Origin of the sequence: Sphingomonas sp. DC4900, assembly GCF_049896485.1 — a bacterium.
Lineage (GTDB): Bacteria > Pseudomonadota > Alphaproteobacteria > Sphingomonadales > Sphingomonadaceae > Sphingomonas > Sphingomonas aquatilis.
Genome location: NZ_JAFCUK010000003.1, coordinates 57672 through 113969 on the forward strand (window position 1 = coordinate 57672; position 56298 = coordinate 113969).

57 protein-coding genes and 1 tRNA gene (1 of these 58 cut by a window edge) are annotated in these 56298 nt (G+C 67.8%); 37 read left to right on the forward strand and 21 right to left on the reverse strand.

The annotated features are described in order from the left end of the window. The 3 genes from ACP690_RS04790 to ACP690_RS04800 form a co-directional block, all read right to left on the reverse strand. Positions 1-720, reverse strand: partial view of a methyl-accepting chemotaxis protein gene (locus ACP690_RS04790; protein WP_331361158.1) — the beginning only. It extends 1374 nt beyond the left edge of the window; 720 of the gene's 2094 nt are visible here — the first part of the coding sequence; it begins with the start codon at positions 718-720; its stop codon lies beyond the left edge, outside the window. Between the two features lie 413 nt (positions 721-1133). After that, a tRNA-Leu gene (locus ACP690_RS04795) sits at positions 1134-1218 on the reverse strand. Positions 1219-1293: 75 nt separating this feature from the next. Beyond that, positions 1294-2802, reverse strand: coding sequence for a YifB family Mg chelatase-like AAA ATPase (locus tag ACP690_RS04800; RefSeq protein WP_426260486.1), 1509 nt, complete (start codon positions 2800-2802; stop codon positions 1294-1296). A gap of 259 nt (positions 2803-3061) precedes the next feature. Between ACP690_RS04800 and rpmH the strand changes: the two genes are divergently transcribed. The 7 genes from rpmH (at position 3062) to dapE (ending at position 8450) form a co-directional block, all read left to right on the forward strand. Beyond that, entirely contained in the window at positions 3062-3196 is a 135-nt protein-coding gene (gene rpmH, locus ACP690_RS04805) for a 50S ribosomal protein L34 (RefSeq protein WP_017978410.1), read from the forward strand. A gap of 8 nt (positions 3197-3204) precedes the next feature. Next, complete coding sequence (rnpA, locus tag ACP690_RS04810) at positions 3205-3603, forward strand: ribonuclease P protein component (protein ID WP_017978409.1); 399 nt, start codon at positions 3205-3207, stop codon at positions 3601-3603. Further along, positions 3600-3812 (forward strand): membrane protein insertion efficiency factor YidD, encoded by a 213-nt coding sequence (yidD, locus tag ACP690_RS04815; protein ID WP_017978408.1) that lies wholly within the window; start codon positions 3600-3602, stop codon positions 3810-3812. Before rnpA ends, yidD begins: the two co-directional genes overlap by 4 nt. A gap of 19 nt (positions 3813-3831) precedes the next feature. Further along, positions 3832-5535, forward strand: coding sequence for a membrane protein insertase YidC (gene yidC, locus ACP690_RS04820; protein WP_426254901.1), 1704 nt, complete (start codon positions 3832-3834; stop codon positions 5533-5535). A 44-nt stretch (positions 5536-5579) separates the two neighbouring features. After that, entirely contained in the window at positions 5580-6197 is a 618-nt protein-coding gene (gene yihA, locus ACP690_RS04825; protein WP_116461407.1) for a ribosome biogenesis GTP-binding protein YihA/YsxC, read from the forward strand. A gap of 472 nt (positions 6198-6669) precedes the next feature. Further along, positions 6670-7332, forward strand: coding sequence for a glutathione S-transferase family protein (locus tag ACP690_RS04830; protein WP_043059055.1), 663 nt, complete (start codon positions 6670-6672; stop codon positions 7330-7332). Beyond that, entirely contained in the window at positions 7329-8450 is a 1122-nt protein-coding gene (gene dapE, locus ACP690_RS04835) for a succinyl-diaminopimelate desuccinylase (protein WP_426260485.1), read from the forward strand. The genes ACP690_RS04830 and dapE overlap by 4 nt, the downstream gene beginning before the upstream one ends. Before the next feature lies 1 nt (position 8451). On the opposite strand, the gene ACP690_RS04840 is transcribed toward dapE, so the two are convergent. From ACP690_RS04840 to ACP690_RS04850, 3 genes are all read right to left on the reverse strand, one after another. Next, positions 8452-8964: a Smr/MutS family protein gene (locus ACP690_RS04840; protein WP_043059059.1), complete on the reverse strand. Its 513-nt coding sequence runs from the start codon at positions 8962-8964 to the stop codon at positions 8452-8454. A 25-nt stretch (positions 8965-8989) separates the two neighbouring features. Next, positions 8990-10339, reverse strand: coding sequence for a murein transglycosylase A (mltA, locus tag ACP690_RS04845; protein ID WP_426260484.1), 1350 nt, complete (start codon positions 10337-10339; stop codon positions 8990-8992). 139 nt (positions 10340-10478) lie between these two features. Then, entirely contained in the window at positions 10479-11132 is a 654-nt protein-coding gene (locus ACP690_RS04850; protein ID WP_151895485.1) for a Tim44/TimA family putative adaptor protein, read from the reverse strand. A gap of 209 nt (positions 11133-11341) precedes the next feature. Here ACP690_RS04850 and secB point away from each other — a divergent pair, with 209 nt between their 5' ends. The 4 genes from secB to ACP690_RS04870 all read left to right on the forward strand — a co-directional run bounded on the left by secB (position 11342) and on the right by ACP690_RS04870 (position 14800). Continuing rightward, positions 11342-11851, forward strand: coding sequence for a protein-export chaperone SecB (gene secB, locus ACP690_RS04855; RefSeq protein WP_043059051.1), 510 nt, complete (start codon positions 11342-11344; stop codon positions 11849-11851). A 25-nt stretch (positions 11852-11876) separates the two neighbouring features. After that, a complete protein-coding gene (gene murJ / locus ACP690_RS04860) occupies positions 11877-13454 on the forward strand; it encodes a murein biosynthesis integral membrane protein MurJ (protein WP_426260483.1) in 1578 nt (525 codons plus the stop codon). A 9-nt stretch (positions 13455-13463) separates the two neighbouring features. Next, positions 13464-14495, forward strand: a complete 1032-nt coding sequence (gene trpS, locus ACP690_RS04865) for a tryptophan--tRNA ligase (protein WP_426260482.1) — start codon at positions 13464-13466, stop codon at positions 14493-14495. A gap of 92 nt (positions 14496-14587) precedes the next feature. Continuing rightward, positions 14588-14800 (forward strand): DUF559 domain-containing protein, encoded by a 213-nt coding sequence (locus ACP690_RS04870; RefSeq protein WP_426260481.1) that lies wholly within the window; start codon positions 14588-14590, stop codon positions 14798-14800. Here the strand turns inward: ACP690_RS04870 and dnaA are convergent. Next, a complete protein-coding gene (dnaA, locus tag ACP690_RS04875) occupies positions 14797-16221 on the reverse strand; it encodes a chromosomal replication initiator protein DnaA (RefSeq protein ID WP_426260480.1) in 1425 nt (474 codons plus the stop codon). The genes ACP690_RS04870 and dnaA overlap by 4 nt on opposite strands. Positions 16222-16314: 93 nt before the next feature. Between dnaA and ACP690_RS04880 the strand changes: the two genes are divergently transcribed. Beyond that, entirely contained in the window at positions 16315-16476 is a 162-nt protein-coding gene (locus ACP690_RS04880; RefSeq protein WP_017978393.1) for a hypothetical protein, read from the forward strand. A gap of 176 nt (positions 16477-16652) precedes the next feature. Here the strand turns inward: ACP690_RS04880 and rpsT are convergent, their stop codons facing one another. Both rpsT and mutM read right to left on the reverse strand, forming a co-directional pair. Then, positions 16653-16916 (reverse strand): 30S ribosomal protein S20, encoded by a 264-nt coding sequence (rpsT, locus tag ACP690_RS04885; RefSeq protein WP_017978392.1) that lies wholly within the window; start codon positions 16914-16916, stop codon positions 16653-16655. 239 nt (positions 16917-17155) lie between these two features. Beyond that, entirely contained in the window at positions 17156-17971 is an 816-nt protein-coding gene (gene mutM, locus ACP690_RS04890; RefSeq protein ID WP_426260479.1) for a bifunctional DNA-formamidopyrimidine glycosylase/DNA-(apurinic or apyrimidinic site) lyase, read from the reverse strand. Positions 17972-18028: 57 nt separating this feature from the next. Between mutM and ACP690_RS04895 the strand changes: the two genes are divergently transcribed. From ACP690_RS04895 to ACP690_RS04930, 8 genes are read left to right on the forward strand one after another with little or no spacing between them, the layout of a single operon-like run. After that, positions 18029-18775 carry a class I SAM-dependent methyltransferase gene (locus tag ACP690_RS04895; RefSeq protein WP_426254912.1) on the forward strand — a complete coding sequence of 249 codons (747 nt, stop codon included), beginning with the start codon at positions 18029-18031 and terminating at the stop codon, positions 18773-18775. 43 nt (positions 18776-18818) lie between these two features. Next, positions 18819-20354 carry a 2-polyprenylphenol 6-hydroxylase gene (gene ubiB, locus ACP690_RS04900; RefSeq protein ID WP_017978389.1) on the forward strand — a complete coding sequence of 512 codons (1536 nt, stop codon included), beginning with the start codon at positions 18819-18821 and terminating at the stop codon, positions 20352-20354. Beyond that, positions 20336-21478 (forward strand): hypothetical protein, encoded by a 1143-nt coding sequence (locus ACP690_RS04905; protein ID WP_426260478.1) that lies wholly within the window; start codon positions 20336-20338, stop codon positions 21476-21478. The genes ubiB and ACP690_RS04905 overlap by 19 nt, the downstream gene beginning before the upstream one ends. Further along, positions 21475-22656 carry a bifunctional phosphopantothenoylcysteine decarboxylase/phosphopantothenate--cysteine ligase CoaBC gene (gene coaBC, locus ACP690_RS04910; protein WP_426254914.1) on the forward strand — a complete coding sequence of 394 codons (1182 nt, stop codon included), beginning with the start codon at positions 21475-21477 and terminating at the stop codon, positions 22654-22656. Before ACP690_RS04905 ends, coaBC begins: the two co-directional genes overlap by 4 nt. Positions 22657-22709: 53 nt before the next feature. After that, positions 22710-23093, forward strand: coding sequence for a VOC family protein (locus ACP690_RS04915; RefSeq protein ID WP_426260477.1), 384 nt, complete (start codon positions 22710-22712; stop codon positions 23091-23093). A 48-nt stretch (positions 23094-23141) separates the two neighbouring features. Beyond that, positions 23142-23585, forward strand: a complete 444-nt coding sequence (gene dut, locus ACP690_RS04920; protein WP_294214820.1) for a dUTP diphosphatase — start codon at positions 23142-23144, stop codon at positions 23583-23585. Further along, complete coding sequence (locus ACP690_RS04925; protein ID WP_426254916.1) at positions 23582-23977, forward strand: hypothetical protein; 396 nt, start codon at positions 23582-23584, stop codon at positions 23975-23977. Before dut ends, ACP690_RS04925 begins: the two co-directional genes overlap by 4 nt. A gap of 22 nt (positions 23978-23999) precedes the next feature. Further along, a complete protein-coding gene (locus ACP690_RS04930) occupies positions 24000-24752 on the forward strand; it encodes a HesA/MoeB/ThiF family protein (RefSeq protein ID WP_426254917.1) in 753 nt (250 codons plus the stop codon). A 4-nt stretch (positions 24753-24756) separates the two neighbouring features. On the opposite strand, the gene galU is transcribed toward ACP690_RS04930, so the two are convergent. Further along, a complete protein-coding gene (gene galU / locus ACP690_RS04935; protein WP_017978382.1) occupies positions 24757-25626 on the reverse strand; it encodes a UTP--glucose-1-phosphate uridylyltransferase GalU in 870 nt (289 codons plus the stop codon). Between the two features lie 87 nt (positions 25627-25713). Between galU and wecB the strand changes: the two genes are divergently transcribed. The 6 genes from wecB to ACP690_RS04965 all read left to right on the forward strand — a co-directional run bounded on the left by wecB (position 25714) and on the right by ACP690_RS04965 (position 32130). Beyond that, positions 25714-26850 (forward strand): non-hydrolyzing UDP-N-acetylglucosamine 2-epimerase, encoded by a 1137-nt coding sequence (gene wecB, locus ACP690_RS04940; protein ID WP_426260476.1) that lies wholly within the window; start codon positions 25714-25716, stop codon positions 26848-26850. Beyond that, positions 26834-28132 (forward strand): UDP-N-acetyl-D-mannosamine dehydrogenase, encoded by a 1299-nt coding sequence (wecC, locus tag ACP690_RS04945; protein WP_426254919.1) that lies wholly within the window; start codon positions 26834-26836, stop codon positions 28130-28132. The genes wecB and wecC overlap by 17 nt, the downstream gene beginning before the upstream one ends. 85 nt (positions 28133-28217) lie before the next feature. After that, positions 28218-28979 carry a metallophosphoesterase family protein gene (locus tag ACP690_RS04950; protein WP_426260475.1) on the forward strand — a complete coding sequence of 254 codons (762 nt, stop codon included), beginning with the start codon at positions 28218-28220 and terminating at the stop codon, positions 28977-28979. A gap of 233 nt (positions 28980-29212) precedes the next feature. Further along, positions 29213-29440: a hypothetical protein gene (locus tag ACP690_RS04955; RefSeq protein WP_017978378.1), complete on the forward strand. Its 228-nt coding sequence runs from the start codon at positions 29213-29215 to the stop codon at positions 29438-29440. 489 nt (positions 29441-29929) lie between these two features. Beyond that, positions 29930-30913, forward strand: a complete 984-nt coding sequence (locus ACP690_RS04960) for an aspartate carbamoyltransferase catalytic subunit (protein ID WP_241891983.1) — start codon at positions 29930-29932, stop codon at positions 30911-30913. Next, entirely contained in the window at positions 30910-32130 is a 1221-nt protein-coding gene (locus ACP690_RS04965) for a dihydroorotase (protein ID WP_426254923.1), read from the forward strand. Before ACP690_RS04960 ends, ACP690_RS04965 begins: the two co-directional genes overlap by 4 nt. A gap of 25 nt (positions 32131-32155) precedes the next feature. Here ACP690_RS04965 and ACP690_RS04970 read toward each other — a convergent pair whose 3' ends face one another. From ACP690_RS04970 to ACP690_RS04980, 3 genes are read right to left on the reverse strand one after another with little or no spacing between them, the layout of a single operon-like run. Further along, on the reverse strand, positions 32156-33463 hold the full coding sequence (locus ACP690_RS04970) for an SPOR domain-containing protein (protein WP_426254924.1): 1308 nt from the start codon (positions 33461-33463) through the stop codon (positions 32156-32158). A gap of 46 nt (positions 33464-33509) precedes the next feature. Further along, complete coding sequence (locus tag ACP690_RS04975) at positions 33510-33944, reverse strand: hypothetical protein (RefSeq protein WP_426254959.1); 435 nt, start codon at positions 33942-33944, stop codon at positions 33510-33512. 25 nt (positions 33945-33969) lie between these two features. Beyond that, complete coding sequence (locus ACP690_RS04980; RefSeq protein ID WP_043059038.1) at positions 33970-34692, reverse strand: ParA family protein; 723 nt, start codon at positions 34690-34692, stop codon at positions 33970-33972. Between the two features lie 151 nt (positions 34693-34843). On the opposite strand from ACP690_RS04980, the gene ACP690_RS04985 reads away from it, so the two are divergent. After that, the gene (locus ACP690_RS04985) at positions 34844-35857 is read left to right on the forward strand and encodes an SPOR domain-containing protein (protein WP_426260474.1); all 1014 of its coding nucleotides are present in this window, start codon (positions 34844-34846) and stop codon (positions 35855-35857) included. A gap of 79 nt (positions 35858-35936) precedes the next feature. Here ACP690_RS04985 and serB read toward each other — a convergent pair whose 3' ends face one another. Then, on the reverse strand, positions 35937-36812 hold the full coding sequence (serB, locus tag ACP690_RS04990; protein ID WP_426260473.1) for a phosphoserine phosphatase SerB: 876 nt from the start codon (positions 36810-36812) through the stop codon (positions 35937-35939). Between serB and miaA the strand changes: the two genes are divergently transcribed. The 6 genes from miaA to leuA all read left to right on the forward strand — a co-directional run bounded on the left by miaA (position 36811) and on the right by leuA (position 44135). Next, positions 36811-37734, forward strand: a complete 924-nt coding sequence (miaA, locus tag ACP690_RS04995) for a tRNA (adenosine(37)-N6)-dimethylallyltransferase MiaA (protein WP_426260529.1) — start codon at positions 36811-36813, stop codon at positions 37732-37734. The two genes, serB and miaA, sit on opposite strands and share 2 nt — an antisense overlap. A gap of 71 nt (positions 37735-37805) precedes the next feature. Further along, positions 37806-39563, forward strand: a complete 1758-nt coding sequence (ilvB, locus tag ACP690_RS05000) for a biosynthetic-type acetolactate synthase large subunit (RefSeq protein WP_294315961.1) — start codon at positions 37806-37808, stop codon at positions 39561-39563. Between the two features lie 145 nt (positions 39564-39708). Next, positions 39709-40224: an acetolactate synthase small subunit gene (ilvN, locus tag ACP690_RS05005; RefSeq protein WP_017978368.1), complete on the forward strand. Its 516-nt coding sequence runs from the start codon at positions 39709-39711 to the stop codon at positions 40222-40224. Positions 40225-40347: 123 nt separating this feature from the next. Continuing rightward, positions 40348-41367: a ketol-acid reductoisomerase gene (gene ilvC, locus ACP690_RS05010; protein WP_017978367.1), complete on the forward strand. Its 1020-nt coding sequence runs from the start codon at positions 40348-40350 to the stop codon at positions 41365-41367. 264 nt (positions 41368-41631) lie between these two features. Then, positions 41632-42240, forward strand: coding sequence for a YceI family protein (locus ACP690_RS05015; RefSeq protein WP_426260472.1), 609 nt, complete (start codon positions 41632-41634; stop codon positions 42238-42240). A 236-nt stretch (positions 42241-42476) separates the two neighbouring features. Continuing rightward, on the forward strand, positions 42477-44135 hold the full coding sequence (gene leuA / locus ACP690_RS05020; RefSeq protein WP_426260471.1) for a 2-isopropylmalate synthase: 1659 nt from the start codon (positions 42477-42479) through the stop codon (positions 44133-44135). 33 nt (positions 44136-44168) lie between these two features. Here the strand turns inward: leuA and ACP690_RS05025 are convergent, their stop codons facing one another. From ACP690_RS05025 to ACP690_RS05055, 7 genes are all read right to left on the reverse strand, one after another. Further along, on the reverse strand, positions 44169-44522 hold the full coding sequence (locus ACP690_RS05025) for a HesB/IscA family protein (RefSeq protein WP_426260470.1): 354 nt from the start codon (positions 44520-44522) through the stop codon (positions 44169-44171). Continuing rightward, positions 44522-44998 (reverse strand): SUF system Fe-S cluster assembly protein, encoded by a 477-nt coding sequence (locus ACP690_RS05030; protein WP_426260469.1) that lies wholly within the window; start codon positions 44996-44998, stop codon positions 44522-44524. The genes ACP690_RS05025 and ACP690_RS05030 overlap by 1 nt, the downstream gene beginning before the upstream one ends. Next, positions 44995-46203 carry an aminotransferase class V-fold PLP-dependent enzyme gene (locus ACP690_RS05035; RefSeq protein WP_426260468.1) on the reverse strand — a complete coding sequence of 403 codons (1209 nt, stop codon included), beginning with the start codon at positions 46201-46203 and terminating at the stop codon, positions 44995-44997. Before ACP690_RS05035 ends, ACP690_RS05030 begins: the two co-directional genes overlap by 4 nt. Before the next feature lie 202 nt (positions 46204-46405). Next, on the reverse strand, positions 46406-47470 hold the full coding sequence (locus ACP690_RS05040) for a SufB/SufD family protein (protein WP_426260467.1): 1065 nt from the start codon (positions 47468-47470) through the stop codon (positions 46406-46408). Positions 47471-47738: 268 nt separating this feature from the next. Then, positions 47739-48482: a Fe-S cluster assembly ATPase SufC gene (gene sufC, locus ACP690_RS05045; protein ID WP_063688540.1), complete on the reverse strand. Its 744-nt coding sequence runs from the start codon at positions 48480-48482 to the stop codon at positions 47739-47741. A gap of 249 nt (positions 48483-48731) precedes the next feature. Next, a complete protein-coding gene (sufB, locus tag ACP690_RS05050) occupies positions 48732-50207 on the reverse strand; it encodes a Fe-S cluster assembly protein SufB (RefSeq protein ID WP_426260466.1) in 1476 nt (491 codons plus the stop codon). A gap of 3 nt (positions 50208-50210) precedes the next feature. After that, on the reverse strand, positions 50211-50657 hold the full coding sequence (locus tag ACP690_RS05055; RefSeq protein ID WP_043059217.1) for an SUF system Fe-S cluster assembly regulator: 447 nt from the start codon (positions 50655-50657) through the stop codon (positions 50211-50213). Positions 50658-51119: 462 nt separating this feature from the next. Here ACP690_RS05055 and ACP690_RS05060 point away from each other — a divergent pair, with 462 nt between their 5' ends. From ACP690_RS05060 to ACP690_RS05075, 4 genes are all read left to right on the forward strand, one after another. Beyond that, positions 51120-52157, forward strand: a complete 1038-nt coding sequence (locus ACP690_RS05060; protein ID WP_426260528.1) for a quinone-dependent dihydroorotate dehydrogenase — start codon at positions 51120-51122, stop codon at positions 52155-52157. A 40-nt stretch (positions 52158-52197) separates the two neighbouring features. Further along, positions 52198-53961, forward strand: coding sequence for a gamma-glutamyltransferase (ggt, locus tag ACP690_RS05065; RefSeq protein WP_426260465.1), 1764 nt, complete (start codon positions 52198-52200; stop codon positions 53959-53961). A gap of 67 nt (positions 53962-54028) precedes the next feature. After that, entirely contained in the window at positions 54029-55816 is a 1788-nt protein-coding gene (locus ACP690_RS05070) for an AMP-dependent synthetase/ligase (protein WP_426260464.1), read from the forward strand. Positions 55817-55910: 94 nt separating this feature from the next. Beyond that, on the forward strand, positions 55911-56273 hold the full coding sequence (locus ACP690_RS05075) for an endonuclease domain-containing protein (protein WP_426260463.1): 363 nt from the start codon (positions 55911-55913) through the stop codon (positions 56271-56273). The last annotated feature ends 25 nt before the right edge of the window (positions 56274-56298 follow it).

Below are 56298 nucleotides of genomic sequence, written 5' to 3' on the forward strand. Positions count from 1 at the left end.
CTTGCCGAGCAGCGCCGCATTGCGATTGTAAACGAAGGTGCCCTTGTCGGTGACGACGGTCGCCGTCCCGCCGAACGGGACGACCACCTTGTCGAGCCGATCGCGCAAGGCGCTCAGCGCGATGTCGGCGGTCACGATCCCGATGGGCTTGCCCTGCTCCATGATCGGTTCCGCGATCGTCGTCATCAGCACGTCATGGCCTTCGACCGCATAGATATAGGGCTCGATCAGCACGGTGTGCCGCGCGCGCATCGGCATCAGATAATAGTCGCCCGGCCCTTCCTTGGCGTAATCCTTCAGCGGCTCCAGCGACACGCGGTCGCCCGCCCGGTACAGATAGGGGAGGAACCGGCCCGTCTTGTCCGATCCCTTGCTGTCGACGAAGGCCGCATCGCGATTGTCGAACGCGCCGGGTTCCCAGCCGGTCGACATGCCGAAGATCTGCGGGTTGCCCCGCACCTCCGACCGCAGCAATTCGATATGCGCGTTGCGATCCACCACGCCTTGCTGGCGCAGCGACTGCATCGCGACCAGCGCCGAATGGACCAGCCCGATGGGACGTTCGAATTCGCCCTCCGCGCTGGACGCTATCTGCTTCGCCACGATCAGGCCGGTTTCCGACGCGCGTTCCCGCGCCGCGCGGTCGATCAGCACACCCGTCGTCGCCGATCCCAGGCAGACGAAGACGGCAACCGCAATGGCGCCCCGAATGCTGATCATCGTCGCCAAAGATCGTAACGCTCGCATATTTCCCGCCATGTCTTGCTTCGTTGGCGAGGGCATAGGTCCCGATTGTATAATTTTTGGTTCATCATGTTCAAAATGGACATCGGACCGGGCGCGACGCCGCCGCGCTGGCGTTCGCCGTCACCGGCAAGGGACGCGCGAGCTGGTTTTCAACCGCAACGTCGCATCCAAAGCGCGCGGGCCATCCGTCACGCTGACGCAACCGCAAAAAGCGTCATCCGACACGACACGAACCGCGCGCACAGGGCACGCAGCCGCATGCGCGAACCGTGCCCAGCAGGCACCGCGATTGCCGTGCTTCTGAAAAGGAGAGTGTCTAACCGCGGCTGCGATTCAGACCCCAAAACCGCCTAAGCTGTTACAGTGCTTAGGAGATTGGGAAGCGGTGGTGCCCCTGGCCGGACTCGAACCAGCATGCCTTGCGGCGTTCGATTTTGAGTCGAATGCGTCTACCAATTTCGCCACAGGGGCAGCGAAGACAGGGCGCCTAGCGGGTCATGCCGCGCACCGCAAGGGCATCGCGGCTCACCACAGCAAGAAAGCGCATCAGGCCGTCGGCGCGCGTCGTCGATAGCTCAACGCCTCGGCAACATGGACGCGCCCGATGTCGTCCGCGCCGGCCAGGTCGGCGATGGTCCGCGCGACGCGCAGCACGCGGGTGTAGCCACGCGCCGACATGCGCGTCGCTTCGGCGGCCTGGGCGAGCAGGCGGCGGCCGGCATCGTCGGGGGTCGCGACCGCGTCCAGCAGCGTGCCGTCCGCCTCGGCGTTGGTCCGCGGCGTCTGCCCCGCATAGCGCGCGCTCTGGATCGCGCGGGCGGTCGCGACGCGCGCGGCGACCTCGGCCGATCCTTCCTCGGGCGGCGGCAGGACGAGGTCGGCGGCGCTGACCGCCGCGACCTCGACATGCAGGTCGATGCGGTCGAGCAGCGGGCCGGACACCTTGGCCTGATAATCCGCCGCGCATTTCGGTGCGCGGGCGCAGGCGAGGCTGGCGTCGCCCAGATGCCCGCACCGGCACGGGTTCATCGCCGCGACCAGCTGCACCCGCGCCGGAAAGGTGACGTGGGCATTGGCGCGCGCGACGCTGACCACCCCCGCCTCCAATGGCTGGCGCAGCGAATCGAGCACCGCGCGCTGGAACTCCGGCAGCTCGTCGAGGAACAGCACGCCGAGATGCGCGAGGCTCACCTCGCCCGGCTTCACCTTCAGCCCGCCGCCGGTCAGCGCCGCCATCGACGCGCTGTGATGCGGGCTGCGGAACGGCCGGTTGCGCGTCAGCCGCCCGCCCGCCAGCGTCCCCGCGACGGACTGGACCATCGACACCTCCAGCGCCTCGGCAGCGTCGAGCGGCGGCAGGATGCCGGGCAGGCACGACGCCATCAGCGATTTGCCCGCACCCGGTGGCCCGACCATCAGCAGATTGTGCCCGCCCGCCGCCGCGATCTCCAGCGCGCGCTTGGCGACCTCCTGCCCCTTCGCCTGGCGCAAGTCGGGCCCATGGCCCGATGGTTCGACCTCGCCCGGCATGGGCGCGCTCAGCAGGCCATGGCCTTTGAAATGGTTGATCAGCGCCAGCAGGTCGGGCGCCGCCAGCACCTCGACCGATCCCGCCCAGGCCGCCTCGCTCCCCTGCGCCGCGGGACAGATCAGCCCCAGCCCCTCGGCGCCCGCATGCAGCGCGGCAAGCAGCACGCCGGGCGACGGCGCGATCCGCCCGTCGAGCCCCAGTTCGCCGACGACGAGATACTCAGCCAGCGCCTCGACATCGACGACGCCCATCGCGCCGAGCAGCGCCAGCGCGATCGGCAGGTCGAAATGCGCGCCCTCCTTGGGCAGGTCGGCGGGCGACAGGTTGACGACGATCCGCTTCGGCGGCAGCGCCAGCCCCATCGCCGCGATCGCGCCGCGCACCCGCTCGCGGCTTTCCGCCACCGCCTTGTCGCCCAGGCCCACGACATTGAAGGCGGGCAGGCCCGCGATCAGCTGCACCTGCACCTCGACGCCGCGCGCCTCCAGCCCTAGATACGCCACCGTCCGCACGATCGCCGTCATGTCCGTCCCCCCGGGGACCGGTCATAGCCGCTTTCGTGTGGCGGGGAATGACCATTTCGGATCAATCTTGCGTCGTTGCCCAAGCGCTTCTTGTAGATGTAACACACAAACGCCACATCGCGCGCCATGAGGGTCTCCTCGCCCACCGCGGCCTCCGTCACCGCATTGACTTCGCCGCGCCTGCTGGTTAAGCGCGCACCATCACGGCCGCCTCTTCGGGGTGGCCCTTTTCTATTTCGACGTATCCGAGGGATGAATCATGAAGCGGACCTTTCAGCCGAGCAACCTGGTGCGTGCGCGTCGCCACGGCTTCCGCTCGCGGATGGCGACCGTCGGCGGTCGTGCGGTGATCCGTGCGCGTCGCGCGCGCGGCCGCAAGAAGCTGTCGGCGTAAGCACGCCCGTGGATGTCGGCACGCCTGCCGGCATCCGCACTCTTTCGCGTCGCAGCGAATTTCTCGCGGCGAATGCGGGGCGGCGTGCGCCGATGCCGGGATTCGTCCTGCTGGTGCATGATCGCAAGGATGGTGACCCCGCCATGGGCGTGGGCTTCACCGTCACCAAGAAGATCGGCAACGCCGTCGTCCGGAACCGCATGAAACGGCGGTTGCGGGCGTTGGCGCGCGAACTGTTGCCCGCGGGCGGCATCCGCGGCGCCGACCATGTTCTGATCGGCCGCGATGGCGGGATCGAGCGCGACCATGCGCTGCTGAAGGCCGAATTCGCAAAAGCGCTGGGCAAGATCGCGCGCGGCGAGGATTCGCCCTCGCGACCGCGCGGGCCCCGAAAGCCGAAACGGTGATCGCGCGCCTTCTCATCCTGATCGCGCGCGGTTGGCAACTCGGCCCATCGCTGATCCTGCCGCCCAGCTGCCGCTACCAACCCTCCTGTTCGGCCTATGCAATCACGGCACTTCGCCGCTATGGCGCGGTCAAAGGGGGCTGGCTGGCGGTGAAGCGGATCGCGCGCTGCCATCCATGGGGCGGGCACGGACCCGACCCGGTCCCTTGAGCCAAGACGGGGCAAGACCTTGAACAAAGAACGCCAGAATTTCGTCCTGTTCGCGGTGATCGCGGCCCTGATCCTGTTCGCGTGGCCGCTGATCCAGGGCAAGTTCTTCCCCGTGTCGAACCCGCCGGTGACGAAGATCGTCAACGGCAAGTCGGTGCCGGTGACCGCGAAGACCGCCGATCCCACCGCCGACGCGCCCGCCGCGATCCGCAGCCGTCAGGCGGTGCTGGGCGATTCCCCCCGCGTCCGCATCCAGACCCCGACGCTGCAAGGCTCGATCAACCTGAAGGGCGCGCGCATCGATGACCTCGTGCTGGTCAAGTACAAGGAAACGATCGCCAAGGATTCGCCGCCCATCCGCCTGCTCTCGCCGAGCGGCGCGCCGGAGGCCTATTTCGCCGGCTTCAGCTGGCGCGACGACGGGCTGAAGCCGCCCGCGGGCGATGCCGTTTGGACCGCCTCGTCGCCGATCCTCGCGCCGGGCAAGCCGGTCACGCTCACCGCGACCAACGCCAGCGGACAGCGCTTCGCGATCGAACTGTCGGTCGACGATCAATATATGTTCACCGTCAAGCAGACGGTGCAGAACGCCGGCACCGCGCCGGTGCCCGTCGCCCCCTATGGCTATGTCAACCGCGTCGGCGTGTCGAAGGACCCCGGCACGTGGCAGATCCACACCGGCCCGATGTCGGTCCACAACGGCGGCGCCGATTATGGCGTCAAGTTCAAGGACCTCGACAAGGCACCCGAAAAGTTCGCCACCACCGGCGGCTGGCTGGGCTTCACCGACAAATACTGGCTCACCGCGCTGATCCCCGATCAGCAGGCGCAGTTCGACGGCCAGTTCCGGGCCGGCGCCAACACCGCCTATCAGGCCGATTACGCCTTCGCGCCCAAGCTGTTGCCGCCGGGCCGCGCGATCACGCAGACGACGCGCTTCTTCGCGGGCGCCAAGGAAGTAAAGGCGCTCCAGCATTACGAAAACGACCAGGGCGTCACCAAGCTCGACAAGGCGATCGACTGGGGCTGGTTCGAAATCCTCGAAAAGCCGATCTTCACCTATCTCGACTGGCTGTTCCGCATGGTCGGTAACTTCGGTGTCGCGATCATCCTGCTGACGGTCACGATCCGCGGCCTGATGTTCCCGATCGCCCAGCGCCAGTTCGCCAGCATGGCCAAGATGCGCGCGCTCCAGCCCAAGATGAAGGCGCTCCAGGAACGCTACAAGGACGACAAGCCGCGCATGCAGCAGGAGGTCATGGGCCTCTACAAGACGGAAAAGGTCAATCCCGTCGCCGGCTGCGTCCCCACGCTGATCCAGATTCCGATCTTCTACGCGCTGTACAAGGTGCTGATGCTGACGATCGAAATGCGGCACCAGCCGTTCGTCGCCTGGATCAAGGATCTGTCCGCGCCCGATCCGCTGACCCCGGTCAATCTGTTCGGCTACCTGCACTTTACGCCCCCGCACCTGATCGCGATCGGCGTCGTGCCGATCATCCTCGGCATCTCGATGTACTTCCAGTTCAAGCTGAACCCGGCGCCGATGGACGACACGCAGAAGCAGGTGTTCGCGGTGATCCCCTGGGTGCTGATGTTCGTGATGGCCAGCTATCCGGTCGGCCTGCAGGTCTACTGGATCGCGTCCAACTTCCTCGCGATCCTGCAGCAGCGTATCCTCTACGCCCGCCACCCCGACCTCAAGATCGCGGCGGCCAAGTGAGCGACGACATCGTAGCGCCCGAGCATGAAGGCTTCACGCCCGACATGCTCGAGGCGGCGCGCAAGACCTTTGCGGGGCCGGTCGGCTTCCTGAAGTCGGCGCCCAGCCTCGAACATCTGCCCGCGCCCGTGGTGCCGGAGGTCGCGTTCGCCGGCCGATCGAACGTCGGCAAGTCGTCGCTGCTCAACGCGCTCACGGGGCGCAACGGCCTGGCGCGCACGTCGAACACGCCGGGGCGGACGCAGGAACTGAACTTCTTCGACATCGGCAGCCCGCTCGCCTTCCGGCTGGTCGACATGCCGGGCTACGGCTTCGCCAAGGCGCCCAAGGACGTCGTCAAGAAATGGCGCTTCCTGGTCAACGACTTCCTGCGCGGCCGCGACACGCTGAAGCGCGCCTTGGTGCTGATCGATTCGCGCCACGGCATCAAGGACGTCGACCGCGACATCCTCGAAATGCTCGACAAGGCCGCCGTCAGCTACCGCCTCGTCCTGACCAAGGCCGACAAGGTGAAGGCGACCGAACTCGCCGACGTCATGGACCGCACCGCCGCCGAAGCCCGCAAGCGCCCGGCGGCGCACCCCGACATCCTCGCGACCTCCAGCGAAGGCGGCATGGGCATCCCCGAACTCCGCGCCGCGGTGATCGAAGCGATCGGGTAAGAGGCGGACGCCCTCCCCACCCACAACGTCACCCCGGACTTGGTCCGGGGTCCACCGGGCCGCAGGGGGTCGGCAAGAGGCTCAAACCATCCCCCTCGCCGCGGAGTGGACCCCGGACCAAGTCCGGGGTGACGCGGTGAGTGAGGCCACCGAAGCCCCCAAAAAAGCCCCGTCATCCCGGCCCTGAGCCGGGATCCCGCTTCTTCTGGAACGTCTAAAGCGGGACCCCGGATCAAGTCCGGGGTGACGAAGGGAAGCAGGCGGCGAGATCGTCCCCAACCTCTGTTGGACCGAAACTCCCGCGCCCACCTAAAACGTCAAGCCGATGATCCCCCACCGCCCCCTCCCCACCCCATCGCCACACAAACCGAAACGATCGCCCCCGATCGTTTCCGCCAAGCTGCCCATGTTGTCCATCTTCCACCCCCTCGCCCCGCTGGACCTCACCCCACCCCGCGGCTAACCCAGCCCCATGAAGCTCATCATCGGCAACAAGGCCTATTCCAGCTGGTCGCTCCGTGGCTGGCTCGCCGCCAAGCAATCCGGTCTCCCCTTCGAAGAGGTCGTCGTGCCGCTGTACGACGCCGAATGGGACCGCCGCCGCGAAGGCGCCGAATTCGCGCCCTCGTCGGGCAAGGTGCCGATCCTGTGGGACGGCGACGCGGTGGTGTGGGACAGTCTCGCCATCGTCGACTATCTCGCCGACAAGGTCGGGCGCGATCGCTTCTGGCCCGCCGATGAGGCTGCACGCGCCATGGCCCGCTCGATGGCGGCGGAAATGCACGCGAGCTTCGTCGCATTGCGCCGGAAGCACCCGATGAACATCCGCCAGGTCTTTCCGGCCAAGCGCCCCGACGAGGACGTCATCGTCGATCTCAAGCGCATCATGGAATTGTGGGCGCAGGCCCGCGCCCGCTTCGGCAGCGACGGCGCCTTCCTGTTCGGCGATTTCGGTGCGGCGGACATCATGTTCGCACCCGTCTGCACGCGCATCATCTCCTACCAGCTGCCCATCGCGCGCTTTGCCGCCGCATACATCGACGCGGTCGTCCAGCACCCCTGGATGCAGGACTGGATCGCCGCCGCGCAGGAGGAAGACTGGGTCATCGAACAGTTCGAGCAGCCCACCGCGTGAGCGCGCCCCTCGACGTCGTCGCGCTGACCCAGGCGCTGCTCCGCGCCGACAGCGTCACCCCCGCGCGCGGCACCGTGTTCGACGTGCTAGAGGCGGCGCTCACCCCGATCGGCTTTACGATCGATCGCGTCGTCACCGGCGACGCACCCGACGGCCCCGTCGAAAACCTGATCGCGCTGCGTGACGGCACGGGCGCGCATCTCGCCTTTGCCGGCCACGTCGACGTCGTGCCGCCCGGCGAGGGGTGGCAGGGCTCCCCATGGTCCGGCGACATCCGCGGGGCCCTGCTCTACGGCCGCGGCGCGGTCGATATGAAAGGCGCGGTCGCCGCCTTCGTCGCCGCGGCGGCGCGTGCGAGCGGCCCGATGCTCAGCCTGCTTATCACCGGCGACGAGGAAGGCCCGGCGACCTACGGCACGCCCGTGCTGATCGAACGGCTGACCGCGCTCGGCATCACACCCGACCTCTGCCTCGTGGGTGAGCCCACCTCGGTCCGCCAGCTCGGCGACATGGTGAAGATCGGCCGCCGCGGGTCGGTCAACATCTGGATCGAGGTGCCGGGCCGGCAGGGCCACGTCGCCTACCCGCACCTGGCCGACAATCCCGCCGGCAAGCTCGCCCGCGCGCTTGCCGCGCTGGAGGATATGGCGCTCGACCAGGGCAATGCCTGGTTCCAGCCGTCCAACCTCGAGATCACCGATATCGCGATCGGCAACCCCGCGCACAACGTCATCCCGGCGAAGGCCACCGCGCGCCTCAACATCCGCTTCAACGACGAACAACGCGGGGCCGACCTCATCGACCGCGTCCGCGCCGTCGTTCACACCCACGCCCCCGCCGCGATCGTTACCGGCAAGGTGTCCGGCGAGGCGTTCCTCACCCCGCCCGGGCCGTGGACTGCGATGGTCAGCGCCGCGATCGAGGCGCAGACGGGCCTCGTCCCCGAACTCTCGACCTCCGGCGGCACCTCTGACGCGCGCTTCCTGTCGAAACTCTGCCCGACGGTCGAATTCGGCCTGCTCAACGCGACGATGCACCAGGTCGACGAAGCCGTCGCCATCGCCGACCTCGAAACGCTCACCACCATCTACGCCGATGTGATCGCGCGAGCCGCCTAACCTACCGCCCGCGCCGCAGCACGATGTAGAGCGCGCCTTGCCCGCCATGCCGCGGATGCGCGCCCCGCACCGCCGCGATCGCATCGGCGTGGCGCGAGGCGGCGAGCCAGTCGGCGATGGCCGCGCGGATCGCACCGCGGGCGTGCGGGCGCTCGCTCTCGGGGCGCGGCGGCTTGCCGGTCACGAGCAGCAGCACGCGGTCGCCGCGCGCGATGGCGCGGGCAAGGCCATCGTCGAGCAACGCATGCGCCGACGACAGGCTATGCCCGTGCAGGTCGATCGAGCTGTCGGGGATGACGATCCCGCGCGACAGCCTTTTGTCCCAGCCACCGTCCAGCGTGTTCTGCCGCGGCGGCGCGGGCGGGGCGACCATGCGCGCCGCTGGTGCCGGCGCCGAACCGAGCGCGCGCGTGAGCGCCTTCGACGGTTTCGTCGCCTTGGTCGGCGCGACGGGGGTTGGAGCCGCCGGCCGCGCGGCCGGCACGACGCCGCGCAACGGCTTCACCGTCGCCATCACCCGCGCCCACAGGTCGGCTTCGTCAGGGTTGAGTTGGCGCACCGACCGTCGTTCCGAACGAGGCGCCCTGTACGCGCGCGAGCGTGCCGCGGGGCAGCAGCAGGAACGCCGTGCCGCGCGCCGCCATGCCGCCCGCGGTCGCCTCTGCCACCGGCCCTGCACCCCAATAGGTGTCGAAGCGGTTGCTGCCCTTGATCGCACCACCGGTGTCCTGCGCCACCCACAGGCCGCTCGCGTCCTGCCGGTCCATCGACAGGAAGACGGGCGCGCCCAGCGGCACATATTTCACGTCCGCAGCCGCGCTGACCCCGCCATTGACCACATAGCCCATCGCGCCCACCGGCGGCGTGTCGAGCTCGCGGAAGAAGACGAAGCTCTTATTCTCCTCCATGATCGCGCGGCCCTCCTCGGGGTGGGCGCGCAGCCAGGCGACGATGCCCTGCATCGACGTCTGGCCGGGCTGGAGAAGCCCGCGCGCCTTCATCAGCGCGCCGATCCCCGTATAATCGCGGCCGTTCTGCGTATCGTAGCCGACCCGCATGACCTCGCCGTTCGGCAGCCGCAGCCGACCCGACCCCTGGATCTGCAGGAAGAACACGGCCGCCTCGTCAGCGCCCCAGGCGAGCACCGGCGCCTTGCCCTGCAACGCCCCGCGGTCGATCGCCGCGCGGTCGTAATAGGGGACCAAGGCACTGCCTTGGACCCGCCCGCGCACCTTCTTGCCCTTCAGCGCATCGCTGAACTGGCCGAGGTCGACATCGATCAGATCGTCGGGCCGGGCGTAGATCGGCACCTCGTAGCCGGCGCGCCGCTCCCGCGACGCCGCGATTTCGGGCTCGTAATATCCGGTGGCGAAGGCCCTGCCGTCGCCGACCTGCACCGCCTCGAAATATGTCGCGAAGAACCGCCGCGCCCCGCCGCGCGGCACGCTCGCCGCCGCGGCACAGGCCGGCTGCCAATCGGTGCCGCGCGTCAGGCCGGAGGCGTCAGTGCGGCGCATCAGGCCGGGGCAACTGGTCAGGAACGCCTGACGGGCCGCCTCCGCCTGCGCCTCGGTGATCGGCAGCGTGTCGATCGCCGGTCCCGGCGTGACGCCCGCGGTTGCGGCCGTGGTAGCCGTGGGATCGACCGTCACCGGGGTCGCGAGCAATGGCGTCGACGGCTGGATGCGACCGTCGAAGCTGCGCCCGCTCGTAATGACGTTGGCCTGGCCTCCGCTGCCGCCCCGACGCGGCGGCGTGACCGACGGCTGCGGTGGCCGCGTCGTCGTCGGCGGCGGGGCATAGCCGCCATCCACCGGCACGATGCGCCCGCCACACGCACTGAGGGCGAGAGCCAGCGTAACGCCGGCCAAGGCGCGATGCCCGTTCATACGAAAACCCCGATTGTCCGCCCGCCCTGCGCGGGGCAACGAGCTATGGCTGTGCCGAAGCGGCGTGTGCGGGGCAAGGGCGAAGCGGCTGTGTCGACGCCGTTCCGTCGCGCAGCCGGCACCGTGTAGCGTACGACGCTCACACCTCGTCGGTGTCGGCGAGCTTCCAATTGGGATCGCGGCTCTTCAGCGTCCGCGAGAAGGTCCACAGGTCATGCGTCTCGACCGCATCGGTCAGCGACCCGGCGACCACCTGTCCCTCCGCATCGCGCGTCACCGCGGCGATATCCGCATCGAAGCGCACCGTGATGCGGCCTTCGCGGCCGTCGAGCGCCGCATCGGTGATGACCGCCCGTTCGATCGAGATCAGGCGGTTCTCCAGCGTCTCCCCTGCGTCACGGCGCGCCGCGATCGCCTCGCCAAAGGCATGTGCCACGTCGGGCTGGGCCAGTTCGGACAGGCTCGCTTCGTCACCCGACCAAAAGGCCTCGAGTGTCATGCGATACGCCGCCTGCGCACCGCCCAGGAATTGCTGCACGTCGAAACCTGGCTCCGCACCGATGATCGCGCGCAACCCCGCCTCGGCCTGCGGTTCGATATTGCGGCCAACCGGCTCGCGCGTATCCGCCGCGGCGTCCACCGGGCGGGCGACCACAGGCACGGCCGTCGCCGCGCGATCGTCGGCGGCGCGAGGCAACGGCTGCTGTTCGTGGCCGGTGCGCTTGCCGAGCACGCTGTACAGGCGCAGCGCCAGAAACGCCGCCACCATTGCGAGAAGTACTACGTAGAACACCGTGCCTCCGATCTTGACCGATACATAGGCCGAAAGCCGTTACGTTTCAAACCACAGCATCGATCCGCCTCCGCGGCCTTTACCGCCGTTGAAACAGTCCACCGGCGCTGCTAGGCGCGGGCGCCATCGGCATCGAACGTGCGAGGGGCCGCTTCGGTCCCACGGCCTCGCTGCTTCTTCACCGCTTTTTCTCGCGAAGGATTGTCTCCATGGCCGACCAGGACAACGGCACCACGATCGACACGCAGCCGACCGGCAATGGCGAAGACACCGCACCCGCGGCGGGCCTGATCTCGCAATACGTCAAGGATCTCTCGTTCGAGAACCCGAACGCGCCCGCGATCTTCCAGAACCCGAACCCGCCCGCGATCGACGTGCAGTTCAACATCGGCACCGCGCAGGTCGGCGAGGAAGTCCATGAAGTGCTGCTCAAGATCGACGTGAAGGCAGAGGCCGAGGGCCAGACCGCGTTCATCGTCGACCTGACCTATGCCGGCCTGTTCGGCCTGCGCAACGTGCCGGCCGATGCGATCCAGCCGTTCCTGCTCGGCGAAGCGCCGCGCCTGCTCTTCCCGTTCGCGCGCCGCGTGCTGGCCGATTGCGTGCGCGACGGCGGCTTCCCGCCGCTGCTGCTCGAGCCGATCGACTTCGGCCAGCTCTACCTCGCGCAGGCGGAGCAGAACGGCGCCTTCTCGGTTGGCGACGTCGGCCACGCCTGATTTCTGATCGACGGGGCCGGGCGCCATGAACCTTACGAAGGCGCTCGGCTCGGTCGGCGGGCTGACGTTGGCCAGCCGCGTGCTGGGGCTGGTCCGCGATTCGCTGTTCTTTCGCTTCGTAGGCGCAGGCTTCGCATCGGACGCGTTCATGATCGCGTTCCGCTTGCCCAATTTGTTCCGAGCCCTCTTCGCCGAGGGGGCGTTTTCCGCCGCGTTCATCCCGATGTTCAACCGCAAGGTGGCTGAGGGTGACAAGGCGAAGGACGGCAGCGGCCTGGCGCACGGCATCGCCTTTGCCGAGGATGCGCTGTCGATCCTGCTGCCGGTCCTGATCGTCATGACCGCGGTGATGGAAGTGGCGGCGTGGCCCGTCACCTACACGTTGTCGGGCGGGTTCAACGGCGTCGATCCGAAGCAGTTCGACTTCGCCGTCCAGCTCGCGCGCCTCACCTTCCCCTATCTGTTGTTCATCAGCCTGGTGTCGCTGCTCGGCGGCATCCTCAATTCGCTCCACCGCTTCTGGGTGAATGCGGCGGCGCCGATCCTGCTCAACGCGACTTTGATTGCGGCGCTGCTGTTCTTCCATGACGACCTGCCGCTGATGACCGCGCGCAATCAGGCGATCGCGGTCACCGTCTCGGGCGCGCTGCAACTGCTGTGGCTATGGTATGCCTGCCGCCGTGCTGGTGTGACGCTGCGCCTGAAGCTGCCCCGCCTGGGTCCCGATGTGAAGCGGTTGATGGCGCTGATCGGCCCGGCCGCCGCGGGTGCGGGCGCGGTGCAGATCAACCTCGTGGTGTCGACCGCGCTTGCCGCGCGCCTGCTGCCGTCCGGCTCCGTCTCGTACATCTACGCCGCCGACCGGCTGAACCAATTGCCGCTCGGTCTCATCGGCATCGGCCTTGGCACCGTGTTGCTGCCGACCATCTCGCGTCTGCTCGGTCGCGGCGAGGATGCGGCGGCGATGACGACGCAGAACCGCGGCATGGAGCTTGCGCTGCTGCTCACCCTGCCCGCCACGGTCGCGCTGGTCGTCTGCGGCGCGCCGATCGCCGCCGCGCTGTTCCAGCATGGCAAGTTCGATGCGACCGATACGCATTTCACCGCGCAGGCGCTCGCCGCCTTTTCGATCGGGCTACCGTCCTACATCCTCGTGAAGGTGCTGACGCCGGGCTATTATGCGCGCTCCGACACGAAGACGCCGGTGCGCTACGCGACGATCTCGATGGGGGTGAACCTGGCGCTCAATCTCGCGCTGATCGTGCCGCTCCAGCATATGGGGCCGCCGCTCGCCACCGCGATCGCCAGCACGGTCAACGTCGCGCTCCTGTATCGCACGCTCGTCAAGCGCGGCCAGTTCGTCGTTGATGCGCAACTCAAGCGCCGCGCGCCGCGCCTGCTCGCCGCGGCCCTCACGATGGGCGCGGTGATGTACTTCCTGAACGATCTGTTCCAGCCCTACACCACCGGCGCCAGCCTGATCCGCTGGGCGGCGATGGCGGTGCTGGTCGGCACCGGCGCACTCGTCTATGCCGCCGCGGTGTTCGCGACCGGCGCCCTCAAGCCGCGCGACATCCGCCAGCTTCTCCGTTCCCAGTCCTAAGGTTCGTCCATGTCCGCACAGCGCCCCCTCCCGAAAAGAGTGGTGTCCGGTATCAAGCCCACCGGCAATCTCCACCTCGGCAATTATTTGGGTGCCGTGAAGCAATGGGTCGCGATGCAGGATGCGATCCAGGCGGAGGGCGGCGAGACGATGTACTTCATCGCCGACCTGCACGGCCTGACCGAATTTATCGCGCCCGATCTGCTGCGCGCGAATACGATCGAAATGACCGCGACAATGATCGCGGCCGGCATCGATCCCGATCGCTCGATCCTGTTCAATCAGGCGCGCGTGCCCGCGCACAGCGAGCTCAGCTGGCTGCTCAACAATGTCGCGCGCGTCGGCTGGCTCAACCGCATGACGCAGTTCAAGGACAAGGCCGGCAAGAACCGCGAAGGCGCCAGCGTCGGCCTGTACGACTATCCGGTACTGATGGCGGCGGACGTGCTGCTCTACAACAGCACGCACGTGCCCGTCGGCGAGGACCAGAAGCAGCATCTGGAACTGGCGCGCGACATCGCGACCAAATTCAACACCGATTACGGCGTCGACCTCTTCACGCTGCCCGAACCCCTGGTCAGCGCCGCCGCGCCGCGGATCATGAGCCTGCGCGATGCGTCGGCCAAGATGTCCAAGTCGAACCCGTCAGAACAGTCGGTCGTCAAGCTGATCGACAGCGACGAGACGATCGCCGACAAGTTCCGCAAGGCGAAGACCGACCCCGACCTGCTGCCCGCCACCGTCGAGGAACTGGCGGAGCGGCCCGAAGCGCGCAACCTGCTGACGATCTTCGCCGCACTCGCCGATCGCACGCCGCAGGACGTGCTCAGCGACTATGCGGGTAAGGGCTTCGGCGCGTTCAAGCCCGACCTCGCCGATCTCGCCGTCGCAAAGCTCGGGCCCATCCGCAACGAGATGGTCCGCCTGCTCGACGACCGCGGCGCGATCGACGCGATCCTTAACAAGGGCGCGGAAAAGGCCCGCGACCTCGCCGCGCCGGTGCTGCGGCAGGCACAGGAAGCCATGGGCCTGATGCTTTAAGAAGACCGTGCGCTAGTTGCGCGTCATTGCGAGCGCAGCGAAGCAATCCAGAGCCGGACCAAGACGCCCTGGATTGCTTCGCTGCGCTCGCAATGACGAACCAATCCTGTCTGCACGGTCATTTCGATCCGCCGCAGAAGGCTGCGGCTTCAGCCTACCTCCCGGCGCACGGCTGGACGATCCTCCGCTTCTGGAACGGCGACGTGCTGGATAACCTCGACGGGGTCTATGCCGCGATCCTCACGGCGGTAGCGCAAGCGGCCACCCACCCCCGGCCCCTCCCTTGCAGGGGGGGGAGGACCTAGGCTTCCAATTCCCGCATCAGCGTCCGCACCGCCGCATCGATATCGCGATCCTGATCGCGCAACTCCTCGATCTTGCGCACCGCGTGGATGACGGTCGAATGGTCGCGTCCACCGAACTTGCGGCCGATCTCGGGCAGCGAGCGGGTCGTCAGGCGCTTGGCAAGATACATGGCGATCTGGCGCGGGCGGGCGACGGCGCGGCTGCGGCGCGCCGACACCAGATCGAGCGGCTTCAGCTCGAAATGCTGGCTAACGAGCTTCTGGATCTCGTCGATCGTCACTCGCCGCTGCGCCCCGCGCAACACATCGCCCAGCGTCGTCAGCGCGAAGTCCAGGTCGATACGGTCGCCGGTCAGCTGCGCATAAGCGATGACACGGTTCAGCGCGCCTTCCAGCTCGCGGATGTTGGCGTGGATGCGCGCGGCCAGCAGGTCGAGCACCTCTGCGGGAACCTTTGCCTCGGGCAGGTCTGCGAGTTTCCTGTCCAGTATGGCACGGCGCAACGTGAGGTCGGGCGCCTTGATGTCGGCGACGAGGCCGACCGACATGCGGCTGATGATCCGCGCCTCGACGCCGTCCAGCGCTTGCGGGCAGCGATCGGCGGAGATGACGAGGCGCCGGCCCGCCCCCATGATCTCGTTGATCGTGTGGAAGAACTCTTCCTGCGTCGAATCCTTGCCGGCAATGAACTGCAGGTCGTCGATCAGCAGCAGGTCGGCGCTGCGCAGACGCTGCTTGAAGGCGTGCGTGTCGCGGGCGCGGAGCGCGCTGACGAAATCGAACATGAAGCGTTCGGCCGACATGCACAGCACCGTCGCGTCCGGATGCTGCGCCAGAAACGCATGGCCGATCGCGTGCATCAGGTGCGTCTTGCCCTGCCCCGTCCCCGAATGGAGGAACAGCGGGCTGAATCGCGGCACGCCCGGTTCGGCCAGCGCGCGCGCGGCATTGAAGGCGACGCGGTTCGCCGCATCGACGACGAAGCGATCGAAGGTGAAGCGCGGATCGAGCGGCGGTCGCTCGGCGCGCGGTGCATCACTGGCGACGACGGCGGGGGCCGGCTGCACGAACGGCAGTACCGCGGCGGGCTGCGGGGCGGGGGTCGCAGGCGCCTCGGCAACCAGCTTCACCAGCGGGGCCGCCACACGCGTCTCGATCGACACGCTGCGCACGCCGGGCAACAGCGCGCGAAATTCCAGCATCAGCCGGTCCGCATAATGGTTGCGGACCCAGTTGGTCATGAAGGCGGATGGCAACGCGAGGCGGATCGCGTCGGGATCACCGTCCTCGATCAGCTCCATCGGCTTCAGCCACTGTTCGAACAACCGCGCACCGGCCGATTCGCGCAGGTTGCTGCGGACGCGCGCCCAGGCGCGTTGCGCCTCGCTCTCCGTCACCGCCGCTACCTGCCGATCGTTCAACGCACGCCCCTTCGTTACCGGAAGCGACGCGTGTCACCCCAGTGGCTGTAGTTCAGACAGACAGATCCCCCTTACGACCACCGGCCGTTCGGCATGCCCACGCTGTTCAAGTCCCCGCTGGCCCAGAACGGCGCCGCGGTGAAGGCGAGTTATGAAGCCTTGCCCGAGTCGATCAAGCCCCCCGCAGGTCACATTCCTGAAATAAAGAGGATTGACAGCCCTCCGCCCGCGGAAATGCGTTCGGAAATCTTATAAGCCGTTGATATTACGCCATTAATTCACACAACCAGACCCGAGGCGACGACGGACTCGCGGCACGAATCGCGGTGAGTCCTGCCTTTCACTTTTCGTTCCAAACCCATCCGTTTTGGGCATCAAAAAAGCCCGCCGGGATGGTCCCGACGGGCTGATTTGCGGACGTGAAGGACGGCTCAGGCGAGCGCGGTCACGGCCTTGGTCAGACGCGCGAACTTGCGGCTTGCGGTGTTCTTGTGCAGCACGCCCTTGGCGACGCCACGGGCCAGCTCCGGCTGGACGGCCGACAGCGCCGTGGTCGCCGCAGCCTTATCGCCCGAAGCAAGCGCCGACTCGACCTTCTTGACGAAGGTCCGGATGCGGCCGACGCGGTTGCCGTTGATTTCGGCGCGGCGTGCGTTGCGACGGATGCGCTTCTTGGCTTGCGGCGTATTCGCCATTCGGTACGTCCTTGCGAGTAATGTGGTCAGTGTAAAAGAGGCGCCGGGAACACCCTACGCCGTCTCGAAGGCAGCGCACTTAGCGATTGCGGGAGGCGGGGTCAACCGTTTCGCCCCTCTTTCGTCATCTCGGCGCACGCCGGGATCCATGGACTGAGCGCCGCCAACGATGTGGCCCCGCCTCATGGACATCGCCACCATGGATCCCGGCATCCGCCGGGATGACGAAGAAAGTGGCGTCAGTGTTTCTGACACTTCGGACAATAAAACGTCGACCGCCCACTATCCACCCGGCGCTGCACCGTCCCGCCGCATGCGCACGGTTCCCCCTCGCGGCCATAGACCAGGAATTGCTTGGAGAAATACCCCAGCTCGCCGTCAGGCCGGGCATAGTCGCGCAGCGTCGATCCGCCGGCTTCGATCGCCGCGAGCAAAACGTCGCGGACCGCCACGGTCAGCGCCTCGAGTCGCTTCGCTGAGATCTGCCCCGCCGGCCGCGTCGGCGAAATCCGGGCGACGTGCAGCGCTTCGCACACATAGATGTTGCCGAGGCCCGCAACGATCCGCTGGTCGAGCAGCATCGCCTTGATCGGCGCCGCGCGCCCCTGCAACACGTCGTGGAGATACGCGCCGGTAAAGCCATCCCCCAGCGGCTCCGGCCCCATCGCCGCAAAGGGCGGATAGGCGTCGATCACCGCCGTCTCCCACAGATCGAGGAAACCGAATCGCCGCGCATCGTTGAGCGCCAGGCTGCGCCCCTCCCCCGTCTCGATCAGCAGATGGTCGTGCGCGAGTCGCTCGGCCGGGTCGACGCGCCAGCGCCCCGACATGCCGAGGTGAAAGATCAGCGTATCGCCGCGATCGGTATCGATCAGCCCGTATTTGGCCCGCCGCCCCAGCGCCGTCACCATCGCGCCCGTCAGCCGCTGGCGCAGATCGACGGGGATCGCCTTGCGCAGATCGGCACGACGCGGCTCGACATGGGTCAGGCGCTGACCGGCGAGCACGGGGGTCAGCCCGCGTACGGTGGTTTCGACTTCGGGAAGCTCTGGCACGCCGCCAAAGCTAGGTAGCGTTTGCTCCCGCCACAAGCCACGGCTAGGGCGGGTGCCATGACCGATACCGCCCCCACCGGAACCGTCTCCTTCGGCTACGAAGATGTCGCGCCGGACGAAAAAACCGCCCGCGTCGGCGGCGTCTTTTCCAGCGTCGCCAAGAACTACGACCTGATGAACGACGCCATGTCGGGCGGCATGCACCGGCTGTGGAAGGACCGCTTCGTCCGCCGTCTGCAACCGCGCGAGGGCGAGCAGGTGCTCGACATGGCGGGCGGCACCGGCGACATCGCGTTCCGCATTGCGGAATCGGGCGCGTCGGTGACGGTCGCGGACATCAACCCCGATATGCTCGCGGTCGGCATGGAACGCGCGGCCAAGCGCGGGCTCGACAGCCTCGTGTGGACTGAGGCAAATGCCGAGACGCTGACCTTCCCGGACAGGTTCTTCGACGCCTATACGATCGCTTTCGGCATCCGGAACGTCACCGATATCCCCAAGGCGTTGCGCGAGGCGCATCGCGTGCTGCGCCGCGGCGGCCGCTTCTTCTGCCTCGAATTCTCGACCACCACATGGCCGGGGTTCAAGGAAGTATACGACGGCTATTCGCACAAATTGGTGCCCAAGCTCGGCCAGTTGCTGGCGCAGGATGCCGACAGCTATCGCTATCTGATCGAATCGATCCGCCGCTTCCCCGACATGCCGACGTTCAAGGGCATGATCGCCGACGCCGGCTTCGTGCGGACGAAGGTGGAGCCGATCATGGGCGGCCTTGTCGCGATCCATTCGGGCTGGAAAATCTGATGGCGCACCGGCCCTGCTCCTCCCGGACGGGAGGGGCGCTCGCGTGACGACCTCCGTCGTCCATATCTGGCGACTGCTGAAGTGGGGCCGCATCCTCGCGCGCCACGGCGCGCTGCGCGGGATCGAGCAGGACCGCAACACGCCTGCCCCCGTCCGCCGCCTCGCCCGCGTCGCCCGCTTCGGCGCGCGGGTGCCGGCGACGCCGCGCTACGCCGATGCCTTCCAGGCGATCGGCCCCGCCGCGATCAAGCTCGGCCAGACGCTCGCGACCCGACCGGACCTCGTCGGCGACGTCGCGGCCAACGACCTGCTGCGCCTGCAGGATCAGCTGCCCCCCGTCCCCTTCGACACGATCTGCGCCGCAATGGAGGCCAGTCTCGGCCGCCCGCCGAGCGCCGTCTTCGCCCAGATCGACGAAACCCCCGTCGGTGCCGCGTCGATCGCACAGGTCCATCGCGCGATCACAACCGATGGACGGCAGGTCGCGGTGAAGGTGCTGCGCCCGGGCGTCGAGGCGGATTTCACCCGCGCCATCGACACCTATCAATGGGCCGCCGCACAGCTCGAAGGGCTCGGCGGCGAGGCCAAGCGCCTGCGCCCGCGCCTGACGGTCGAGAATTTCCGCCGCTGGACGCTGCGCGAGCTCAACTTCCAGCGCGAAGCCGCCTCCGCCTCCGAACTCGCCGAGGCGATGACCGCGGAACCCGATTTCGTCGTCCCCGCGATCGACTGGCAGCGCTCCTCGACGCGCGTGCTGACGATGGAATGGATCGACGGCATCAAGCTGTCGAACCGACAGGCGCTGATCGACGCCGGCTATGACGTCAAGAAGCTCGCCAACACCTTGGTACAGGCATTCCTGCGCCAGGCGATCGCCGAGGGCTTCTTCCACGCCGACATGCACCAGGGCAATCTGTTCGCCCTGCCCGGCGACAAGATCGCCGCGATCGATTTCGGCATCATGGGCCGGATCGACCGGCGGGCGCGGGTGTGGCTGGCCGAAATCCTCTACGGCCTGATCACCGGCAATTATAAGCGCGTCGCCGAAATCCATTTCGAGGCGGGCTATGTTCCCGCACACCACAATGTCGCCGAGTTCGCGACCGCGCTGCGCGCCGTGGGCGAACCGATGCGCGGACTGCCGGTGAAGGACATGTCGATCGGCATGATGCTCGACGGCCTGTTCAGCATCACCCGCGATTTCGACATGGTGACGCAGCCGCACCTGCTGCTGCTCCAGAAGACGATGGTGATGGTGGAGGGCGTGGCGACCAGCCTCGACCCCGATATCAATTTGTGGGAATCGGCCGCGCCGTTCGTGCGCGAATGGATCCGCACCGAACTCGGCCCCGAAGCCGCGATCGCGGATCGCCTGATCCAGGACGTGCGCACCATCGCCGGCCTGCCAGAACTGATCCGCCGGATCGAGGCGCGCTACCCCGCCCCCGGCGGCGAGCCCCCCGCCCCCCCGCTGCGCGAGATCGAGGTCGTGCGCATCGGCGGCGGCTGGCGCTATGCCGCGGTCGCCGTGCTGACCGCCTGCGCCAGTGTGGCGGCGACATGGCTGGTGCTGCACTGACGCCGATGCTGCGCCGGCCGCTCGTCCCGCTCTGGATCGCGCGCCCGTCGCGCTTTGCCGGGCTGAACGTGCGCGATGCCTGGTTGGTGGTGGTCGCGCTCGTCGGCCTGCTCCTCGCGACGCTGCTGGTCTTCGCAACGCCCGTTCCGGCCGCGGCGACCGACGGCGCGCGGGCCACCGACGGTCAGACCGACATCGCCTTGTACGATGGCATCGTCGAGACGGTGCGCCACGGCGCATCTTATTATCCTGCCGCGATAGACGCGATGCGTGCGGGCGACTACCCGCTGCGGCCCTTCGTCACCGTGCGACTGCCGACGCTCGCCGTGGTGGAAGCAGCCCTGCCCGGACCTCTTGTACTGGTGCTGCTCGATCTGCTGGCGGCGACCGTCGTCGTCGCCTGGTGGGTGCGGCTGCGCGGCGTATTCACGCGCCTTCCGCCGCGGATCGTCACGATGATGCTGCTCGCCGCGGGGCTGATCCCCTTCGTTCAGCCGAGCCTGTCCGCCTTCCACGAAATCTGGGCCGGCCTTCTCCTGGCGCTGTCGCTCGCGCTCTACCGCAGCCGCGATCCGCTGCCCGCCATCGCCATCGGGCTTGCCGCCGCGGTGATCCGCGAGACGGCGGGGCTGTACCTCATCGTCATGCTGGCGATGGCGCTGGTCGAGGGACGCGGGCGTGAGGCGATCGGCTGGGCCATCGCCTGCGTGCTGCTCGCCGCGGTCCTGGCCCTCCATGCGCATGCCGTCGCCGCCTTCATCCGCCCGCTCGATCCCGTGTCGCAGGGATGGTCGGGACAACTCGGCTTCGGCTTCTTCGTGCGGACGATGACGCTGTCGACGGGGCTGGCGCTGTTGCCGATGTGGCTGGCGGCCCCTCTCGTCGGCCTGTCGCTGTTCGGCTGGGCGGCGTGGCATACGGGGCTGGGCCTGCGGATCGTCGTCCTGCTCAGCGGCTATGCGTTGGTGCTGAGCGTCTTCGGGCGGCTCGACACCTTCTATTGGGGCCTGCTGATCGCGCCGCTACTGCTCGTCGGCCTCATCTTCGTGCCCGATGCGCTGCGAGACCTGTCGAGCGCCGTGTTCGACCGGCGGCGGATCACGGTGAAAAGGATCGTGCGATGAAACGTGTCCTCCTGATCGTCGGCGGCGGCATCGCCGCGTACAAGGCGTGCGAGCTGATCCGCCTGCTCAGGAAGCGCGGCCATGCGGTGCGCTGCGTGATGACGGAGGGCGCGAGCCATTTCGTCACGCCGATGACGCTGGCGGCGCTCAGCGAGGATCAGGTCTACACCAGCCTGTGGGACCTGAAGGACGAGGCGGAGATGGGCCATATCCAGCTCAGCCGCCAGGCCGACCTGATCGTCGTCGCCCCCGCGACCGCCGACCTGATCGCGCGCATGGCGGCGGGGATCGCCGACGATCTCGCGACCACGCTGCTTCTGGCAACCGATACCCACGTTCTCGCCGCGCCCGCCATGAACGTGAGGATGTGGCAGCATCCCGCCACGTCGCGCAACGTCGCGCAGTTGCGCCGCGACGGCATCACGGTGCTTGAACCCGACGAAGGCGCGATGGCCTGCGGCGAATATGGCCCCGGTCGCCTGCCCGAACCCGAAGCGATCGCCGCCGCCATCGACCGCGCGCTCGCCCCGGCCGATACGCGCCTTTCCGGGCGCCATATCCTCGTCACCGCGGGACCGACGCATGAGGCGATCGATCCGGTACGCTACATCGCCAATCGCTCGTCCGGGAAGCAAGGCTTCGCCATCGCCGGTGCGCTTGCGGCACTGGGGGCCGAAGTGACGCTGGTGGCGGGCCCGGTTGAACTCGCCACGCCGGAGGGCGTCAGCCGCGTCGACGTGGTGTCGGCACAGGATATGGCGGACGCGGTGATGGCCGCACTCCCCGCCGATGCCGCGGTGATGGTCGCCGCGGTCGCCGACTGGCGCGTCGAAGCCGCGCCGCAGAAGGTCAAGAAGGGCAACGCCCCGCCTGCGCTCACCCTGACCGAGAATGTCGATATTCTCGCCACGGTGGCGCAAGGGCCGAACCGCCCCCGTCTCGTCGTCGGCTTCGCGGCAGAGACCGAACAGGTCATCGACCACGCCCGCGCCAAGCGCGATCGCAAGGGGGCCGACTGGATCGTCGCCAACGACGTGTCGGGCGATGTCTTCGGTGGTGATGCCAATACCGTGCATCTGGTGACGGCCCAGGGCGTCGAGTCGTGGGAACGGATGGGCAAGGACGCGGTCGCGCTCCGGATCGCAGACCGCATCGCCGATGCGCTTATCCGTTCTTGATACGTTCCGATTCGTTTGATAGCCTCTCCCCCTGACACAACGGGAGACGACGCATGAACCCGTACGTGACGCTGGGTGCCGCCGATACCGACGTGGCGCATGCTTTCTACGATGCCGTGCTGGCGACGATCGGCTGGTCGGCGCATGCCAGCTTTCCCGATTGGCGCGGCTATTCGGCGGGTGGCAGCGGCGACGGCCTGACGCTGTGGATCTGCAAGCCCTTCGACGGAGCGCCGGCAACCGCGGGCAACGGCACGATGATGGCGCTCGGCGCACGGACGCGCGACGAGGTCGACGCCTTTCACGCGGTGGCGATGGCGCATGGCGCGCAGGATGAGGGCGCGCCCGGCCATCGCGAGCATTACGGTCCCGATTGGTATGCGGCCTATCTGCGCGATCCGACGGGCAACAAGCTGGCCATCGTCCACAACGGCTGATCGTGCCACATTCGACAAGCCCCGCGCCGGGGCGCTAAGAGCGACGCCATGACCGCCATGACCATCCGCATCCAACGCCTACCCCATGGCGAAGGCCTTCCCCTGCCCGCTTATGCCACCGATGGCGCCGCGGGCATGGACGTCGTGGCGGCCGAGGCATTGACCCTGGCGCCCGGCGCAAGGGCGGCGGTCGCGACCGGCTTCGCGTTCGCGATTCCCGAAGGCTTCGAGGTGCAGGTGCGCCCGCGATCGGGGCTCGCGCTGAAACACGGCATCACCTGTCTCAACACGCCGGGCACGATCGACAGCGATTATCGCGGCGAAGTGAAGGTGATCCTGATCAATCTGGGCGACGCCCCGTTCCCGATCGCACGCGGCGACCGGATCGCGCAGATCGTGCCCGCCCCCGTCCAGCGCGCGGCACTGGAAAGTGTTGAAATTTTGGAGGATACTGCGCGGGGCAGCGGAGGATTCGGGTCCACCGGACGATGATGATCGCATGGTTCCTTGCAGCGCAGCTTGCCGTGGCATCGCCCGCACCGATGCCGCCGCAGGATTGGAGCACCTTGCGACCGCTGCCCTTCGCCCGGGCTGTCGATGATGGCATGACCCTGTCCGCGTTCGTGCGGAGCGAAGTGCAGGCCGGCCGATGCACCGCCGCGATCCAGACAGCCGCGGGCTGGACGCTCAAGGTCGATCTCGCGGTCTTGTTCTCCGCGGCGTCCCAGCCGCGACGCATCGTCCCCCGCGCCATCGGTTGCCCATCGGTCGAGCAATATTCCGCCGGCCTCGTGTCGAGCATGATGCGCAACGGCACGCCCGTCGGCACGGTCGATCCCGGCAACTGGTATCGCACCAGCCTGACCTTCTCATGGCCGCAATGACGCGCCGGTCGAGCCGCTCCGCGTGATCCTGTCGGACGCCGAACTCACCCGCTACGCCCGCCATATCATCCTGAAGGACGTGGGGGGCGCGGGTCAGCAGCGCTGGAAACAAGCGCACGTGCTGGTGATCGGCGCGGGGGGGATCGGCTCGCCTGCGATCCAATATCTCGCCGCCGCCGGGATCGGCACGCTGACGATCGTCGACGACGATTCGGTCGATCTGTCCAACCTGCAACGCCAGACGATCTACACGACCGGGGACATCGGCCATCGGAAGGCCGAGACCGCCGTCGCCGCCGCCCGGCGGCTCAACCCGCATGTCGAGGCGCATGCGGTGTGCCAGCGGATCGATGCCACCTCAATCGCACCCCTGGTCGCGGACGCGCACGTCGTTCTGGACGGCTGCGACAATTTCGCGACGCGGCTGGCCGTAGCGGACGCCGCTTACGCCGCACGCGTGCCGCTGGTGTCGGCGGCAATCGGCCAGTTCGACGGACAGCTCGGCGTGTTCCGTGGCTGGGAAGCGGACAAGCCCTGTTATCGCTGCTTCGTCGGCGACGATCCCGAACGCGCGGGCGTCAGTTGCTCCGAAGACGGCGTGTTGGGGCCGATGGCCGGCATGATCGGCAGCTTGGCCGCGCTCGAGGTATTGCGCGCCCTACACCCCTTTGGCACGGACGCGGCCGGCAAGCTGCTGCTCGCCGACACGCTCGACCTGCGCTTCCGTACCCTGTCGCTCCCCAAGGATCCCGGTTGCCGCACCTGCGGCGGCTGACGGATCAGCCGAGCAGCATCTGCGCGAAACTGCGCACCGCCGGGCCGATGTCCGGCCGCGCCAGCGCGAGCGCGAGGTTCGCCTGGATATAACCCGCCTTGTCCCCGCAATCGTAACGCGCGCCATCGAAGGTGAAGCCGTGGAACGGCTGCTGGCCGATCAACTGCGCCATGGCGTCGGTCAGCTGGATCTCGCCCCCCGCACCCTTTTCCTGGCGCTCGAGGATGCGCATCACTTCGGGCTGCAGAATGTAGCGGCCGGGGATCATCAGGTTCGACGGCGCGGTGCCCTTTGCCGGTTTTTCGACCAGCGCCGTGACCTCGGTCAGCCGCCCGTCTACTTTGCCCGGCGAGATGATGCCATATTTGTCCGTCTCGCTGTCGGCCACTTCCAACGCACCGACGATATTGCCGCCGACCTTGTCATAGGCCGCGACCATCTGGGCGACGAAGCCCGGCGTGCCGACCATCAATTCGTCGGGCAGCAAAACCGCGAACGGCTCGTTGCCGACGATCTCGCGCGCGCACCAGACAGCGTGGCCGAGACCTAGAGGCTCCTGCTGGCGGATATAGACCGGGCTGCCCGGCTTCATGCGCGTGCCATCGACGATCTCGAGGCTCTTGCCCCGCGCGCGCATCGTGTCTTCCAGTTCGTAGGCGATGTCGAAATGGTCTTCGAGCGCGTGCTTGCCGCGGCCCGTGACGAAGATGATCTGCTCGATCCCCGCCTCGAGCGCCTCGTCCACCGCATATTGAATCAGTGGCTTGTCGACGACCGTCAGCATCTCCTTCGGCATCGCCTTGGTCGCCGGCAGGAACCGGGTGCCGAGGCCTGCGACCGGGAAAATCGCCTTGCGTACGCGCTTGATCGTCATCAGTGCCCCTAAATCCGGCATGACGCCGCAGAAAAACGGCGCCAACGTTTACTCGCTTGTTAACGGGCGCCGCACTAACCTTCGGCAATGACTACGACAAGCCGCCCCCGAACTTTGGTCATCTTCGGCACCCGCCCGGAAGCGATCAAATTGTTCCCGGTCGTCCAGGCGCTGCAACAGGTCGATGGCATGGACGTCGTCACCTGCGTGACCGCGCAGCATCGGGGCTTGCTCGATCAGGTGCTGGCGATCGCAGGCCTCACCCCGGATGTCGACCTCGACCTCATGGAGCCGGGCCAGTCGCTCGACCGGCTGACCGCGCGCCTCCTGACCGCGCTGGGCGAGGTAATGGATCGCGTCGCCCCCAACCGCGTCATCGTCCAGGGCGATACCGCGACCGCCATGGTGGGAGCGCTGGCAGCCTATTATCGCAAGATTCCCGTCGCGCACGTCGAGGCCGGGCTACGCTCCGGCAATATCTATCATCCCTGGCCCGAAGAGGTGAACCGTCGCATCGTCGCGCCGATCGCCGACCTGCACTTCGCGCCGACCGAGACGGCGGCGGCAGCGTTGGCGCGCGAGAATGTGACGGAGGGCGTCCATGTCACGGGCAACACCGTGATCGACGCGCTGCACTGGACGCGCGCGCGCATCACCAAACAGCCGGACCTCGCCAGCGATCTTGCCACCCTGCTCGCGCGCTTCGCCGGCAAGCGGATCGTATTGGTCACGACGCATCGCCGCGAGAATTTCGGCGACGGCATGGCGGCGATCGGGCGGGCGATCGCGCGCATCGCGGCACGGCCGGACGTAGGTGTGCTCTTCCCGATGCACCCCAATCCCAACGTCGCGGCCGTCATGGACGCCGTTTTGCCCGCCGCCCCGAACGTCGCGCGGATCGCGCCGCTCGATTATCCGCATTTCATCCGCGCGCTCGACGCCTGCACGATCGCACTGACCGACTCGGGCGGCGTGCAGGAGGAAGCACCCGCATTCGGCAAGCCCGTGCTGGTGATGCGCGACACGACCGAGCGGCCGGAAGGGCTTGCAGCGGGCACCGCACGCCTCGTCGGCACCGACGAAGAGCGCATCGTTTCCGAAGTGTTCACCCTTCTCGACGACAAGGCGGCCTATACCGCCATGGCCCGCGCCCACAATCCGTTCGGCGACGGTCATGCCAGCAGCCGGATCGCAAGGATCGTCGCCGATGGTTTCGGACTCTGAATTGAAGGTCGTCGTCCTGGGGCTGGGCTATATCGGCCTGCCCACCGCCGCCGTGATCGCGCGCACCGGCGCGCGCGTGCTGGGCGTCGACGTCACGCCATCGGTGGTCGAGACGGTCAATTCGGGCCGCGTGCATATCGAGGAGGTTGACTTGGACGGCCTCGTCTCCGGCGTGGTCGCCCGCGGATCGCTGCGCGCCTCGCTGACGATCGAGCCGGCGGACGTCTTCGTCATCGCGGTGCCGACGCCCTTCGCGGACGATCACGCGCCCGACATCCGCTTCGTGCTCGACGCGGCGACGACGATCGCCGCCGTGCTGAAAGCGGGCGATACGGTAATCCTCGAATCGACGTCGCCGGTCGGGACGACCGAGCGAGTCCGCGACCTGCTCGCCCAATTGCGCCCCGACCTGCGCGTGCCCGGCCGCGCCGGCGAAGCCGCCGACGTCGCCATCGCCTATTGCCCGGAACGCGTGCTGCCCGGCCGCATTCTCGTCGAACTCATCGACAACGATCGCGTGATCGGCGGCATCACCCCGCGCTGCGCCCGCAAGGCGCTGACCTTCTACCGCCGCTTCGTCCGCGGTGCGTGCGTCACCACCAATGCCCGCGCGGCGGAGATGACGAAGCTCACCGAAAACGCCTTCCGCGACGTCAATATCGCCTTCGCCAACGAACTGAGCCTCGTCGCCGATACGATGGGCGTCGACGTGTGGGAGGTGATCCGCCTCGCCAACCGCCATCCGCGCGTCAATATCCTGCAACCCGGCCCCGGCGTGGGCGGCCATTGCATCGCGGTCGATCCCTGGTTCCTGGTCCATGCCGATCCCGCCAACACGCCGCTGATCCGCACCGCGCGGCTGGTCAACGACGGCAAGACCGATCACGTCATCGCCCAGGCCGCGGCGCTGATCGAGGCGCATCCCGGCGCGCCGGTGGCGTGCCTGGGCCTCGCGTTCAAGGCGAATATCGACGACTTCCGCGAGAGCCCGGCGCTCCGCGTCGCGCAGGCGCTCAGCGAACGGTTCGGTGCGCGCGTGAGGATCGTCGAACCCTATGCCGACCGCCTGCCCCCCGCGCTGGAAGCCCATGGCGCGACGCTGATCGACATCGACGCGGCCATCGATGCCTGCCCGATCATGATCGTGCTGGTCGATCATGACGTGTTCCGATCAGTGCCGCTGGAGGAGCGCGCCGACAAGCTGGTGCTCGATACACGCGGCATCTGGCCGGACCAGCCCGCCCCCCGATCGGCGCGCGACGCGCTCCGCCTCGCCGGGTAGGCACCGCCCGTCAGGCGCGGTTCAGGGTGTTGCCGCCACCGATGCGGCGCCCTATCTGCCCTGCCTGCTCGACTGACGGGATTTCATGCTCAAAAAGTTGTTTCAGGGGCGCCGCGCGGCGGCCGCTCCCACTCCTGCGATCCCGGATGGCGAACGCGTCTATGCGGTGGGCGATATCCATGGCTGCGACGACCAGCTGAGCCGCCTGCTCACCGCGATCGACGCGGACGACGCGGCGCGCGGGCGCGCGCAAACGACGTTGATCTTCCTCGGCGACCTGGTCGATCGCGGCCCGGCCTCGGCGGGTGTCATCGGGCGGCTGTACCGTCTGGCCGCAGACCGCCCCGCCACCCGGTTCCTGCTCGGCAATCACGAAGAGGTGTTCCTCGACGCGCTGAAGGGCGACCCGAAGGCGCTGCGCATGTTCTGCCGCATCGGCGGGCGCGAGACGATCCTGAGCTACGGCGTCGATTCCACCGAGTATGACCGGATGGACTATGACGAGCTGCATCAGGCGATGCAGCGCCATGTGCCGGCCGCGCATCAGGCGTTCGTCGAGCGATTCGAAGACCTGATCGTCATCGGCGATTATGCCTTCGTCCACGCCGGCGTCCGACCCGATACCGATCTGTCGGCCCAGCGCAGCGCCGACCTGCGCTGGATTCGCAAGCCGTTCCTCGATCACAGCGGCCCGTTGGAAAAGGTGATCGTCCACGGCCACACGATCAGCGAGGATGTCGACGTGCAGGGCTATCGCATCGGCGTCGATACGGGCGCCTACCAGACTGGCCGACTGACCGCGCTGGGACTGGAGGGCGCCGAGCGCTGGACCGTGCAGGTCGGCTGACGGGCTGAAGGGATACTCTGGCCCGGTCAGGCGTTGTTGGCGCGGCATATGGGGGGGTTCATGCCGGACCGACCCCTGCTATGACCGCGGAGACGGCATCATCCGGTGTCGTATGAAATGCTGTCCGCGAGCGTAAACGGCCGGCGTGAGTGGTTGTCTTGTTTACCTGTTTATGGCAGGGCGACCGTGACGAACATGAAGAGGGAGTTTTTATGCGTCTTGGGAAGTATCTGATGGCCGCTGCGGCCGCGACGATGGCTGTTGCTCCGGCGGTTGCCGCTCCGGCGAACCCGGCGGCGAGCCTGTCGGTCGCCAAGTCGGTCCGCACCGGTTCGGTGTCGGGCAAGAAGAACGAGCTGGCCGGTGGCGGCATCCTGATCGCCGTTCTGGCGGTCGCTGCCGTGGCTGCTGGCATCGTCGTCGTCGCTGACGACAACAGCGGCAAGGCCGACAGCAACTAAGTTGCTGTGACAACTTCGGTTGGGAAATAGCGGTCTTCGGGCCGCTATTTTGTGGCTGCTGGCATCGTCGTCGTCGCTGACGACAACAGCGGCAAGGCCGACAGCAACTAAGTTGCTGTGACAACTTCGGTTGGGAAATAGCGGTCTTCGGGCCGCTATTTTTTTGCCCGCTGTCTGCCGCCCGGTTCGCGGCTAGTGCATGATGACGTGGCGTTCATCCCGCTTTTCCGTTCGCCCTGAGCCTGTCGAAGGGCGGGACGCCACAGGCGAAGTCGGCACTTACGGGCACCTGTGCTTCGACAGTGAGCCAGGTGAAATCATCCCCCGGATGGTTTCAGCCGAGCCTGGGGGGCTCGGCGGCCTGCTCACCAGCACGATCGGTTCTATATGTCAGCCGGCTCTAGCCCATGGCGGCGGGGTATCGTGATGATGCGACCACGGCCCTTCCCGGTTGCTCCTGCCCCGCGCGCCCGCTAACCGGGCGACTTGATGCAAGCCTCCGATCACAGCCCCGCCGCCCAGCTTCCGGGCGGCGCCGTTTTCCCGCACCGGCACCTGACCGGCATCGACGGCCTTCAGCCGCATGAGATCGCCTTTCTGCTCGACGAAGCGGAAACCTGGATCGCCGCGAACCGCAACCATGCGGCGCCCGACAAACGCCTCGACGGCCTCACGCAGATCAACGCCTTCTTTGAAAACAGCACGCGCACGCTGCTCAGCTTCGAAATCGCGGGCAAGCGCCTGGGCGCGGACGTCGTCAACATGCACGCCGCGCAGTCGAGCGTGAAGAAGGGCGAGACGCTAATCGACACCGCGCAGACGCTGAACGCCATGCGCGCCGACGTGATCGTCATCCGCCACATGGCGAGCGGTGCGGTGCGGCTGATCGCGGACAAGGTCGACTGCCCGGTGCTCAACGCCGGCGACGGCCGCCATGAACATCCGACGCAGGCGCTGCTCGACGCGCTGACCATCCGCCGCCGCCGTGGCAGCATCGCCGGCCAGCGCGTGGTGATCTGCGGCGATGTGCTGCACAGCCGCGTCGCGCGATCGAACATCCTCGCGCTCACCGCGCTCGCCGCAGAGGTCCGCGTCTGCGCACCCTCGACGCTGATGCCCAGGGCGATCGAGCGGATGGGCGTCACCCCCTTCACCGATTTCGACAAGGCGCTGGTCGGCGCCGACGTCGTCATGATGCTGCGCGTCCAGAACGAGCGGATGGCAGGCGATTATATTCCGTCGAGCCGCGAATATCGGCTCCGCTACGGCCTGACGCCGGAGCGAATCGCACGGCTGCCCGACGCGTTGGTCATGCACCCCGGCCCCATGAACCGCGGTGTCGAGATCGATTCGAGCGTCGCGGACGGGCCGCAATCGGCGATTACCGAACAGGTGGAGATGGGGGTGGCGGTGCGCATGGCCTGCCTCGACGTCCTCACCCGCCGCGCGCGCAAGGTGGAGGGCTGGGCATGAGCGTGATCGGCTTCATCAACGCCCGCCTCGCCTGCCCCACCGGCGGCGTCCGCGACGGCAGCCTGCTGGTCCGCGACGGCGCGATCGTCGCCAGCGGTACGATCGACGTGCCCGCCGATGCGACGATCGTCGATTGCGGCGGCAAGACGCTCAGCCCCGGTATCGTCGACCTCGGCGTATTCCGCATCGATCGCGCCGCCTTCCGGGCGGGCGGCATCGTCCGCGTCGCGCTGATGCCGGATGGCAATCCGGTGCTGGACGATCCCGGCATCGTCCAGCGCGCCGCACTGATCGGCAAGCCCGACCTGTGGATTCACCCCATCGCCGCGGCAACGCGCGGTCTGGCCGGGGCCGAGATGGCGGAAATGGCGATCTGCGCCTCCGCGGGCGCGCGTGCGGTCGGCACGGGTCGCGGCTGGATCGCCGATTCGGGCGTCATGCTGCGCGTTCTCGCCTACGCGCGTGACCTCGACATCGCCGTCGTCGCCCATGCCGAGGATGGCGCATTGACCGCGGGCGCCGTCGCGACCGATGGCGAGACGGCGACGCGGCACGGCCTGCCCGCCGCCCCCGCGATCGCCGAAGCCTTGGCCGTCGCGCGTGACCTGATGCTGGCGGAGGAAACCGGCGCCCGGCTGCACATCCGGCAGGCGACCACCGCTGCGGCCTTCGACCTGATCCGCGCCGCCAAGCGCCGCGGGGTCCGCGTCACCTGCGGCATCACGCCCGCCCATCTGCATCTGTCGGATATCGCGATGAGCGATTTCCGTACCTACGCCCATGTCTCCCCGCCGCTGCGCAGCGAGAGCGACCGGCAGGCCGCCCGCGCCGCGATCGCGGACGGGACGATCGACGTGCTGTGCTCGGGCCACGATCCGCACGGCCCGGAGGCCAAGCGCCTTCCCTTCGTCGATTCGGCGGCCGGCATGGCGGGCGCGGAGACGTTGCTGCCGCTGGGGCTCATGCTGGTACGCGACGGGCTGCTGCCGCTCGAACGGCTGCTGGCGATGCTGTCGGTCAACCCTGCGCGCGTGCTGGGACTGGAGACGGGCACGCTAGCCGCCGGGCAGCCGGCGGACCTGATGCTGTTCGATCCGGAAACGCCGTGGCAGGTCGATGGCACCGCCTTCGCCTCCGAAGGCAACACACCCTTCGACGGCCTGCCCGTACAGGGCCGCGTGCTCCGCGTGTGGAAGGGCGGACGCGAGATCGCCTAGGCGACCCGCGCGCTCCGCTTGCCCGTCAGCGCGACGCCAATTGCACCGGCGTGCGCAGCCATTGCGCGATGCGATCCCCCGCCTCGCGGCGGACGAAGCAGGCGCCGCCCTTGGCGCGATAGGCGCGGCACATCTGCACCGCCGCATCGCGGGTAAAGCCACCCACCGACAGACGGTACAGCGACCCCTGTTCGGCGGCGAAGCGCGCGCCCGTCGGCTGATGACCGGACAGCGAGGCGAAACGGCGCGTCGCATTGGCCCAGCCAGACCGGGCCACCGCCGGGTTGCTGAACGCACCCAATTGGACGAACCAGTCGCCCGCCGGCGCGGAGCGGACGAGCGGCGTCGCCGCAGGCACGTCCTGCACCACATGGCGCTGACCGCTGGCGGCAAGTGCCAGCTTGGCGGGGGTGGCATCGGCGCGGATCAGCATCGTCGGCGCTGGCTGCACCGCATCGTGCTGCGGTGGGAGGTCGACCTTTGCGAATTGGACCACCGGTGCGGGCGCCTCAGCGGCAACCGGCGTGGGCGTCTCGACCGCGGCCGTCTGCACCGGCGCATCCGGGATCGGCGTCACCGGCGTCGGCGCGTTGAGCGCCAGCGCCACCGGCCGGCCCGTATCGGCAACCGGCCGCACGCCGAGCAGGCTCGCGACCTGATCGGGCGCGCCCTTCGGCTGGGTGAAGGCGGCCCATTGCTCCATGCGCGCGTCGAGATCGGCGGACGACATATCCGCCGCCGCGGCGATCCGGGCCATGTCCCAGCGCCCGGCGAGCGCATAGCTCAACGCGAGGTTCTGGCGGATCTTCGCGGTCGCGCCCGGCGCGCGCGCCGCAGCGTCGAGGATCGTGATCGCGCCCGCCGGATTGCCGGCCAGCGCCGTGGCGAGGCCCAGGTCGGCCGCGGGGATATCCTTGGCATGGGCATCCAGCGTCGCGCGCGCCGCAGACCAGTCGCCCGTCGCGATCTGCGCGAGCGCGAGGTTGAGCGCGGCCTTGCCGTTGCCCGGCATCAGGTCGACGACATCGGCAAAGGTGTCGCGTGCCGAAGCGAAGCGCCCTGCCTGCAGATAGCCCTGGCCGAGCAGCATGCGATAGCCCGCGTCGCGCGGTGCCTGCGATACCGCGCTCTCAGCATAGGCCACTGCAGACGGGTCCCGCGTCGCCAGCGCGCGCGCGGCCTTTTCGGCGTCGCGATGCGCCGCCTTGGCGGTACGCGCCGCCGCGCGGTCGCTCGCCTTGGCAAGGTGATTGCCCGTCGCGGTGCAGCCGACCATCGTGCCGCCGAGCACGAGCGCGGACAGGCCGAGCGACAGGATGAGACGCGGTGTCATCGGATAAACCCCCAGTGTTTCGCGACCCTGGTGCGGTGCGGCCGGGTCATGGCCGAGTCCTTGCGCGCGACAATTGCGCGACGAGCGTATCGACCTCGGGCACCGCGACGAGCAGCGCGTCGAGGGCGTCGGTCAGCAGATCCTGTGCGGATCGATCGGTGATGGCGCTCGCCAGCCGCAGCCGCAGATGCCGATCGGCATCGATGCGCAACGCCAGGGCCGCCTGCCCTTCGGTTGGCGTCTCGCGCCGGATGCGCTGGGCTGCGGCAAGGGATACCTCGGCAACGGCGGCGGGTCGGCCGATTTGCGCCTCGAGCAGGTCGCGCTGGACGAGCACGGGTGGAACGCTGTCTGCCGCCCCCATGTCGTTCCAGCCGAGGTCATCGCTCTGGCTGGGGGGAAAGCTCATCAGCGCGCCGCTGCGCATCGCCGGCCGCGCCTGTCCCTTGCGGGCGAGCAGGCCGGACGACAAGGCCGCCATCGGCTTGGGCGAAGCGGTCACGCGATCAGCCCCCGATCACCCGGCGACCGAAGCCACCACCCGCCGGACGCGCGCCGAAACCGGCATGGCCCGACGCATTCGGCACGCTGAACACGGTCCGGCGGAAATTCTTTTCCAGCCGGTCGGCGACAAACGTCCACAATTCCGTGATCTCTGCCGCGGATCGTCCGTCCGGGTCGACCTCCATCACGGTTCGGCCATCGATCATCGATGCCGCGAAATCGGTGCGCTGGTGAATGGTGGTGGGGGCGACGGTGCCGTGCTGCGACAGCGCGATCGCGGCCTCGCTGGTGATCCGGGCATGCGGCGTCGCGCCGTTGATGACGAACACCACCGGCTTCCCCGCCCGCTCGCACAGATCGACGGTGGCACCCACGGCGCGCAGATCGTGCGGGCTGGGCCGCGTCGGCACGACGACGAGTTCGACGACGGCGATGACGCTCTGGATTGCCATGGTGATCGCCGGCGGCGTATCGATCAGCGCCAGCTTGAATCCCTGCTGCCGCAAGACTTCCAGGTCGGCCTGCAACCGCGCGACCGTGGTCTGCGCGAAGGCGGGAAAGTCGGCGGTCCGCTCGTTCCACCATTCGGACAGGCTGCCCTGCGGGTCGATGTCGATCAGCACGACGGGACCATTGCCGGCCATCTGCGCCTGCACGGCGAGATGCCCCGACAAGGTCGTCTTGCCCGACCCACCCTTTTGCGATGCCACCGCGAGGACGCGCATAGCTTCCCTTCGAACCGTCCAAATCTGTCGCGATACCTGTCAGATCGAGGCTAAGAACCGGTTAATGGGACGGTGTGCGGCGATCCCACTTTGCCTTGCGCCGTCTGGCGGGGCATGGTGGCGGCAACACGGGATCAAAAAGGGCAGCGGAATGCGGAACTTCGGTGGACTCGCACGCGCGGCGCTGGCGGCGGGCATGGCGCTCGCCACGCCGGCGGGCGCGCAAAGCGTCAAGGCGGGTGTCGACGCCTGGGGTCGCGGCGATTACGATGGCGCGGTCGCACAATGGCGCGGGCCGGCGGTGGCGGGCGACGCCGATGCCCAGTTCAACCTTGGCCAGGCGTATAAACTCGGCCGCGGCGTGCCGGTCGACCCGGCGCTTGCGGAAAGCTGGTTCCGCAAGGCGGCGCTCCAGGGCCATTTTCAGGCGCAGGACAATTACGGGCTCGCGCTGTTCCAGTCGGGTCGCAAGGCCGAGGCTGCGCCGTGGCTGGAAAAGTCGGTCGCCCGCGGTGAGCCGCGCGGGCAGCTGGTGCTCGGCACGATGCTGTTCAACGGTGACGGCGTGCCGCGCGATTATCCGCGTGCCTATGCGCTGATGACGCTGGCCTCGCAGGCCGGTCTGAAGGCCGCGTCGGAAACGCTGGCGCAGATGGACCAGTACATCACCCCGGCCGATCGCGAGCGCGGCACGGCGCTGGCGCAGCGGTATCGCGACGAGTTGCGCAATGCGCCGCCTGCCGGCCAGCGCAATACCGCCGTGGCGACGACCACCGTGCCGCCCTCCCGCACGGTCGAAACGCCCCGTCCCGCCAAGACGCCGCCGCGCAAGCCGGAGGACGTCATCCCGCCGCACCAGCGCTCGCCCGATCGCCCGGTCAACGACCGGATCGCGCCGCATGAGCCGATCCGCAAAGCGCCGGCCGCCGCCGCTGCTCCCGCCGCCATGGGCGGATCTTGGAAGATCCAGCTCGGCGCGTTCAGCACCCAGGCGAATGCCAGCACGCAATGGGCGCGCGTCCGCGGCAAGCTGGGCGGCGCGCAGCCCGTCTACGCGAAGGCGGGCAACGTGATCCGGCTGCAGGCCAGCGGCTTCGCCAACAAGGTCGCGGCGCAGAAGGCCTGCGCGGCATCGGGCGTGTCCTGCGTGGTGGTGGCGCCCTAACCTCGGCGAGGTTCGGGCGGCCTGCCTTCCCCGTCACCCCGGACTCGTTCCGGGTGACAGGGTGGATGCGGATCGTCGCCTACGCCGCCCAATCCTTGCGCGCATAGCCCTGCGCGTAGAGCAACGCGGTCAAATCCCCATGATCCACCCGCGCCGCGGCCGCGGCGGCGACGATCGGCTTGGCGTGATAGGCCACGCCCAGCCCCGCCGCGCCGATCATCGCAAGATCGTTCGCGCCGTCCCCCACCGCCAGGCTCAGCGCCGGGTCGATCCCACGCTCCGCAATCGCGGCACGCAGCGTCTCCTCCTTGGTCGCCGACCCCACGATCGGCTTGGCGACCGTGCCCGTCAGCCGACCGTTCTCGATCAACAGGACGTTGGCAATCGCCCGGTCGAAGCCGATCTCCGCCGCCACCGGCTCGGCGAACCGCGTGAAGCCGCCCGACACCAGCACCGCATGCCCGCCCTGCGCGCGCACCGTCCGCACCAGTGCCTTGGCACCCGGCATGATCGTCACCCGCTCGGCAAGGCATTGCGCGATCACGTCTTCGCTCAGACCTTTTAGCAGCGCGACGCGGGCGTCCAGCGCCCCTTCGAAGTCGAGCTCGCCGCGCATCGCCGCCTCGGTGACGGCGGACACCTCCGCCTTGATCCCGGCATAGTCGGCGAGTTCGTCGATGCATTCGACGGTGATCATCGTTGAATCCATGTCGGCGACGAGCAGCGCTTTCCGCCGCGTCGCGGTCGGTTGAACGATGACGTCGGTGGCGGCGAACGCGCCCTCCAGCGCCCCGCGCCCCGCCGCCGCATCACGGGCGAACGGCACATCCGCCGCGACGCCCTCGTCCAGCCACGCCGCCGCGCCGGGCGCACATCCCGCCGCCGCCAGCCGGTCGGCTGCGGCCGACAGGTCGCCTCGCGTCAGCGCTTCGCCTATGAGCGTCGCCGTGAACATGTCCGTCTCCCACCCCAAACCAAGCGTCGCGCTCATCGCAGGGCCGACCGCCAGCGGCAAGTCCGCTGCGGCGATCCGGTTCGCCGAGCGCCACGACGGCGTCGTCATCAATGCCGACGCGAGCCAGGTCTACGCCGACCTCCGAATCCTCACCGCCCGCCCCGATGCCGCGGAAGAGGCGCGCGTGCCGCATCGCCTGTTCGGCCATGTCGATGGTGCCGACGCGCACTATTCCGCCGCGCGCTGGGCGGACGAGGCGCGCGCCGCGATCGACGCCGTCCACGCCGAGGACCGCCTGCCCATCCTGGTCGGCGGCACTGGCCTGTACATGCGCACGTTGCTCGACGGCATCGCGCCCGTGCCCCCGATCGATCCCGCCATCCGCGCCGACGTGCGCGGCCTGCCGGTGGCCGAGGCGCATCGTCTGCTCTCGCAGGAAGACCCTGCCGCCGCCGCCCGCCTCGCCCCGGCCGACACGACGCGGGTGGCGCGCGCGCTGGAAGTGGTGCGCGCGACCGGCCGGCCGCTCGCGCATTGGCAGGCGCAGCGGGTCGGCGGCATCGGCGACCGCATCCGGCTCGCCGCCGCGATCCTGCTCCCCGACCGTTCGGCGCTGTTCGACCGGATCGACGCCCGCTGCGAAGCGATGTTCGCCAACGGCGCCATCGAGGAAGTCGCCACGCTGCTCGCCCGCAAAGACCTGCCCGCCGACGCGCCGATCCGTCGCGCGATCGGGGTGCCGCCGATCGGCGAATATCTGCGCGATGCCATCGCGCGCGACGCCGCACTGGCGCAGGTTCAACTCGACACGCGGCGCTACGCGAAGCGGCAATATACGTGGTTTCGCCATCAACCGCCCGAAGATTGGCGCATCGCGACAGAATCGAATGAAATCGATGTCGCCATAGCAAGTTTATTATAGAAAAGGGTTGACCCCCCCGGCCCGTCCGGCTACCCGCGCCGCACCAAACGCAATTCTGGTGGAGACGAACCGTGGGCGAAAAGAGCGGAGCAGACATCCTGGTCGAGGCGCTGTGCGATCTCGGCGTGGAGGTCGTGTTCGGCTACCCCGGCGGGGCGGTCTTGCCGATCTACGACGCGATGTTCCGGGCGAACGCCAACGGCACGCGGATCAAGCACATCCTCGTCCGCCACGAACAGGCGGCGACGCATGCGGCGGAAGGCTATGCGCGCTCGACCGGCAAGCCCGGCGTCGTCCTCGTCACCTCGGGTCCGGGCGCGACCAACGCGGTCACCGGCATCACCGATGCTTTGCTCGATTCGATCCCGATGGTCGTCATCACCGGCCAGGTTCCGACCGGGCTGATCGGCACCGATGCGTTCCAGGAAGCCGACACGGTCGGCATCACGCGCCACTGCACCAAGCACAATTATCTGGTGAAGGACCCGGCGAAGCTCGGGCCCACAATCCACGAGGCGTTCCATATCGCAACCAGCGGCCGTCCCGGCCCCGTCGTCGTCGACATTCCCAAGGACGTCCAGGTCGCAACCGCGCGCTACACCAAGCCCGGCCCGATCCAGCACAAGACGTATCGTCCGCGCGTCAAGGCGCCGCAGAGCGAGATCGAGCAGGTCGTCGACATGCTCGCCGCGGCGGAACGCCCGATCCTCTACACCGGTGGCGGCGTCATCAATTCGGGTCCGGCGGCGTCACAATTGCTGATCGAGCTCGCCCGCATCTCGGGCGCGCCGGTCACCTCGACGCTGATGGGCCTCGGTGCCTTCCCCGCTTCGTCGCAGCAGTTCCTCGGCATGCTCGGCATGCACGGGACCTATGAGGCGAATATGGCGATGAACCAAGCCGATCTGGTGATCGCGATCGGCAGCCGCTTCGACGATCGCGTCACCGGCCGCCTCGACGCGTTCAGTCCGAACAGCCGCAAGGTCCATATCGATATCGACCGGTCGAGCGTGAACAAGAACGTCCGCGTCGACCTCGCCGTCATCGCCGATGCCGGCCATGCGATGGAGGACATGGTCCGCATCTGGAAGGCGCGCCAGCATCCCAAGCCCGACACCACCGACTGGTGGCGTCGCATCGCCGGCTGGCGTGCGGTCGGTTGCCTCGACTTCCCCGAAACCGCCAGCGACATCATGCCGCAGCGCGCGATCCGCGCCTTGTGGGAGGCAACGCACGCGCGCAATCCGATCATCACGACCGAGGTCGGCCAGCATCAGATGTGGGCGGCACAGCACTTCGGTTTCGAGAAGCCCAACAAGTGGCTGACCAGCGGCGGCCTCGGCACGATGGGCTATGGCCTGCCCGCCGCGATCGGCGCGCAGCTCGGCAATCCGAATGCGCTGGTCATCGACATTGCCGGTGAAGCCAGCATCCAGATGAACATCCAGGAACTGGCGACGGCGACGCAATATCGCCTGCCGGTCAAGATCTTCATCCTCAACAACGAATATATGGGCATGGTCCGCCAATGGCAGGAGCTGACCTATGAAAGCCGCTATGCCGAAAGCTATTCGGACAGCCTGCCCGACTTCGTGAAGCTGGGTGAGGCATACGGCTGGAAGGGCATATTGATCGACCGCCGCGACCAGCTGGAGGACGGCATCCAGGCGATGCTCGACCATGACGGCCCGGTGATCGTCGACTGCCGCGTCGCGAAGCTCGCCAATTGCTTCCCGATGATCCCGAGCGGCGCCGCGCACACCGACATGATCCTGCAGGCCAATGAGGTCAGCGGCACGATGGACGACGAGGCGAAAGCGCTGGTTTGACCCTTTATTCCTCCCCGGCACGGGGAGGGGGACCATGCGGAGCATGGTGGAGGGGGAGTGCGGCAAGCGATGGCGCCGGTGGAGGGCCCCCTCCACCACTCGCTACGCGAGCGGTCCCCCTCCCCGTTCCGGGGAGGAATTTGACTTGCACATCAAGACCGAAGCCACCGAACGCCACACGCTGGCGGTCATCGTCGACAACGAACCGGGCATCCTCGCGCGGATCGCCGGCCTGTTCACCGCACGCGGCTATAATATCGAAAGCCTGACGGTCAGCGAGATCACCGCCGACAAGACGGTCAGCCGCATCACTATCGTCACCAGCGCCTCGCCGGCGACGATGGAACAGATCATCGCCCAGCTCGATCGGCTGGTGCCCGTCCACAAGGTGACCGACCTCACCGCGCAGGGCGCGCATGTCGAACGCGAGCTCGCGCTGGTGAAGGTCGCGGGCAGTGGCGACCACCGGATCGAGGCACTGCGCCTCGCCGACGTGTACCGCGCCCGCGTGGTCGATGCGACGACGACCAGCTTCGTGTTCGAGGTGACGGGTTCGATCGAAAAGATCGACAAGTTCGTCGAGCTGATGGGCGAAGTCGGCCTGATCGAGGTCGCCCGCACCGGCATCGTCGCCATCGCCCGCGGCAAAGAGGCGGCGTAAGTTTTACCACCCGTTCCCTACAACCCTCCCGTCACCCCGGACGTGATCCGGGGTCCCGCTTCTTCAACTGGCGGGACAACAGCGGGACCCCGGCTCACGGCCGGGGTGACGAAAGGAAGTACAATGAAGGTCTATTACGATCGCGACGCCGATCTGAACCTGATCACCGACAAGAAGATCGCCATCGTCGGCTATGGGTCGCAGGGCCACGCCCATGCGCAGAACCTGCGCGACAGCGGCGTCAAGGACGTGGCGATCGCGCTGCGCGAAGGATCGGCGACCGCCAAGAAGGCGATCGACGCCGGCTTCAAGGTGCTGTCGAACAAGGAAGCGGCGGCGTGGGCCGACATCGTCATGATCCTGGCACCCGACGAGCATCAGGCGGCGATCTGGGACGCGGACCTCAAGGGCAACATGAAGCCCGGCGCGGCGCTCGCCTTCGCTCACGGCCTCAACGTGCATTTCGGCCTGATCGAGCCGCCCGCGGACATCGACGTCATCATGATCGCGCCCAAGGGCCCGGGCCACACCGTGCGCAGCGAGTACGTCCGCGGCGGCGGCGTGCCCTGCCTGATCGCGATCCATCAGGACGCCAGCGGCAATGCCCATGACGTCGCGCTTGCGTACGCGTCGGGCGTCGGCGGCGGTCGCTCGGGCATCATCGAAACCAACTTCCGCGAGGAATGCGAAACCGACCTGTTCGGCGAGCAGGCGGTGCTGTGCGGGGGCATCACCCACCTGATCCAAGCAGGTTTCGAGACGCTGACCGAGGCGGGCTACGCCCCCGAAATGGCCTATTTCGAATGCCTCCACGAAACCAAGCTGATCGTCGACCTGCTGTATGAAGGCGGCATCGCCAACATGCGCTATTCGATCAGCAACACCGCCGAATATGGCGACATCGTCACCGGCCCGCGGATCATCACCGAGGAAACGAAGAAGGAAATGAAGCGCGTGCTCGCCGACATCCAGTCGGGCCGCTTCGTCAAGAACTTCGTCCTCGACAATCGCGCCGGCCAGCCCGAGCTGAAGGCCAGCCGCAAGCAGGCCGCCGCGCATCCGATCGAAAAGGTCGGCACCGAACTGCGCGCGATGATGCCCTGGATCGGCGCCAACAAGCTGGTCGACAAGGCGAAGAACTAAGCCGGTCCTGTAAATCCTCCCCCGCAAGGGGGAGGGGGACCGTTCGGCGCCAGCCGAATGGTGGAGGGGGAGGACGGCGACGCCCGTCCAGCCGAGGCGTGTCGCTTCCCTCCCCCTCCGTCACGGCTTCGCCGTGCCACCTCCCTCTGGCGGGGGAGGACTACGACAGCCAAGCGCGCAACCAACCGTTTCCGAACCGGCACTTTCCCCCTGCGCAGCGTTATGGTCAAACCCGAAACAATTGTTCCCAGGGAGAACTACCACATGCGCCTGATCCTCGCCGCCGTCCTGGCTGCTGCCGCCGTGCCCGCTATCGCTCAGGCCCCCGCCGGCCTGCCCGGTTCGCCCAACGCCACCGCCGTGACCGCCGGCACCTATGCCGTCGATCCCGCGCACACGCAGGTGACGTGGACGCTCAATCACATGGGCTTCAGCATGCTGTCCGGCCAGTTCGGCGCCGAAGGCGGCTCGCTGACCATCGACCCCAAGCGCCCCGCCGCGGCGAAGCTCGACGTCACGTTCGCGATCAACAAGCTGTCGGCCACGTCGGAACAGTTCAAGCATCATCTGGAATCGAAGGACTTCTTCGACGCCGCCACCTACCCGACCGCGCGCTTCGTCTCGACCTCGGTCGTCGCCAACGGCAATCGCGCGAAGATCACCGGCAACCTGACGATCAAGAACGTCACCAAGCCGGTGACGATCGATGCGACCTTTGTCGGTGCGGGCACCAACCCCATGAGCAAGAAGCTGAACTTCGGCTTCCGCGGCACCGCGATGATCAAGCGCAGCGATTTCGGCCTCGGCTATGCGCTCCCCGTCGTCGCCGACGACGTTAAGCTCGACATCAACGCCGCCTTCACCGCGCAATAAAATGGCCGTGCGTGCGGGATGGCCTGAAACTTTTCCGCACGCACCGCCCGTTTGGCGGGTGGACAAAGCCGCCGCGCTCCGTCATGACGCAGCCGTGATGATGAGCGCCGCCGCCACCCTGCGACTTACCCGCCCTTAGGGGCGGCCACTGCTCATGCATGCTCCCCTAAGGGCCGGATAACGCTTCAGCGCCACCTTGCCGCGCCAGCAGCGCGCGGCCGACGACGGGACTCCCCATGCTTCGCGATCCTTCGACCAAATACCGCCCCTTCCCCACCATCGACCTCCCCGATCGGCAATGGCCGTCGCGGGTGATCACCCAAGCGCCGCGCTGGCTGTCGACCGACCTGCGCGACGGCAACCAGGCGCTGATCGACCCGATGGACGCGGAAAAGAAGACCCGCTTCTTCGACCTGCTGGTGAAGGTGGGCCTCAAGGAAATCGAGGTTGGGTTCCCGAGCGCCGGTGCGACCGAATTCGACTTCATCAGCGGCCTGGTGAAGACCGATCGCATCCCCGACGACGTGTTCGTGCAGGTGCTCACCCAATCGCGCCGCGACCTGATCGAGACGAGCTTCGCGTCGCTGGACAGCGCCAAACAGGCGATCGTCCACCTCTACAACGCCGTCTCGCCGGCGTGGCGCAAGATCGTGTTCGGCATGACCCGCGCCGAGGTGAAGCAGATCGCGATCGAAGGCGCCAAGGTGCTGCGTGACGAGGCCGCCAAGCGGCCGAACACCGACTGGCGGTTCGAATACAGCCCCGAAACCTTCTCGACTGCCGAACTCGATTTCTCGGTCGAGGTGTGCGCCGCGGTGATGGACGTGCTGCAACCCACCGCCGACAAGCCGATCATCTTCAACCTGCCCGCCACCGTCGAGTGCGCGACGCCCAACGTCTATGCCGACCAGATCGAATGGTTCGGCCGCAACATTCCGAACCGCGACGCGGTGGTGATCTCGCTCCACACCCACAACGATCGCGGCACCGGCGTCGCCGCGGCAGAGCTGGGGCTGATGGCCGGCGCCGATCGCGTCGAGGGCTGCCTGCTCGGCAACGGCGAGCGCACCGGCAATTGCGATCTGGTGACCGTCGCGCTCAATATGTATACGCAGGGCGTCGACCCGCGGCTCGACCTGTCGGACATCGATGCCATCGTGAAGACGGTGGAATATGCGACGCGCATTCCCGTCCATCCCCGCACCCCCTATGCCGGCGAGCTGGTGTTCACCGCCTTTTCGGGCAGCCATCAGGATGCGATCAAAAAGGGCTTTGCGGCCCGCGAACAGCAGAACGACGAGGCGTGGGAAGTCCCCTATCTGCCCATCGACCCCGCGGACCTCGGCCGCAGCTACGAAGCGGTGATCCGCGTCAATTCGCAGTCCGGCAAGGGCGGCGTCGCCTGGGTGATCGAGCAGGACAAGGGCCTGAAGCTGCCCAAGCGCCTCCAGGCCGATTTCAGCCGTCACGTTCAGGCGCTGGCCGACGAAACCAGCCGCGAACTCGGTGCCGCCGACATCTGGGGCCGGTTCGAGGCGACTTATTTGCCCCGCGAAGGCGACCGGTTCGTGCTGCGCGATTACGAGGAACGCGGCACCGCCGGGGATCGGCTGTTCGTCGGCCGCGTCGCGGTGGATGGCGAGGAGCGCTCGATCTCCGGCCGCGGCAATGGCCTGATTTCCGGCGTCATCGCGGCGCTCGGCGAGACGACGGGGCCCGACCTCGACGTGGTCGACTATAGCGAACACGCCATCGGCCATGGCGCCGATGCGCAGGCCGCGGCCTATGTCGAATGCCGCACCGCCGACGGGCGGACCGTGTTCGGCGTCGGCCTCGACACCGACATCGCCACCGCCTCGGTCCGCGCGGTGCTCAGCGCCGCCAACCGCGCCTGACGCCCCAGAAGGCGCCGCCCACGGGGTGGCGCCTCAGACGGTGAAGCTCTCGCCGCAGCCGCAGGCGCCCTTGGCGTTGGGGTTGTTGAAGACGAAGCCGGCGGTGAAATCGTCCTCCACCCAATCCATCGTCGATCCGACGAGGTACAGGATCGACCCGCCGTCGACGAACAGCGTGCCGCCGGGCGTCTCGATTCGCTCGTCGAAGGGCTTGGCCTCGGTGACGTAATCGACCGAATAGGCGAGGCCCGAACAGCCACGGCGCGGCGTCGACAGCTTGACGCCGATCGCGCCGTCGGGCGCGCGCGCCATCAGGTCGGCGATGCGCGCATCCGCCGATGGGGTGAGGGTCAGCGGCGCCGGGCGCTGACGGAGCGTGGTGGCCATCACAGCATCCCCAATTCGAGTTTCGCCTCGTCGGACATCTTCTGCGGATCCCAGGGCGGGTCCCAGACGAGGTTGACATCGGCGAAGGCGATACCCGGCACCGCGGCGACGCGCATCTCGACCTCGGCCGGCATCGATTCCGCGACCGGACAGTGCGGCGTGGTGAGCGTCATCGTCACCACCGCCTGCCCCTCGGCCGTCACCTCGACGCCGTAGATCAGGCCCAGGTCGTAGATGTTGACCGGAATTTCGGGGTCGTAGATTTCCTTCAGCGCGTCGATCACGCCTTCATACAGCCCGCCGCCCGGCTCACCGGGCGCATCGCCCTGCGGCTTCTGCTGGAGGAAGCCCGACAGATAATCGCGCTGGCGCGGCTCGGCCGCATCCTCGACGCGCCGTTCAACGGCGTCTTCGACGCGCGCACGCGGCGGCGTCTCCACCGCGTCCACCTCTTCGATACGGATCGTATCGCTCATCCAAAAATCCTCGTTACGCGTTCGACGCCCTTCACCAGCGCCTCGATATCCTGCGGGCCGTTATAGACCGCGAAGCTCGCCCGCGCGGTCGCGTCGACGCCCAGCGCCTCCATCAACGGCTGCGCACAATGATGGCCGGCACGGATCGCCACGCGGCCTTCGTCCAAGATGGTGCCGACGTCGTGCGGATGCACCCCCTCGACCGCAAAACTGACGATGCCGGCGCTGTCCTCCGGCCCGAACAGCCGGACCGAGTTGAGCGACGACAGCGCCGCGCGGGCATCGCGCACCAATGCGGTTTCGTGCGCATGGATCGCCGCGAGGCCGATACCCTCGACGTAATCGATCGCGGCGGCGAGGCCGAGCGCGCCGACAATATGCGGGGTGCCCGCCTCGAACCGGCCCGGCGGGGGCGCATAGGTCGTCTTGGCGAAGGTGACGCGATCGATCATCGATCCGCCACCCTGATAGGGCGGCATCGCCGCGAGCAAATCGCCCCTGCCCCACAGCACGCCGATCCCGGTCGGGCCGTAAAGCTTGTGGCCGGAGAAGACGTAGAAGTCGCAGCCGATCGCAGCGACGTCGACCGCAACGCGCGGCACCGCCTGGCAGCCGTCGAGCAGGATCTTCGCGCCGACGGCGTGCGCGAGGTCGGTCGCGCGCTTGGCGTCGAGCACCGAGCCGAGCACGTTCGACACATGCGCCAGCGCGACCAGCTTGTGCTGCGGCGTCAGCATGCGCTCCATCGCGTCGAGGTCGATGCGATGGTCGTCCGTCAGCGGCAGCACGTCGATCGCGGCGCCGACCCGCTCGGCGACCATCTGCCACGGCACGATGTTGCTGTGATGCTCCAGCATCGACAGCAGGATGCGGTCGCCGGCCTTGAGCTGCGTCGCCGCCCAGCATTGCGCGACAAGGTTGATGCCTTCGGTCGCGCCGCGGGTGAAGACGATCTCGTCTGGGGTGGCCGCTCCGATGAAGCGGGCGACCTTCTGCCGCGCGGCCTCATAGGCCAGCGTCATATCGGCGGAGCGCTGGTACACGCCGCGGTGGACGGTCGCATAGGTCTCGCCATAGGCGCGGGCAATCGCGTCGAGCACGGGCTGCGGCTTCTGCGCGGTGGCGGCGGTGTCGAGATACGCCCAGCCGGCGGGGATCGCGGGGAAGTCGGCGAGCCGGTCGAGCGGAGCTTCGGTGGCGGTCATGCGACGGCTCCGCACGCGCGGAAGTGGACGAAGTGGAGGGTACGTCTTGCTCTCAATTCCTCCCCGGCACGGGGAGGGGGACCGCGACGCGCAGCGACGTGGTGGAGGGGCAGCCCCCAGCGACAGCCCTGCCGGGCTGCCCCTCCACCATGCTGCGCATGGTCCCCCTCCCCGTGCCGGGGAGGATTTGGGGTCGACACCCTCACAACGCCCGCTCCAGCCACACATCGGCGTCGGCCGCGAACACATCGCGCACCGCTTCGTCGGCGATCCGGTCGAGCGCGTCCGCAACGAACGCGCGCGTGAGGAGCGCCTTCGCGCGCGCGGCGGGGATACCACGGCTCTGCATGTAGAAGAGCGCGCGCGCGTCCAGTTCGCCGACCGTCGCGCCGTGCGCGCACTTCACGTCGTCGGCGAAGATTTCTAGCTCGGGCTTCAGGTTCACCGTCGCGGTGCGTTGCAGCAGCAGGCCGCGCAGCGACTGTTCGCCGTCGGTCTTCTGCGCATCGCGCGCCACCTCGACCGCGGCGGCGAGGCTGACGGTCGAGCGGTCGGCAGCGACCGCGCGCCAGAGTTGGTGCGACTGGCCGTTGGGGTGTGCGTGGCGGACGCGGACTGCGCATTCCTGGCGCTGTTCGTCACGGGTCAGCAGCGCGCCGCCTAATTCGGCATAGGCTCCGTCGCCATTGAGGGTCAGCGCGGCGTCGAGGCGGGTGCCTGCAGCGGTGGCGCCCAATGCGACGCTGACGAAGCTGGCGGCTTCCGCGATGGCCACCTCGTCGCGGGTCGAGACGAAGCCGGCGTCCTGCACGATCCGCACCGCGCGCATGACGCGGGCGCCCTTGCCCAGATCGAACCGGGTCAGCGTGTTGGTCCAACCGGCGCCGGTATAGGTCTCGACCAGCGTGAGGACGGCGTCTTCGCCGAGCGTGATGCTGAGCGGGGTGTGGCCGTCACCGCCCGCATTGGCGCGGACGATCTCGAGGCGGGTGACGCTCCGGGGCGCGAGCGTCACGCCAAGCCCCTGCCCCGCCGCGTGGCGGGCGAGCGGGTGGTCGCTGGCGAGCGTCATGGGCGCGATGTCGAGCCCGGCCGGTTGGTCGACCAGATCGCCGTCCACGAACACCAGCCGGATGGCATCGGCCAGAATCGCTTGCGGGATCGCTGCCGTCGTCGCGGACAGCGCGCGCGCGGCCTGCAACGCGGGCATGTCAGCCCAGCGGAACGCCTCGTCGCGGGTGGTGGGAAGGTCGAGGACGTCGGTCATGCGGCGAGGCTCTTTTGATCGCGCGACAACGCGAAGACGCGAAGAGACGAGGTTTCACGCGGAGACGCGGAGACGCGGATAGGGAGCGAGGTGATGCCTGCGGCGCTTGGCTTCCAGTCCTCCCCCGCCAGGGGGAGGTGGCGCGGCGCAGCCGTGACGGAGGGGGAGGATGCGGCGAGGCTCGCATATGCGGAGACGCCCCCTCCACCATTCGCTGCGCGAACGGTCCCCCTCCCCCGCTTCGCGAGGGAGGACTTTAGGGACGGCGTCACGCGACCACCCCCGCATAGCCTTCCTTCTCCAGCTCCAACGCCAGCTCCGGCCCGCCCGACCGGACGATGCGGCCGTCGGCCAGCACATGGACGTGATCGGGCTGCACGTAATCGAGCAGGCGCTGATAGTGGGTGATCAGTAGCACCGCCTTGTCGGCCTTGCGCATGATGCGGTTGATGCCGTCGCCGACGATGCGCAGCGCGTCGATGTCGAGCCCCGAATCGGTCTCGTCGAGGATCGCGAACTTGGGATCGACGATGCCCATCTGCACCATCTCGTTGCGCTTCTTCTCGCCGCCCGAGAAGCCGACGTTGACCGGGCGCTTGAGCATCTCGGCGTCCATTTCGAGGGACGCGGCCTGCGCGCGGGCGAGCTTCAGGAATTCGGCGCCCGACAGCGGCTTTTCGTCACGCGTCGCGCGCTGGGCGTTCAAGGCCTCGCGCAGGAACTGGACGTTGCTGACGCCGGGAATTTCAACCGGATATTGGAAGCCGAGGAACACGCCGGCGGCGGCGCGTTCGTTGGGCTCGAGGTCGAGCAGGTCGATGCCGTCGAAGGTGATCGAGCCTTCGGTCACCTCATAGCCGGGGCGACCGCCGAGCACGTAGCCGAGCGTCGACTTGCCCGCGCCGTTCGGACCCATGATCGCATGGATCTCGCCCGCGTTAACGGTGAGGCTAAGGCCCTTGAGGATCGGCTTGCCGTCGATCTCGGCGTGGAGGTTTTCAATTTTCAGCATTGTTAAAAGTCAGTTCCTAGAAACCCCGCGTTAGCCAAGACGATAAATGCAAATACAATCGCAATTAACGACATCATTGCAAAACCGATGGCTAGCAGTCCCATGTTGAGCCAATATCGTCTGGGATTTTCGGCCTTCTTCACGCCAAATCCCCAAATGCCGTAGCGCCGCGCGGAATAGACGGGGCTAAGCCGCTTATCAGAAATGTGGAAAACCCAACTCTAAGAGTTGTGACCAACCACAGATGGATCACCCCACACTCCCCTCGAGGCTGATACCGAGCAACTTCTGCGCCTCGACTGCAAACTCCATCGGCAGCTGTTGCAGCACTTCGCGGGCGAAGCCGTTGACGATCAGCGCGACCGCCGCTTCCTGGTCCAACCCGCGCGACATCGCGTAGAACAGCTGGTCCTCGCTGATCTTCGACGTCGTCGCTTCGTGCTCGATCTGCGCGCTGGGGTTCTTCACCTCGATGTACGGCACGGTGTGGGCGCCGCACTGGTCGCCCAAGAGCAGGCTGTCGCACTGGGTGAAGTTGCGGACATTCTCCGCGGTCGGCGCGACGCGCACCAGCCCGCGGTAGGTGTTGTCGGAGCGACCGGCGCTGATCCCCTTCGACACGATGGTCGATTTGGTGTTCTTCCCAAGGTGGATCATCTTGGTGCCGGTGTCGGCCTGCTGGCGATTGTTCGTCACCGCGACCGAGTAGAATTCACCGACCGATCCGTCGCCCGCGAGCACGCAGGACGGATATTTCCAGGTGATCGCACTGCCGGTTTCGACCTGCGTCCACGACACCTTGCTGTTCTTGCCCTGGCACAACGCGCGCTTGGTGACGAAATTGTAGATGCCGCCCTTGCCGTCCTCGTCGCCCGGATACCAGTTCTGGACGGTCGAATATTTGATCTCGGCATCGTCCATCGCGACGAGTTCGACGACCGCCGCGTGCAGCTGGTTCTCGTCGCGCATCGGCGCGGTGCACCCTTCGAGGTAGCTGACGTAGCTTCCCTTGTCGGCGACGATCAGCGTACGTTCGAACTGGCCGGTATTTTCGGCGTTGATGCGAAAATAGGTCGACAGCTCCATCGGGCAGCGTACGCCCTCCGGAATGTAGACGAACGTGCCGTCGCTGAAGACCGCGCTGTTGAGCGTTGCGAAATAGTTATCGCGCTGCGGCACGACCTTGCCGAGCCACTTCTTCACAAGGTCGGGATATTCGCGGATCGCTTCGCTGATCGAGCGGAAGATGACGCCGGCGGCCTCCAGTTCCTTGCGGAACGTCGTCGCCACCGACACGCTGTCGAACACCGCATCCACCGCGACGCGGCGCTTGGGCTCGCTGCCATCCTCGACACCGGCGAGCATCTTCTGCTCTTCGAGTGGAATGCCGAGCTTTTCGTAGACGCGCAGGATTTCGGGATCGACCTCGTCCAGGCTCCCAAGCTTCGGCTTCGCCTTGGGCTCGGCGTAATAATAGGCGTCCTGGTAATCGATCGGAGGTACGTTGAGCTTGGCCCAGTCCGGCGCCTCCAGCGTCTGCCACAGGCGGAAGGCCTTCAGGCGCCAGTCGAGCATCCATTCGGGCTCTTCCTTCTTGGCGCTGATGTAGCGGACGGTGTCTTCGCTCAGCCCCTTGGGCGCAAAGTCCTGTTCGATATCGGAGGTGAAGCCCCATTCGTAGGTCTTGGAGACGGCCGCATAGGCTTCGGCGTTCTTGGTGGCCATGGGTTACACCTGTACAGGAATGCGGGGCGCGGCGGCGGCGGCCGGCGCGCGGGAGAGATGGGCGAGGCTGACACCGGCGAGCGCGCCGCGGACGGCTTCGTTGACGATGCCCCAATGCGGGCGAACCTGGCACGCGCCTTCGATGGCGCAGTCGTGGCGGCTGCCCTCGACGCAGGAGGTCAGCTGGATCGGGCCCTCGACCGCCTCGACGATGTCGGCGAGGCTGATCGCGGAGGGCGGGCGCGACAGGCGAAAGCCGCCGCCAGTGCCGCGCGTGCTTTCGATCAGGCCGGCGGAGGACAGGCGGCTGACGAGCTTCTGCGCGGTGGGCAGCGGCACGCCTGTTTCCTCGGCGAGCAGCGTCGCGTTGAGCCGGCCCGCGGCACCGCAATGGCGCGCGGCGGCGGACATCATCACGACCGCATAATCGGCGAGGCTGGAAAGGCGCATGGCTCCGAACTGCTTGTTGCACGCCGGTTGTTGAGAACGGCTCGCAAATCGGATCAATTCGATCCGATTGCCAGATAGGGGTTTGTGTGGCGGGGTCAAGCGGGGTGTGGCGTTTGGGTCGCGGGCGGGTCGATATGGTGCGGAAGGGGGGCCCGCCCCCCTCGTCATTCCCGCGGAGGCGGGAATCCAGACGCGCAGGTCTTCGCTGGGGCCGCACCGGTAGAGGTTATGGATTCCCGCCTTTGCGGGAATGACGGATGAGGTGGGTGGAGCGCCCTCATCCTCCGTCATCCCGGCGGACGCCGGGATCCATGGACGGGGGACGCTGGTGTTGGGCAGGAACCGCGGAGGGCATCGGGTCCATGGATCCCGGCCTTCGCCGGGATGACGAGGGAGAGGATTAGGGACGAAGTGATGACGAAGCGGAAGCGGACCGCTTTGACCTTCGCCCTCCCCAATGCGATGGGCGCCACCATGTATCAGATCCTGCGCCCGCTGCTGTTCACCCTCGACGCCGAGCGCGCACATGCGTTGACGCTGAAGGCCTTGGCGGTGCGCGGAAAGCTGCCCGTCGCGGCTCCCACCTCAAACCCGCGACTCGCGACGCAGATCGGCGCTCTCCGCTTCGCCAATCCGCTAGGCGTCGCGGCGGGCCTCGACAAGGATGGCGTGGCGGTCGACGGGCTGTTCGCGATGGGCTTCGGCGCGGTGGAGATGGGGACGCTGACCCCCCTGCCCCAGGCGGGCAACCCCAAGCCGCGGCTGTTCCGGCTGGTCGCGGATCGCGCGGTCATCAACCGGATGGGGTTCAACAATGGCGGCCTGGACGCGGGCCTCGCCAATGCCCGTGCCGCAAAACGGCGCTCCGGCCGGCTCGGCATCAACGTCGGCGCCAACAAGGACGCGACCGATCGCATCGCCGATTACGTCACCGGCGTCGCCGCCGCGGCCCCCCTCGCCGATTATGTCACGATCAACATCTCCTCGCCCAACACGCCGGGCCTGCGCGACCTGCAGCATGGCGCAGCGCTGGACGAGCTGCTCGCCGCCTGTACCGAGGCGCGGGGCAGCACGCCGCTGTTCCTGAAGGTCGCGCCCGATCTCGATGCCGCCGCGATCGACGGCATCGTGCGTGCGGCGATCGACCGGCGGATCGCTGCGATCATCATGGGCAACACCACCGTGTCGCGCCCACCGCTGCGCAGCCCGCATGCCAGCGAAGCGGGCGGCCTGTCGGGCGCGCCCTTGACCACGCTCGCCCGCCAGCGCCTGGCCGATGTGCGCGCGGCGAGCGGCGGCGGCATCGCGCTGATCGCGGCGGGCGGCGTCGACAGCGGCGCGGAAGCCTATACGCGCATCCGCGCGGGCGCATCGTTCGTGCAGCTCTATTCGGCGCTGGTCTTCGCAGGACCCGGCCTTGCCCGCCGCATCCTGACCGATCTCGACGCATGCCTCGCCCGAGACGGCTTCGCCAGCGTCACGGATGCCGTAGGGGCGTAACGGCTTGCCCTGACGCGGCGAGGCGTTAGGTTTCGCCGCGATGACAAGACTTGCCCTGACGCTCGCCGTCCTATCACTGCCGCTGCCCGCCCTCGCGGCACCGGCGAAGACCCCGGTGCGACCCAGAGCACCCGGAGCGACGGCGCCCGGGCCCAAAGTGCCCGGCATGGTCAGCGCCGCCGATCCGCGTGCCGCGGCGGCGGGCGTCGAGATGCTGAAGGCCGGCGGCAGCGCCACCGATGCGGCGATCGCCACGATGCTGGCGTTGAACGTCGTCGAGCCGCAAAGCTCCGGCCTGGGCGGTGGCAGCTTCTGGGTGCGTCATGCCGCACGCACCGGCCAGATCGACACGATCGACGCGCGCGAAACCGCACCGCACGCCGCCACCCCGCGCTGGTTCTACACCGCCGACGGCACGCCGCTGTCGCATGCCGATGCCGTCCCCGGCGGCCGCAGCGTCGGCGTTCCGGGTGCGCTGCGCGGCATGGCGTTGGCGCATCGCAACGGCGGCAAACTGCCCTGGGCGCGGCTGTTCGCGCCCGCGATCCGGCTGGCCAAGCAGGGCTTCCAGCCCTCGCCGCGGTTCAACAACGCGGTCCGCTCGTTCGGCGGCGACCTGACGCCGCAGGGCAGCGCCACCTTCACGCCCGGCGCCGACGGCCTGATCCGCAACCCGGCGCAGGCGGCACTGCTCGAACGGATCGCCAAGCTCGGCCCTGACAGCTTCTACGTCGGTCCGCAGGCGCAAAAGCTTGTCGCGACGGTCAACGGTGCCGCGCGCAACCCCTCGCAGATGACCACCGGCGACATCGCCAGTTACGAAGCGAAGCCGCGCCCGAACCTGTGCGTGCCGTATCGCACCTACAAGATCTGCGGCATGGGCCCGCCCTCGTCGGGCGGGATCACCGTGCTGATGATCCTGAAGCAGCTGGAACGGTTCGACATGGGCAAGCTGGGTCCGGCCAGCCCGGTTGCCTGGCACCTGTTCGCCGAAAGCTCGCGCCTCGCCTATGCCGATCGCAACATGTACGTCGGCGATCCCGATTTCGTGCGCGTGCCGATCAAGGGCATGCTCGACCCCGCCTATATCGCGCAGCGGTCTGCGCTGATCTCGCCCAGCACGACGATGGCGACGGTCAGCGCCGGCACGCCGCCGGGCGCGCCGCCGCGCACCGCCGCGCCGGTCAGCGAGGTCGCCGGCACCACCGACCTCGCCGTCGCCGATCGCGACGGCAATGTCGTCGAGGTGACGACGACGATCGAAGGCCCGTTCGGATCGGGGCTGATGGTCGACGGCACGATGCTGAACAACGAACTGACCGATTTCGACATCGTGCCCGTGGATGCAGGCTATCTCGTCGCCAACCGGGTCGAGGGCGGCAAGCGCCCGCGCAGCTCGATGGCGCCGACGATCGTCTATGACGCACAGGGCAAGGTGCGCCTCGCGCTCGGTGCGGCGGGCGGATCGACGATCATCGCGCAGATCGCCAAGGCGCTGATCGGCGTGCTCGACTGGAATCTGTCGGCGGAGGACGCGATCCGCCTCGGCCTCGTCTACGCACCCGGCCCCGTCGCGACGCTGGAAAAGGGCACGCCGGCCGAAGCGCTCCAGCCCGCGCTCGCCAAGCTCGGCGAACGGACGCAGATCGCGCCGCTGGGCCTCAAGGCCAATGCGATCGAATGGAAGGGCAACCGCTGGGTCGGTGCCGCCGATCCGCGCAGCGAGGGCGCCGCGATCGACGAGACGGGCCGCGTCACCAAACCGCTGCCCATGGCCCCCGTCGCCAATCGCCCCTCGGAATAAAAAGCGCGTCACGGACGTTACGGCAGGCGCGGGATCCACACGCGCCGCCGGCATGCAGGAGAGAGCCATGCGCACCCTCGAACACTTCCCCAACCTCGTCACCATGTTCTTCACGCGCGCGGCGGAAAAGGGTGAGGCCCCCTTCCTGTGGGCGAAGCGCGACGGCCAATGGGTCGCCACGAGCTGGGCAGAGGCGGCACGGCAGGTGTCGAGCCTTGCCGCGGGCCTGAAGGCGATCGGCATGAAGCGCGGCGACCGGGTGATGCTGGTCGCCGAGAACCGGCCGGAATGGTGCATCAGCGACCTCGCCATCATGGCCGCGGGCTGCGTCACCGTGCCGACCTATACGACCAACACCGAGCGCGACCATGCGCACATCATCGAAAATTCGGGCGCCTGCGCGATCATCGTGTCGACCGAAAAGCTCGCCCGGACGCTGATGCCCGCGGTGCTGCGATCGAACCAGGGGCAGACGGTGATCGGCATCGACCCGATGCGCGCGCCGTCGACCAGCATCGATTTCCACGACTGGCACCGGCTGATCGCGGATCATCCCGCCGACCCCGCGCGCGTTGCGGCGGAGGCGGATTTCCAGCGCAACGACCTGGCCTGCATCATCTACACCAGCGGCACCGGCGGTGCGCCGCGCGGCGTGATGCAGCACCATGGCGCGCTGCTGCACAATGTGAACGGCTGCGCGGCGCTGATCTCCGAGGATTTCGGTTGGGACGACGAGGTGTTTCTGTCGTTCCTGCCGCTCTCCCACGCCTATGAGCATACTGGCGGGCAGCATTTCCCGATCGGGCTGGGCGGCCAGATCTACTACGCCGAGGGCCTCGACAAGCTCGCCGCCAATATCGAGGAAGTGCGTCCGACGATCATGTTCGTCGTGCCGCGCCTGTTCGAGGTGCTGCGCACCCGGATCAGCAAGGCGATCGAGAAGAAGGGCGGCATGTCCGCCTGGCTGCTCGACAAGGCGCTGGAGATCGGCGCGAAGCAGAGCGCCGGGCGGCTCTCGCTCACCGATCGGCCGACCAAGCTGCTGGTCGATACGCTGTTCAAGCCGAAGATCGCCAAGCGCTTCGGCGGGCGGATGAAGGCGATGGTGTCGGGCGGCGCGCCGCTGACGCCGGAGGTCGGGCTGTTCTTCCAGAGCCTCGGCCTCACCTTCCTGCAGGGCTATGGCCAGACCGAGGCGGCGCCGGTCATCTCGTGCAACCGGCCGCGCGTCGGCGTGAAGGTCGACACGGTCGGCCCGCCGCTCGAGGCGACCGAGGTGGTGATCGCGCCCGACGGCGAAATCCTGGTGCGCGGCGAGCTGGTGATGCACGGCTATTGGCGCAACGAGGCGGAAACCGCGCGCGTGCTGCGCGACGGCTGGCTGCACACCGGCGACATCGGCGAGATCGACGCGGCCGGCCGCATCAAGATCACCGACCGCAAGAAGGACCTAATCATCAACGACAAGGGCGAAAACGTCGCGCCGCAGAAGGTCGAGGGCATGCTGACGCTGCAGCCCGAGATCGTCCAGGCGATGATCGCCGGCGACCGCCGCCCCTATATGGTCGCGGTGATCGTGCCCGACCCCGAATGGACGCAGGAATGGTGCGCGGCGAACGGCACCGCGTGCAAGGCAGCGCGCCTTGCGGAAAACAGCGAATATCGCACCGCGATCGGCCATGCCGTGGAACGCGTGAACAAGGACTTGTCCGTCACCGAACGCATCCGCCGCTTCATCCTGGCGGACGAACCCTTCGCAATCGAAAACGAACAGCTGACCCCCAGCCTGAAGATCCGCCGCCACGTGATCCGCGGGGTGTACGGCGAGCGGTTGGACGCGTTGTACAAGGGGTGAAATAAGACAAAGGGCAGCGCATGGTGGGAGAGACATCGCTGCCCTCCCCCTCCGTCAGCTGCGCTGCCACCTCCCCCTGGCGGGGGAGGACAGGGTGAAGCTCAACGGCTCGAAACGAAACCTCGCCGACGCAAAGTCCTTACGCCGCCCGCTAACCCTCCCCGAAATCCTGCTCTGGCCTGAACTCCGCAAACTTCCGCTCCGCATACGGAAGCAGGTCCCCACCGACCCATACGTCCTCGACTTCTACTGTGCGAAAGCGGGCCTCGTCATCGAAGTCGACGGCGAAGCGCATGACCGCGGCGACCGCCCTGAACGCGACGCGTGGCTCGCCGAACAGGGCGTCACAACCCTGCGCATCCCGGCCACCGACATACTCCGCGATCTCGATGCGGTGATGCGGCTCATCCTCGCCGAGCTGAACGCGCGCGGAAACGCCCCCTCCACCACCCGCTGACGCGGGCGGTCCCCCTCCCCCGCTA

Coding starts and splice junctions, on each gene's coding strand:
- ACP690_RS04925 (WP_426254916.1), top strand. CDS start 23,582: ATGATGATCGCATGGTTCCTTGCAGCGCAGCTTGCCGTGGCATCGCCC.
- ACP690_RS04840 (WP_043059059.1), bottom strand. CDS start 8,964: ATGGCGACGGTGAAGCCGTTGCGCGGCGTCGTGCCGGCCGCGCGGCCG.
- ACP690_RS05055 (WP_043059217.1), bottom strand. CDS start 50,657: ATGCGCCTTTCCAGCCTCGCCGATTATGCGGTCGTGATGATGTCCGCC.
- sufC (WP_063688540.1), bottom strand. CDS start 48,482: ATGCTGAAAATTGAAAACCTCCACGCCGAGATCGACGGCAAGCCGATC.
- murJ (WP_426260483.1), top strand. CDS start 11,877: ATGAACCTTACGAAGGCGCTCGGCTCGGTCGGCGGGCTGACGTTGGCC.
- ACP690_RS04955 (WP_017978378.1), top strand. CDS start 29,213: ATGGCCGCTGCGGCCGCGACGATGGCTGTTGCTCCGGCGGTTGCCGCT.
- sufB (WP_426260466.1), bottom strand. CDS start 50,207: ATGGCCACCAAGAACGCCGAAGCCTATGCGGCCGTCTCCAAGACCTAC.
- ACP690_RS05025 (WP_426260470.1), bottom strand. CDS start 44,522: ATGGCCACCACGCTCCGTCAGCGCCCGGCGCCGCTGACCCTCACCCCA.
- ACP690_RS04830 (WP_043059055.1), top strand. CDS start 6,670: ATGAAGCTCATCATCGGCAACAAGGCCTATTCCAGCTGGTCGCTCCGT.
- ACP690_RS04950 (WP_426260475.1), top strand. CDS start 28,218: ATGCTCAAAAAGTTGTTTCAGGGGCGCCGCGCGGCGGCCGCTCCCACT.
- leuA (WP_426260471.1), top strand. CDS start 42,477: ATGCTTCGCGATCCTTCGACCAAATACCGCCCCTTCCCCACCATCGAC.
- ACP690_RS04975 (WP_426254959.1), bottom strand. CDS start 33,944: ATGGCGGCCTTGTCGTCCGGCCTGCTCGCCCGCAAGGGACAGGCGCGG.
- ACP690_RS04965 (WP_426254923.1), top strand. CDS start 30,910: ATGAGCGTGATCGGCTTCATCAACGCCCGCCTCGCCTGCCCCACCGGC.
- wecC (WP_426254919.1), top strand. CDS start 26,834: ATGGTTTCGGACTCTGAATTGAAGGTCGTCGTCCTGGGGCTGGGCTAT.
- ACP690_RS04985 (WP_426260474.1), top strand. CDS start 34,844: ATGCGGAACTTCGGTGGACTCGCACGCGCGGCGCTGGCGGCGGGCATG.
- dut (WP_294214820.1), top strand. CDS start 23,142: ATGACCGCCATGACCATCCGCATCCAACGCCTACCCCATGGCGAAGGC.
- ACP690_RS04895 (WP_426254912.1), top strand. CDS start 18,029: ATGACCGATACCGCCCCCACCGGAACCGTCTCCTTCGGCTACGAAGAT.
- ACP690_RS04870 (WP_426260481.1), top strand. CDS start 14,588: ATGACGAACCAATCCTGTCTGCACGGTCATTTCGATCCGCCGCAGAAG.
- ACP690_RS05015 (WP_426260472.1), top strand. CDS start 41,632: ATGCGCCTGATCCTCGCCGCCGTCCTGGCTGCTGCCGCCGTGCCCGCT.
- coaBC (WP_426254914.1), top strand. CDS start 21,475: ATGAAACGTGTCCTCCTGATCGTCGGCGGCGGCATCGCCGCGTACAAG.
- ACP690_RS04960 (WP_241891983.1), top strand. CDS start 29,930: ATGCAAGCCTCCGATCACAGCCCCGCCGCCCAGCTTCCGGGCGGCGCC.
- ACP690_RS05035 (WP_426260468.1), bottom strand. CDS start 46,203: ATGACCGCCACCGAAGCTCCGCTCGACCGGCTCGCCGACTTCCCCGCG.
- ACP690_RS05040 (WP_426260467.1), bottom strand. CDS start 47,470: ATGACCGACGTCCTCGACCTTCCCACCACCCGCGACGAGGCGTTCCGC.
- trpS (WP_426260482.1), top strand. CDS start 13,464: ATGTCCGCACAGCGCCCCCTCCCGAAAAGAGTGGTGTCCGGTATCAAG.
- ACP690_RS04880 (WP_017978393.1), top strand. CDS start 16,315: ATGCCCACGCTGTTCAAGTCCCCGCTGGCCCAGAACGGCGCCGCGGTG.
- yihA (WP_116461407.1), top strand. CDS start 5,580: ATGCTCGAGGCGGCGCGCAAGACCTTTGCGGGGCCGGTCGGCTTCCTG.
- ACP690_RS05030 (WP_426260469.1), bottom strand. CDS start 44,998: ATGAGCGATACGATCCGTATCGAAGAGGTGGACGCGGTGGAGACGCCG.
- ggt (WP_426260465.1), top strand. CDS start 52,198: ATGACAAGACTTGCCCTGACGCTCGCCGTCCTATCACTGCCGCTGCCC.
- ACP690_RS04915 (WP_426260477.1), top strand. CDS start 22,710: ATGAACCCGTACGTGACGCTGGGTGCCGCCGATACCGACGTGGCGCAT.
- wecB (WP_426260476.1), top strand. CDS start 25,714: ATGACTACGACAAGCCGCCCCCGAACTTTGGTCATCTTCGGCACCCGC.
- rpmH (WP_017978410.1), top strand. CDS start 3,062: ATGAAGCGGACCTTTCAGCCGAGCAACCTGGTGCGTGCGCGTCGCCAC.
- ACP690_RS04970 (WP_426254924.1), bottom strand. CDS start 33,463: ATGACACCGCGTCTCATCCTGTCGCTCGGCCTGTCCGCGCTCGTGCTC.
- galU (WP_017978382.1), bottom strand. CDS start 25,626: ATGACGATCAAGCGCGTACGCAAGGCGATTTTCCCGGTCGCAGGCCTC.
- miaA (WP_426260529.1), top strand. CDS start 36,811: ATGTCCGTCTCCCACCCCAAACCAAGCGTCGCGCTCATCGCAGGGCCG.
- ACP690_RS04800 (WP_426260486.1), bottom strand. CDS start 2,802: ATGACGGCGATCGTGCGGACGGTGGCGTATCTAGGGCTGGAGGCGCGC.
- ACP690_RS05070 (WP_426260464.1), top strand. CDS start 54,029: ATGCGCACCCTCGAACACTTCCCCAACCTCGTCACCATGTTCTTCACG.
- ilvC (WP_017978367.1), top strand. CDS start 40,348: ATGAAGGTCTATTACGATCGCGACGCCGATCTGAACCTGATCACCGAC.
- ACP690_RS05060 (WP_426260528.1), top strand. CDS start 51,120: ATGGGCGCCACCATGTATCAGATCCTGCGCCCGCTGCTGTTCACCCTC.
- secB (WP_043059051.1), top strand. CDS start 11,342: ATGGCCGACCAGGACAACGGCACCACGATCGACACGCAGCCGACCGGC.
- mltA (WP_426260484.1), bottom strand. CDS start 10,339: ATGAACGGGCATCGCGCCTTGGCCGGCGTTACGCTGGCTCTCGCCCTC.
- serB (WP_426260473.1), bottom strand. CDS start 36,812: ATGTTCACGGCGACGCTCATAGGCGAAGCGCTGACGCGAGGCGACCTG.
- rpsT (WP_017978392.1), bottom strand. CDS start 16,916: ATGGCGAATACGCCGCAAGCCAAGAAGCGCATCCGTCGCAACGCACGC.
- ACP690_RS04905 (WP_426260478.1), top strand. CDS start 20,336: ATGGCTGGTGCTGCACTGACGCCGATGCTGCGCCGGCCGCTCGTCCCG.
- ACP690_RS04980 (WP_043059038.1), bottom strand. CDS start 34,692: ATGCGCGTCCTCGCGGTGGCATCGCAAAAGGGTGGGTCGGGCAAGACG.